Origin of the sequence: Pseudomonas asgharzadehiana (genome assembly GCF_019139815.1) — a bacterium.
GTDB lineage: Bacteria > Pseudomonadota > Gammaproteobacteria > Pseudomonadales > Pseudomonadaceae > Aquipseudomonas > Aquipseudomonas asgharzadehiana.
In genome coordinates this window covers 1,149,558-1,203,555 of sequence record NZ_CP077079.1, presented here as the reverse complement: position 1 = coordinate 1,203,555, position 53,998 = coordinate 1,149,558, and the positions used below count along the sequence as shown (strand labels likewise).

Genomic DNA, 53,998 nt, shown 5'->3' with positions numbered 1-53,998 from the left:
AGTTTTTGACCCTGCAAACACAAACAACTCAAAGCGCTGTGACTCGAAGTTAAAGTGATTTATTAAGAGTAAGATTTTTTTGGTATTACGAAGATGCATCTGCCAATGATTTGGCAGGGAGGGATTCTTGCGTTACTACCGGTTTTCTGCCCGAGAGTCGAGCAGAAGGAAAAAGGTGGAGAGTCGATCTGTAAGCCGGGTTCTGTCTTGAACAGTCATTCGTCTACGATGGCCATCACTGGACACCTTTAGCAACCTACCCGGTCCCAGCGCGGGCCACGCCTTGGGACCCTATTTGGTCTTGCTCCAAGTGGGGTTTACCTAGCCACGAACTGTTGCCAGTCGTGCGGTGCGCTCTTACCGCACCTTTTCACCCTTACCGGCACCGAAGCGCTTAGGCGGTTATTTTCTGTGGCACTTTCCGTAGGCTCACGCCTCCCAGGCATTACCTGGCACTTCGCCCTATGGAGCCCGGACTTTCCTCCCCCCCCTAATTTTCATAGAGGGCAGCGACTGTCCAATCGACTCTCCGCCGCGCAGGTTAACGGCACGACGGCCTCAGGACAAGTATTAAAGTGCAGCATGGCCATCACGTTCAGACGTAATACCGCTTTAACCTCGGAACTATTCGGCTTTCTGTTTATCCAGCGCCACTTGATACAACACATTCTTGCGCAGACCGGTAATTTCCGCCGCCAGGGCCGCCGCACGCTTGAGGGGCATTTCCTTGAGCAGCAGATCCAGAATACGCATGGCCTCGCTGCCGACGGCGTCTTCAGCCTCCGGCGCCGTCCAGCCGGCCACCAACACTACGCACTCACCGCGTTGCTGATTGCTGTCGCCCTCGACGAACGCGCGCAACTCCTCCAGTGGCAGGCCCTTGAGGGTTTCAAAGGTTTTGGTCAGTTCACGCGCCAGCAACGCCAGGCGATCGCCGCCAAAAACCAATTCCATGTCCTGCAGACATTCCAGGATACGGTGCGGGGCTTCGTAAAAAATCAACGTGCGTGGCTCTTCCTTTACCGCCTGAAGACGTGCGCGCCGCCCCACTGCCTTGGCCGGCAGGAAACCTTCGAAAATAAACCGGTCGGACGGCAGGCCCGCCGCCGACAATGCCGCGATAAGCGCGCACGCACCCGGAACAGGCACTACATTGATACCCGCGGCCCGCGCCTGGCGAACCAAGTGATAACCGGGGTCTGAGATCAGCGGCGTGCCCGCATCGGAAATCAGCGCCACATCGTCACCGGCCAACAGGCGCACGATAAAACGACTGCCTTCTTCGCGCTCGTTATGCTCGTGGCATGCGGCCAATGGCGTACTGATACCAAAATGCTGCATCAACCGCTGGGAGTGGCGCGTGTCTTCCGCCGCGATCAATTTAACCTCGCGCAGCACTTTCAGCGCCCGCGCACTGATGTCGTCCAGGTTGCCAATGGGCGTCGCCACGACAAAAAGCGAGCCTGCAGTGGAATTCAAAGGACCTGGAGCAGTCAAAACGCACACCTCGATGGTTGGCAAAAGCGGCATTGTAGCGCGTAGACGCCTTTAAAAAATGCCATCACGGCCGATGCCTTTTCAGCCGTTGATCACTGACAGCAACATTTGCACGACCTAAATCGACGGTTTCACGCCAGTAACATCGCGCCTGGGCCAGTGCTTGGGTACACTTCCACGCTAATTTGATCGGTATCAGGAACACTTACATGATCGCTTGCCTGCGGCTGCTCTCCGCCCTCTGCCTCGCTGCCTTACTGGCCGCTTGCGCCAGCTCGCCCTCGTCCAGCCTTGGCGACCTTCCACGGACCCCGGACGCCAGTATCGAGCAACTGCTCGAACAGGCCACTACCGCCAAGACGCCAGAAAAGGCTGCATTGCTGCGCCTGAGTGCGGCGGACCTAGCCTACAAACAGAACAACCCTGGCCGCTCGTCGCAGATTCTTGCGCAGGTGCCTCTGGATACCCTCAAGCCGGCCGCGCAGGTATTTGCCAGCACCCTGGCTGCCGAACTGGCCATGGCGCGCAACCAGCCCAAGGCGGCGCTGACCGCCTTGAACCATCCGAGCCTGCAAAACCTCAAGGATTTGCCGCCGGAACAGCAGATTCGCACCGCCAGCGTGCATGCCCGTGCCTATGAAGCCGACGGCCAGACCCTCGCCGCGGCGCGTGAGCGTGTCGCCATGGCGCCATTGCTGACCGGCGATGCCGCCAAGAGCAACCACGAAACCATCTGGACCTTGATTGCCGCCCTGCCTGCCGAACAGTTGCAGGCCAGCGGCAACCCGGTGCTGGACGGCTGGATCACCCTGGCCCAATCGATCAAGGGCGCCGGCACGCTGGAGCAACAGCAGGCCGCTATCGACACCTGGCGTGCACAGAACCCGGGGCACCCGGCGGCCGTGCAACTGCCCACTCCGCTGACCAAGCTCAAGGAACTGGCCAGCCAACCACTTAACAAGATCGCCCTGCTGCTGCCACAGGATGGCCCGCTGGCCTCTGTCGGCAAAGCGCTGCGCGAAGGCTTCATGGCGGCTCACTACCAGGCTGAACAAGCCGGGCAGAAACCTCCGGTCATCGAGTTCTATGACAGCTCACGCCTGAACTCCATCGACGAGTTCTACGCCAAGGCCCAGGCCGCCGGCGTGCAGTTGGTGGTCGGCCCGCTGGAAAAACCATTGGTCAAGCAACTCAGCGCGCGCGCTCAGTTGCCGATCACCACCCTGGCGCTTAACTACAGCGAGACCGATCGGGGCCCGGCGCAACTGTTCCAGTTCGGCCTGGCCGCCGAGGATGAAGCCCGCGAAGTCTCGCGCCGTGCCCGTGCCGACGGCTTGCACCGCGCCGCTGCCATGGTGCCGCGTGGCGAATGGGGTGAGCGCGTCTACAGGGCGTTCCGCCAGGACTGGGAAGCCAATGGCGGCACCGTGGTCGGCGTAGAGTACGTGGATCAGCCGGTTGCCCTGGCCCAACAGATTGCCGACCTGTTCCAACTGCGTAAAAGCGAAGGTCGCGCCAAGAGCCTGCAAAACACCGTCGGCACTGACGTAGCGGCGCAGCCGTCGCGTCGCCAGGACATCGAGTTCATCTTCCTGGCCGTCACCCCGCAACTGGCCCAGCAGATCAAGCCGACCCTGAACTTCCAATATGCAGGTGACGTACCGGTGTACGCGACGTCCCACGTATTCAGCGCCAGCGGTGACAAAAACCAGTACCTGGACATGACCAACGTGATGTTCTGCGAAACCCCTTGGCTGCTTAACACCACCGACCCGCTGCGCAACCAGGTTGCCGCACAATGGCCACAAGCCAATGGCAGCCTCGGCCGCCTGTACGCGATGGGTGTCGATGCCTACCGCCTGGCACCACGCCTGGGCCAGCTCAAAGCATTGCCGGACACCCGTGTGGATGGCCTCTCGGGCAACCTGGGCATCAGCGCCAACCAACGCGTTGACCGCCAGATGCCATGGGCGAAGTTCGTCGGTGGCGATATCCAACGTCTGCCGGATACCCCGCGCTGATGCCCGAGCGGTCCAGCGCACAAAGCGGCAAGGATGCCGAACTGCAAGCGCTGAACCACCTGCAACGACAGGGTCTGCGCCTTCTGGCGCAGAACTGGTTGTGTAAACGCGGCGAGCTTGATCTGGTCATGCTTGACGGCGATACAGTAGTATTCGTCGAAGTCCGCTACAGAAAACACGCACAATGGGGTGGCGCGCTCGCCAGTATCGACGGGCGCAAGCGTCAAAAGCTGATACTCGCCGCGCAGTTTTTTCTGCAAAAAGAGCATCGCTGGGCCGATTCCCCCTGCCGTTTCGACGTGGTTGCCATAGAAAGCACACCGTCAGGCAACGCTGATCTGAACTGGCTCAAAGATGCCTTCGACAGCTGATTCGCCGGACATCTTCACCACACACTTTTGCTCTTTGCTTTGCGGGCTGCACATTCCTGTGCCAAACAGCCGCGCTACTTAAGGTCACACAGATGGACATGCAATCCCGAATTCGCCAGCTTTTCCAGGCCAGTATCGACACCAAGCAACAGGCGATGGACGTACTTGCACCGCACATCGAGCAAGCCAGTCAGGTCATGGTCAATGCCTTGCTAAACGAAGGCAAAATGCTCTCGTGCGGCAACGGCGGTTCGGCCGGCGACGCCCAGCATTTCTCGTCCGAGCTGCTCAACCGCTTCGAGCGTGAGCGCCCGAGCCTGCCGGCCATCGCCTTGACCACCGACTCGTCGACGATCACCTCGATCGCCAACGACTACAGCTACAACGAAATCTTCTCCAAGCAGATCCGCGCCCTGGGCCAACCAGGCGATGTGCTGCTGGCGATTTCCACCAGTGGCAACTCGGCGAATATTATTCAAGCGATCCAGGCCGCACATGATCGCGAAATGATTGTCGTAGCATTGACCGGACGCGATGGCGGCGGCATGGCTTCGCTGCTGCTGCCCGAAGATGTCGAGATTCGCGTCCCGGCCAATGTCACCGCACGTATTCAGGAAGTCCACCTGCTGGCGATCCACTGCCTGTGCGATCTGATCGACAGCCAACTGTTTGGGAGTGAAGAATGACCGTTAACCGCCTCGGCCTCTTGGCCATTACGCTGTGCCTCGGTATCAGCGGCTGCAGCACGGCAATCACTGCGACACGTGACACCCCTATTCAGGATGACAAGGGCACCCGTACCTTCGGCAGCAAGATTGACGACTCGTTGATCGAAACCAAGGTTGAAGTCAACATCGCCAAAGCCGCAACGGACCTGGGCAACGGTGCATCGCGCATCGTCGTAACCAGCTTCAACGGCGTGGTACTGCTGGCTGGTCAAACCCCGCGCGCCGACCTCAAGGCCCAGGCCGAACAAGCCGCCGCTTCGGTGCAGCGGGTCAAGAAGGTCCATAACGAACTGCAAGTGATGGACCCGATCACCCTGTTGGCCATCAGCAACGATGCGCTGCTGACCACCAAGATCAAGGCGCAGATGCTGACAGACAACGCCATCCCCGGCTCGCGCATCAAAGTCGTCACCGACAACGGCATCGTCTACCTGATGGGCCTGCTGACCCAGGCCGAAGCCACCCGCGCCGCCAACCTGGTGCAAGGCGTGTCCGGCGTACAGAAAATCGTCAAAGTGTTCGAATACATCGATTGATGTAACCGACAGCCACAAAAAAGGGCGCCGTGCATTGACTGCACGGCGCCCTTTTTTGTGGCCAGCGTTTATTGATACTGCTGGTACGGGTTGCCCTGGAACTGATTGTTTTGCTGAGGTGCCTGCTGCTGGCCCGACGGCTGGCCGTATTGCTGGCCAGGGATAGGGCCAAGGTTGACCTCTACGCGACGGTTCTGCGCGCGGCCATTGACGTCGGCGTTGCTGGCAATCGGGTTGTCCGGGCCGGCACCGCGAGCACTCAGGTTGGCGCCGTTCACACCTTGGGACGTCAGGTAGTTGGCCACGCTCTGCGCACGACGCTGGGACAGGTCCATGTTCAACTGACGGCTACCGGTGCTGTCGGTGTAGCCGACGATCTGGATCGTATTCTGGTTGAACTGCTTGAGGGAGTTGGCCAGGTTGTTCAGCGGCTGGTAGAAGCTGCTGGAGATCGCGTCCGAGTTGGTGGCGAAGGTGATGTTGCCCGGCATGATCAACTTGATCTGGTCGCCCTGGCGCTGCACTTCAACCCCGGTGTTGGCCATGCTTTCGCGCAGCTTTTTCTCTTGCTGGTCAGCGTAGTATCCATAACCGGCCGCACCTGCACCAGCAACAACGGCACCGATCAGCGCGCCCTTGCCACGGTTGTTATGGTCGATGGCCGCACCAGCCAACGCACCCGCCAGGGCACCGAGCCCACCGTACTTGGCGGTTTTGCTCATACCGCCGGATTCGTTATTCGCCTGTCCCTGGCTGCTGCCATCATAAGGATTAGGTGAAGCGCAGCCGGACAACATGGCTACGGCGGTGGCGACAACAAGCAGACGACGCGGAGTGAACATTAAGGTGAGCTCCTACTTTTGCATTCTGTGGTGCAGAGGACAATTGGCAATGGACCTGTGCGCAGTTTTGAACACGACAAACGGCAAAGATTCCGTTGGCGCGCGCCGAGCCGTAACAAAAGATTCGGCCTGCTGCTGCTGTGAAACCGTAGCAGACGCAGGCTGAACACAACCTGCGGTTTTGCTACAACAGGTTGCTCGCTTGCCCATCACGCTCGCACAAACGGGTTCTCGCGCATTTCATCACCCAGCCGCGTATCGGGCCCATGCCCCGCTACCACCGTGGCGCCCTCATCCAGCGTGTAGAGGCGCTGCTTGATCGAGCGCACGAGGGTCGCCTGGTCCCCGCCCCACAAATCCGTACGCCCTACGCCACGTCGAAACAACGTATCTCCGGCAATCAGTAACTTGGCATCGGCAAACCAGAAGCTCATCGATCCTGGCGTGTGGCCCGGAGTGTGCAACGCTACGCCGCAGCCGCAGGCCAACTCTTCATCGTGGTCCAGCCAGCGATCCGGAGACGGTACTGGCGTGTAAGGCACGCGAAACATCTGACACTGCATTTCCAGGTTGTCCCACAGGAACTGATCGTCCTTGTGCAGGTGCAAGGTGGCGCCGGTCTTCTCTTTCAACTGGCCCGAGGCCAGGAAGTGATCCAGGTGGGCATGGGTATGGATGATGCTCACCACCTTCAAACCCAGCGCATCCAGGCGCGCCAGGATCAATTCCGGATTGCCGCCCGGGTCGACCACGATGGCTTTTTTGGTGAGGGAGTCGCCAATGATGGTGCAGTTGCACTGCAAAGGGCCGACGGGGAAGGTTTCGCGGATGAGGGATGGTGTTGCGGTTTCCATGAACGGACCTCTAGTGCACATCAAATGCGGTGTTCGGGCGGCTATCGCCAGAATAATTGCACTATTAAACCAGAGTAGGTGGGCGCTTCGCGGCCCCCGGTGAGCAAGCGGTCAGGCGTTAACCAATCAACCTCAACTCCTGCGCCCGCGCGACAGCCTGGGTGCGTCGCTCCACGCCAAGTTTGCTGTTGATATGGCTGGCGTGGGTCTTGACCGTGTGCAGGGAGATAAACAACCGGTTGCTGATCTCCTGGTTGGAGCAACCTTGGGCGATGAGTTGCAGGACTGCCAGTTCACGCACGCTCAGGGTTTCGTGATTGGATACTGTTTCGGCTATTACGGCCGCCGGCAACAGTGCCGACAGGCTCTGGCTCAGTAGGCCGTGCGGGTCTTTGCCCAACTGCTCGCGCATCCAGTCCGGGTAGCTGTCCAGCAAGCGCTGGAAGGGTTGCAATGCCCCGCCTGCGCCCGTTTCAAGCGCCCGGGCCAACACCGGCCGTGCCTTGAGTTCCTGGCCGCCATCGAGCAGCAACTGCGCCTGTTGGGTAAGCGCCATCAGGGCAATCATCAGGCGCCCGCTGTCATGGGCCCGCTGTGCCAGTGCAGCGAGCCGTTGCAATGCCGCGTCGGGTTGATGGCGGACGGCATCGAGCGCGGCTTGTTGCAGGCCGATATGTTGCGGCAGGTGCGGATGAAACTCCGGCGCGGCGGCGGCCTGCTCACCGTTATAGGTCTGCCCCAGTCGGGTCAGCCAGGCGTCGGCCAGGTCGGTGCGGCCCTGGGCCAGCCACAGTTCGCATTTGATCAGGGTGATCATCGCCAGGTAGTAGATCGGCGGCACATCCCAAATGTGCATCAAGCGCTCCGCCTCGGCCAGTTCGGCGAAGGCCTTGGCAAAGTCACCACGGCGCCCTTCGAAGCTGGCGATCACGCAATGGCCGATCAGCACGCTGATGTCGCGACAGGCACGCGCTTCGGCCAGGCCTGCGCGAAGATGGCTGATGCCGGCGTCGGGCTGGTTGCGTAACAACAGCAAGTACCCTTCGTACAACGACAGGCGCGCGCGCACCGCGTACAAGCGTTGCGGCGCCAGGCCCTGCAAACGTTGCAGGCCCTGGCGCACCTCATCGAGGGCACGCAGGATCTCGCCGCGCGCCTGCAGGACACGCGCACGGTCATAGTGGGCCAGGGCCTCGAACAGCGGGTTGCCGACCCGCTGCGCCAGCTCCAAGGATTCACGGTTCAAGCCGCGGGCGCGCCACAGATCGCCATCGGCGATGGCCAGGTTGGACAGCGTCGACAGGCACACCAGGCGCTGGCCGTACCGCCGCTGCGGCAAGCTTTCCAGGGCCTCGCTGCAATAGCGCTGGGTCAACTCACGATCACCTCGGCCCCGCGCGATAATTCCGCTCAGCGCCAGCCACTGGGCCAGCATCGACTTTTGTGCGGTGGCCGACGGCGCCGGCAGGAAGCGGCTGAGGTAGCCGGACAGCTCTTCCGCCGCATCCAACTGGCAGGCCAGCCCCAATGCCCAGCTGTACAGCACGATCAGACGCGGCGTGCTGATCAGCAGGCTGTCGGGCAGGTCCATTTTCCAGCGCAGCAGCATGCCCACATTCTGTTCGGCCAGCAGCTGTTCCTCGGACAGGTTCTGCACCAGGTTCGCCGCCACATCGAGGTGGCCGGCGCGCAACGCCTGCTCCACCGCCTCGTCGATCAGGCCTTGGCCATTGAACCAACGACACGCGCGCAGGTGCAGGCTGGCGGCGGGTAATAGGTTGTTGCTTGCGCGTCGGGTGCGCAGCAGGTCGGAGAATAAGTGGTGATAACGGTACCAGTGCCCCTGCTCGTCCAGAGGCACCAAAAACACTTGATGGGCTTGTAGATAACGCAGGATTTCCGCGCTGTCGTGGGCTTCGCGCACGGCATCGCACAGCTCGCTGCAAAAGCGCTCCTGGGGCGCGGTGTCGAACAGGAACGCCTGCACTTCGGCGGGCAGGCAGTCGATCACTTCTTCGAGCAGGTAGTCGCGGATCAGCCCTTCCCCACCGTGCAGGCTTTGCGGCAACGCGCCTTCGTTGCCGGCTTCGGACGCGGCCAGCAACCAGAAACGCAGGCCGGCCACCCAACCCTCGCTGCGGCGGATCAGGTTGTCGAGGGCCTCGCCCTTCAGGGAACTGCTGTGGCGGTCCAGCACCGCCAGGGATTCGGCATGGGTCAGACGCAGGTCTTGTTCGTGCAGCTCCAGCAAGTGCCGTGACAGACGCAAGCGTGCCAAGTGCCAGTCAGGGCGCTGGCGACTGGTCACCAGTACCAGCAGGCCGTCAGGCAAATGGTTGAGGAAAAATTGCAGGCAGCGATCCAGCACCGGGCCCTGGGCCAGATGGTAGTCATCCAGCACCAGCAACAGCGGCGCGCGAGTAGACAGGTGAACGGCCAACTCATCAAGCAAGCCGTCAAGCCACTCTTCAAAGGCAAACGGTTGGTGCCGCTGGCGCATTTTCAACAGGCCCAGGGAATGGCTGCCCAGTTGCGGGAAGTACTGCTGCAAGCCTTCAAGCAGGCGCTCAAGAAACCGGCCCGGGTCGTTGTCTCGCGGGCTCAGGCCCAGCCACAGGCTTTGCCAGTGCGCCGGCAGGCTCTGGCAGAACTCTACGGCCAACGAACTCTTGCCGAACCCGGCCGGTGCGCTGACCAGCAACAGTCGCCCTTGCAGACCGGCGCTCAGCCGCTCGCACAGCCGCGGTCGCGGCACGTAGCCGTCGGGCAGCGGAGGCCTGTAGAAGCGACCTTCCAGGGTTGGGATCACCGCACTGGGAGGCCCTTGGATTCGGGACAGATCAGTCATCGCCGGGCTCTTGTAGAAGGCTGTTGTCGGCATTGCAGATGTCCGCAGACTAGCGGTAAAAGCCGCTGCTTTGTAGATCTTTGCAACATTTGCCTGAAAAAGAACTGAGACAAAAAATATCGCAACAAACAAAAAGTGGGAGGGGGCGTGCTCCCGATAAAGGTGGATCAGTCAATGCCTATGCTGACTGTCACACCGCTATCGGGAGCAAGCCCCCTCCCACATTGGGTTACAGCTGCTGCTTAGCGAACACCATCCTGGCGCAGGGCCGCTGGGGTAAAGTCGCTGGTGGTGGCGGTGAAGCCGAAGTCATACGCCTGCTTCTCTTCGTTCTTCATGCCCAGGGCCAGGTAGCGGCCGGACTGCAGGTCGTAGAGGGTTTCCAGGGCGTACCACGGCACTTGCTTGTCGTAGTAGTTCTCGCCATGGGCTTCGGCGACGCGCCACAGTTGGCCACGACCATCGTAGTGATCGATCACCGCGGCTTGCCAGGTGTCTTCGTCGATGTAGAAGTCACGCTTGGCATAGATGTGACGCTGGCCTTCCTTCAAGGTGGCGACCACATGCCAGACGCGGCGCAGTTCGTAGCGCGTGAGGTCCTGGTTGATGTGGCCGGCCTTGATGATGTCGGCGTACTTGAGCTTGGGATCGTCGATCTTGTAGCTGTTGGAGGCGATGTAGATTTCCTTCTTGCCTTCCAGTTTCCAGTCGTAGCGATCCGGCGCACCGTTGTACATGTCGAGGTTGTCGGAGGTGCGCAGGCCGTCGGCGGCGGTACCCGGGCCGTCATAGGACACTTGCGGTGCCCGGCGCACACGGCGCTGGCCGGCGTTGTAGACCCACGCCGAACGCGGCTCCTTCACTTGGTCCAGGGTTTCATGCACCAGCAGCACACCACCGGCCAGACGTGCCGGCGCCGTCACTTGCTGCTTGAAGTAGAACAGGATGTTGCCCGGGTTTTTCGGGTCGAAATCCTTCATCTTGTCGCGGAACACGAACTGATCGCGGAAGTACACCAGGCTGTAGGAACCGTTGGTTTGCGGCGTAGCCTGGGTGACCAGGCGCGTCACGCTGCCGCCGCGATAACGGGTGATGTGGTTCCAGATGACTTCCACACCGCTTTTTGGGATCGGGAACGGCACGGCGGTTTCAAAGTTTTCCAGGCCGTTGCCGCCGGACACCAGGTTGGTGGTGGTGGCGTTCTTCTTGATGGAGGCGAACACCTCCGCCGGCACCGTGGCACCGCGATGGGTCGGGTAGACCGGCATCTTGAAGGTTTCCGGGTAGCGCTTGAACATCGCGTACTGCCCCGGCGCCAGCTTGTCCTTGTACTGCTCGACGTTCTGCGCGGTGATGGTGAATTGCGGTTGCTCACTGGCGTACGGGTTGGCAAGGAACCCCCTGGCATCCACAGCCCCGGCGTTGGTCGGCATCGGCGACCATTTCGGGATGGTGCCGGCCGCGTTCCCAGCCATTTCGGCGCCCATTGGGGTCAGGGTCGTGCCCAGCTTGGCGGCTTCATCCGCCGATACTGCCGCCATGACGTTACTCGCCAGGATCGACAGCCCAAGCACACCCACGTGCAACAGACTTTTGGTTATTTTCATGTTCTTGTTCTTCCTGAAATGCAGTGTGCTTAGAAGTTCACGCCAACGCTGAGGGCGACGAAGTCTCGATCATCAACAGTGCTGTAATCACCGCCAAAAAAGTTGGTGTAGTTCAGGCTGGCGGTGTAGGTGTTCTGGTATTCGGCGTCCAGACCGAGGCTGACGGCTTTTCGACCTTCTTCGAAGTTAGCACCAGGGCCTGGCGAGTAACCTTTGACGTCGTGGGACCACGCCACGCTTGGCTTGAGATTCACACCTGCGAAGACATCCGGGTATTCCCAGATCGCACGACCGCGATAACCCCAGGAGGTAGCAGTGGTGAAGCCGTCATTGTTGCAATTCTCGGAAAGATTGCTGGCATCGGCGCCGGGCCCTGCACCACCGATGGTTCCCGTGTTAAGAATTGCCGAGCAGGTATTACGTCCTAAAGTGGCTGGCAATGCACCCGGACCAAACACCGGGTCACGACCGTAACGTGCATCAGACTTGCTCTCCAGCCCACCCACATGAGTGATACCCACCTCACCTACCAGGGTCAAACGGCTCGCGCCCATCACCTGATCAAAGAAATGCGTCAGTGTGGTCTGGAATTGAGTGATTTCCTTGCGACGGTAGCCATTCAAGTCTTGACCCTTCGCACCGCGAAGCGGGGAAGCATTTTGATAAAGACCGCCCAAATCTCTCACACCCGCGTAGAGAATGTCGGTTGTATTGAGTTGCACCGGTGCATTAGGGCGGTAGCTGATTTCACCGCTCCAGGCCGTCCCTGTAGGCAAAGTGGTGGAGAAGCTCAACCCATAGAGACGGATATCTTCAGGGTACTCAATGAAATACTTGGAGTTACCCGCAATGAACACTGGCGCCAGGGAGCCAAAAGCGGGAGCCACTGTGTAGGCCGATGCAGGAGCGGCGGTTGCGCTGAAGATCGGTGCGCGACTGTGATAATTCATGAAGTAGGCACCGAACTCGGTGTCCAGCGGTTCAAAGTTGTAGTGCATGGCCACACCAAACTGGCCACTATCACGCGCGTCACGATCACCGCCACGCCGCACCAACGTACCCTCTTCGTTGATGTTCAGACCCCGCGCGTCGAACTGTGCCAACGCGCCACGGCCTGGAGCAGTGGCTGCAATGGTCGAACGCTTGGCGAGCAGGCGCAAATTGTCGCTGCAACCATCCGAAACTACGTCCGGCTGCGAAAAGAATGTCCCACAGTTATCTGTAACAGTCTGATCCCACTCCAACTGATAAAACGCCTCGGCCGACAAGTTATCGGTCAAGGTCTGCGACACATAGAACATGTTGACCGGAATCAGGCCTTCCTTGATCTCGGCCCCCGGACGACGGAACGCGGACACATCGATAGGGTTGACAGAGTTGATGCCGCCGCCGATGAAGGTACTTTCCCCCCAACTGACAACCTGCTTGCCAAAGCGCACCGACCCAGGCTGATCGGCAATTGCATAGTTGTGATAAACGAATGCATCAAGAATTTGGCCGCCGGATGACTTGGCCCCCTCTTTGCGGTTGCTGTCGCTGATGTCTTTGAACTGACGACTCTCGTCTTTCAACTCAAAGTCATACCAATACTTGCCACGCACAAACACACCGGTATCGCCGTACTTCAGTTCCAGATCATGAATGCCCTTGAAGATCTTCGAGAACGTCTCACCACGTTTGAAATTCAGGTGACCGTCGTCGGAGGTTTGGGACAAGCCCGAGCCACCATTGTTGACGCCAATCAGATCTTTGTTGGGTTTAGCCGTGCCCCAACTCGCCCCCACAGAAAGCGACGAGTCAAAGCTCCCTTCGATTTCACCGATATTGAAACTGACGCCGAATGCAGGCCCGGCGAGCGTAGAGGCGAGGCTGACGGCCAGGGGCAATCTTGCCCGGCGCCAGAACTGGTTTACTGAGGTCATCGACGCTACTCCATGTGCATTATTGTTATGGCAGTGAGTTCTTTCTGTGATGCTTGTATCGGCCGGAATACAACGATTCCAATGCCGCCCGGCAACTGAACCTCCATGGCCCGAAGCGACGCATCCTTGAAAAACCCATGGTGGGACTATAGCCAGCAGGGGGTACCGCTTGATCCCTCTAAAGTGTGATTTGCATCACCGACCCGTCTGCCACAGTCCTTTCGCCATGCCGGCGAAGGCCGACGCGGAGAGGATGGCTGAAAATCCGTAAATCACAAGTGAAGGCGCAAGATAGAGCATTGCCGTGCCCGAACGGGCACGGCGAAGGGCGTCAGAGGGTGGACAGGAAGGTGCTGTTGTTGGCCTGCCATTCAATGATGTCAATGCGGATACGTTTTTTGTCGAGCTTGCCGACGCTGGTCTTGGGAATTTCCGTAACAACGGCGATCTGGCTCGGAATCGCCCACTTGCTCAAATGGCCCAATTCCACAAAAGGCTTGAGGTGCTCCTTGAGCTCGCGGGCCCCTATCATATGGCCATCACGCACCACCAACAGCGCAAACGGGCGCTCGCCCCACTGCGGATCGGCGATGCCCACCACCGCTACTTCGCGTACCGCCGGGTGACGGCTGACCAGGTCCTCAAGAGCCAGCGAGGAAATCCACTCGCCACCGGTCTTGATGACATCCTTGATGCGGTCGCGGATATCGATCACCCCGAACGCATCCAGCGTGGCCACGTCTCCGGTGTGCATCCAACCACCGGCCCACAGCTCGGCGCCCTTTTGCGGCTCGTTGTAATAGCCTTCGGTCAGCCACGGCGCGCGCAGCACCAACTCGCCCTGGGACTCACCGTCGGCGGGCAGGAAGTTACCGTCGCCATCCATGATCGCCGCTTCCACCAGCGGCCCCGGCACCCCCGCCTTGATACGGTAAGTGATGCGCTCGTCTTCGCCGCCGGCCAGCAGTTCTTCGTTGAGATGGGCACAGGACACCAGCGGCCCGGTCTCGGACATGCCGTACGCGGCGGTCAGCTGGATACCACGGGCCTTGGACGCTTCATACAGCGTACGGTTGAGCGCGCTGCCGCCGATGACGATTTTCCAGCCCCCGAAATCCACGCCTTGGGCAGCCTTGGCATTGAGCACCATTTGCAGGATGGTCGGCACGCAGTGAGAGAAGGTGACCTTTTCTTTGCGCCACAGCTCCACCAGGTATTCCGGGTCGTAGCGGCCAGGGTAAACCTGCTTGAGGCCGAGCATGGTCGCCACATACGGCAAGCCCCAGGCATGTACGTGAAACATCGGCGTGATCGGCATGTACACGTCGTTGGTGCCCAGCAGGCGCACGCTGTCGACGCTGCCCATAATGGTCGCCACACCGATGGTATGCAGCACCAATTGACGATGGGTGAAGTACACCCCTTTGGGGTTGCCGGTGGTGCCGGTGGTGTAGAAGGTGGTGGCGACGGAATGCTCGTCGAAGTCCTGGAAGTCGTAGTGAGGGCTGGCGGCGGCCAGCAGCGTTTCGTACTCGCCTACCAGGCTGGGCAACTCGGCGGTTTTGGACTCCCCGTCGGTGAGCAGCAGGGTCTTGTCGACCGTAGTCAGTTGCCCGGCAATCGCCTGGTAAAGCCCCACGAACTCACTGTTGACCAGTACGAAACGGTCCTCGGCATGGTTCATGGTGTAGAGAATCTGTTCCGGCGACAGACGCACGTTAATGGTGTGGATCACCGCGCCGATCATCGGGATGGCGAACATGCATTCCAGGTAGCGATGGCTGTCCCAGTCCATCACCGCCACGGTATCACCGGCCTTGACCCCGGCCTCGGTCAGCACATTGGCCAGGCGCGCAACCCGCTCCATCAGCGTCGGGTAGGTGTAACGCAGTTTGTCGCGATAGACGATTTCCCGGGTTTTTTCGTAGCGGGCGCCGGACATCAGCAAACGCTTGATCAACAGCGGGTACTGGTAGGCACTTTCGGCGGGGGGGATAACACGGGTCTGCAACATACGAATCCCTTTTATGACTGCACGGTCTTGGCTGAACGATCTGCACTGTAGAGCGCTTATGTTTCAGCCAAATCAGCCAAAGGAATGATTTGCAGAGCCCGGCAAATACTAGCTTTGCGCCACCATCCTGGACTCACAAAGATCAATGTGGGAGGGGGCTTGCCCCCGATGGCGGCGTTTCAGGCAAATGTTTATCAACTGATCCACCGCTATCGGGGGCAAGCCCCCTTCCACATTTTGACCGTGCCTACTTGAGCGAGCAGCGGTTATTTCATGCTGGTAAAGGCCAGCTTCACGCCGATGGCGATCAACACCGCGCCCATGGTGCGATCGAACCAGTGGCCCATTCGCGCAAAGCCCGCACGCACGCGCTGCTGGCTGAACAACATGGCTACCATGCAAAACCACAACGCCGTCGCCACCGCCAGGTACACACCGTAACCCGCCTGCACCGCGAGCGGCGTGTGCGGGTTGATGACCACGGTGAACAGCGACAGAAAGAACAACGTCGCCTTGGGGTTCAGGCCGTTGGTCACAAAGCCCGCGGTAAACGCGCCGCGTGGGGTGCGTTCGCCCGCTTCACGATGTAACTCGCCCTCGGCGGCGGGCTTGGCCGGTTGCGCGCGCAGGGCCTTGAAACCGATGTACAGCAAGTACGCCGCCGCAGCCCATTTCAATGCATTGAACAGCACGATGGACTGGGACACGATCAAGCCGATGCCGAGCAACGAATACCCCACGTGCAGAAAAATCGCCGAGCCCACGCCCAGCGCCGTCCAGGTGCCGGCGCGACGGCCATGGGTCACGCTTTCACGCACCACCACGGCGAAATCCGGGCCGGGGCTGGCCACCGCCAGGAGGTGAATCAGGGCCACGGTCAAAAACTCGGCGAGGTACATACGCACTCCATTAAGTAACGGATTATTTCATCTGATAGGCTCGGCAGATTACGCCTTCGAACCCTGCTGCAAAAGGTACAGTTGATGACGAACAATCGCCGCGCCGTCTTCCTTGATCACCCGTCCCTGGACCTGGGGGACCTCGACCTCAGTGGTTTACGCGACTGCTTCAGTGACCTGCAGTTGTACCCGGACACCACGCCGCAGAACGTGATTGCGCGCCTGCAAGGCGTCCAGGCGGCCATCAGTAACAAGATTGCGCTCAACGCCGAGACCCTGGCGGCCTGCCCGGAGCTCAAGCTGATCCTGGTATCGGCCACCGGCACCAACAACATTGACCTGCAAGCCGCCCGTGCCCATGGCATCACCGTGAGTAACTGCCAGGGTTACGGCACACCCTCGGTGGCGCAACACACAATCATGCTGTTGCTCAACCTGGCGACCCGCTTGCAGGACTATCAACGGGACGTGGCCGCCGGCAAGTGGCAGGAAGCCAAGCAGTTCTGCCTGCTGGGCCATCCTATCGTCGAACTGGAAGGCAAGACCCTTGGTCTGCTGGGCCACGGTGAGCTGGGCAGTGCCGTGGCGCGCCTGGCCGAAGCTTTTGGCATGCGCGTGCTGCTCGGCGCCATCCCAGGGCGCCCCGCCCGCGCAGATCGCGTGCCGTTGGATGAGTTGCTCCCCCAAGTCGACGCCCTCACGTTGCACTGCCCGCTCAACGAGCACACCCGCGGCTTTATCGGCGCCCGTGAACTGGCACTGCTCAAGCCGGGCGCGTTGGTGGTCAATACGGCGCGCGGTGGTTTGATCAACGAACAGGCCCTGGCTGAGGCCTTGCGCAGCGGTCATCTGGGTGGCGCGGCCACCGACGTACTGAGCGTGGAGCCGCCGGTCGACGGCAACCCGTTGCTGGCCGCTGACATTCCACGGCTGATCGTCACCCCCCACAACGCCTGGGGCAGTCGCGAAGCACGACAGCGCATCGTCGGCCAACTGACGGAAAACGCCTTGGGCTTTTTCAGCGGCGCCCCGCTGCGCGTCGTCAGTTGATAAACTGCGCCCCTTTTCAAGGAGCAGACCATGGATCCGCGCAGTGAAGTACTGCTTCGTCAGGCCGAACTTTTTCAAGGCAACCTGTTGCTGGTGGGCTTGCCCGCCGACGACCTGCTGGGCCGCCTGCCCAACGCCCACGGCTGGAGCTGGCACGCCGGTGACCAGGCGGCGCTCGACGCACGGTTCCCCGAGCGCAGCCAGTTTGGCGTGAATGTGCCAGAGCGTGAGTTCGATGCAGCGGTGATCTTCCTGCCCAAATCCAAGGACCTCACCGATTACCTGCTGAACGCCGTGGCCGCGCGCCTACCCGGCGCCGAGCTGTTTTTGGTCGGAGAGAAAAAAAGCGGTATTGAAAGCGCCGCCAAACAGATGATCCCCTTGGGCAAGCCGCGCAAGCTCGACAACGCGCGGCATTGCCAGCTGTGGCAAATCACCGTGGCCAACGCACCACAAGCGGTGGCGCTGGAGAGTCTGGCGCAAGTCTTTGAAGTGCCGCTGGCCGAAGGTCCACTCAATGTCGTGAGCTTGCCGGGTGTGTTCAGCCATGGCCGCCTGGACCGTGGCACCGAGCTGTTGCTGGAGCACTTGGACAAACTGCCGAGTGGCCACCTGCTGGACTTCGGTTGCGGCGCCGGCGTGCTGGGGGCTGCGGTGAAACGCCGTTACCCGCACAACAGCGTGACGATGCTGGACGTAGACGCCTTCGCGGCTGCCAGCAGCCGCCTGACCCTGGCGGCCAACGGCCTGGAAGCCGAGGTGCTGACCGGCGATGGCATCGACGCCGCGCCGATGGGGTTGAATGCGATTCTGAGCAACCCACCGTTCCATGTCGGGGTACACACCGATTATTTCGCCACCGAGAACCTGCTGCGAAAAGCAGCCAAACACCTGGCAAAAGGCGGTGAACTTCGGCTGGTCGCCAACAGTTTCCTCAAGTACCAGCCGCTGATCGAAGAGCACTTGGGCGTGTGTGCGATCAAGGCCGAGGGCAATGGTTTTCGCATCTACCGCGCCAAGCGCGGCTGACAGGCGTTTGAAAAAGAAGGCTTGCCGAATAGGTTTTGCCTAGGCAGAATCCGCTCCGTCCTAGGGGAGTAGTCTCCCACGAGCCTCACGCTCGTCCGGCATACGTCAACATACTTGGTCAGCAGACCATGGCGTATGCGACCCAGGAGTCCGCACAGACGGACCGGGGTTTGACAAGACCTATGGCACGCACACCTTACCCGGGGCGGGAAGGCTGTACGTGTCATAGCCGTGTCGACCCGCCCCTGGAAACCTACCTGATGCTGGATTCACTCCTCGTTCCAACTGCAATCGTTGCCTTGGCCGAAATCGGCGACAAGACGCAACTGCTCGCACTCATTCTCGCCGCTCGCTTCCGCAAGCCCTGGCCGATCATCGCCGGCATCGTTGCCGCGACCCTGGCCAACCATGCGGCCGCCGGTGCCGTGGGCGCCTGGTTTGGCAGTTTCTTCTCGGATGCGGTGTTGCACTGGATCCTTGCGGCGAGCTTCTGCGCGACCGCCCTGTGGACCCTGGTGCCCGACAAGCTCGACGACGACGAAGCCAGCACCACACGCAAGTTCGGGCCGTTCCTGACCACACTGATTGCATTTTTCCTGGCAGAAATAGGTGACAAGACGCAGATCGCCACGGTGATGCTGGCGGCGCAATACCCTGAGCTGTGGCTGGTCATCATCGGTACCACCCTGGGCATGTTGATTGCCAACGTACCGGTGGTTCTGGCGGGGAATTTCGCGGCGGAAAAATTGCCGTTGACGTTGATTCGTCGATTGGCGGCAACGGCGTTCTTCGTGCTGGCGATTGTGGCGGTGTACAAAGCCATGCAAAGCAGTGGCTGGATCTAAGGCGCTAAGCCTGCAAACCCAAACCAATGTGGGAGGGTGTAGAACCCTCCCACATTTAGGTCTTCATCAAGCCTTAGGACTTCTTGGCCTGTTGGTAGAGCGGCATCACCTTCGGAATCGCCGCCTGCAGCGACGCAATCCGGCTGTCGGACGCGGGGTGCGTACTCATGAACTCCGGCGGCGCACCTTCCGATGCCTTGGCCATTTTGTTCCACAGCGTGATGGCCGCGTTCGGGTTGTAGCCGGCGCGGGCCGATAGCTCCAGACCGATCAGGTCGGCTTCGTTTTCATTGCTGCGGCTGTTGGGCAAGGTCATGCCATAGTTGGCCACCGTGTCGGCCAGTGCCAGGCTGTCCTGGCCCAGGCCGAACAACGCACCGGCGCCCTGCTTGGCCATCTCGATACCGTAGGCCTTGGACATGGCTTCGCGACCGTGTTCACGCAAGGCGTGGGCGATTTCATGGCCCATCACCGCAGCCAGCTCGTCATCGGTGAGTTTGAGATTGTCGATCAGCGCGCTGTAAACCAGAATCTTGCCGCCAGGGCCGCAGTTGGCGTTCATCTCATCGCTCTTGATCAGGTTGACTTCCCAGTTCCACTGGGCGGCATCCGCACGGAAGGTCGGCGCCTGGGCGATCAAGCGTTTGGCGATGGCCTGCACGCGCTTGGCGTTGGCGCTGGTCTTGTCCAAAACCCCTTTGCCACTGGCTTCACCCAGGGTCTGCTGATAGGACTGGGCATACATCTGGTCAACTTCCTGACTCGACAGCATGCTGAACATGTATTGCTTGCGCTCAACTCCAACGGCGCCGCCGCTGGTGGTATTGACCGACTGACACCCAGCCAGCAGCATCGCCGCAGCCAGTACGCTTACCGCCACTGTTTTTTTCATCAACACTCTCTCCCTGAAAAAACGCCCTTGAAACATGGCGCGTATCGTAGGCGCTCATTTGTATCCACGCCAGATACACCAGACGTGTAGCTGCAAATTTTCAGATACATCCCACAGTCGCCAGGCTTAAGCCGGCGTCAGGCACTCCGGCCCATTGAGCTTGGGATCGTTGACCATATTGGCCAGGACGCGCTCGCGCAATGCGACCGGTTCACTGGCCAACAGGCCTTGCAGCACATGCAGCGGCGTCTCGGGGTCGAGCCAGGCCGCCTGCCCCGCCACATCCAGAATCAGTGGTCGACGCTGGCTCTGCGCGGCCTGGGTGACCACTGCCGTGCTCAGCCACACCTGCTCCTGCACCGGATAGGCTTCCCAGATCGCGGCAAAAAACAATGTGGAACCCTCCCCCGGTGTCAGCCAGTACGGGCGCTTGCGCTGGGTGCCACGCCACTCGTAGAAACCATTGGCCGGTAGCAGGCAGCGCCGCTGACGGAACGCCTCGCGAAACATCGGTTGTTCGGCCAGGGTTTCGGCGCGGGCATGAGCCGGGGTGCGGGAAAGGTCGGTGAGCCAGGGTGGCGTCAGGCCCCAGCGGGCGCGGGCCAGGGTGCGCTGGCCGTCGGCGGCGCGCTGGATCAGCACGGAATCATTCGGGGAGATGTTCCACTGGGCTTGCTGGTCGGCCGGAAAGCCCGGCAAGGCAGCAAAGGAAGGGTTCCAGCGAAACAGGGCATAACGTCCACACATGGGGCAACACGACTCTTGGGTAAACCGACCGACAGCCTAACAGACCAGCACGTCGGGGAAGCTGTCGGGTTCATCGCCGGGCACGGGCTGCGCACCGATATAGGCAGTGATCAGCTCGCGGGCATCGGCGGCGCGGTCATTATCGACTTCCAGGCCCAGCAAGCCGAAGATCGGCAATTCGCCGGTGCCGCCGAGCAAATGACGCCCCACCAGGTGCGCCTCGATGCCCTCGCTGGCGAGCATCTTTTGCAACAGCTCGCCCTCCATCAGGTTTTCCGGTTCGTAGATTCGCTGCATGGGCGCACCTGCTATTCGTTTTCACTGCGGGTTTCGAGCATCCACTCGTCACCATGCACCTGCAGGTCGAAAATAATCGGGCGGCAGCACACCTGACAGTCTTCGATGTAAACCTGATCTCCGCCCGACAAGTCCACCGTCGTCTCGACCTCTTCACCGCAATAAGGACAATCGTACGTCGCAGTTTCCAGCATCGCAGTCTCCCAAGTGACTTGTGCGTATAATCGCCGGTCTATTTACAGGGCTATTTTCGGCCTGGCCCATTACCTGGTCCGCACCCTGGTTTTTCCTTTACTTACCCTAGCCGTTTCTAACAAGAGAGCATGATGGGCGAATTCGATACCATCCGACCTTATAACGACAGCGAAGTCCCGGCAGTGCTGGACCGGCTGTTCAGTGACAAGGCCTTTCTGGACATCCTGACCCACTTCCGCTTCCCGCGCTTCGCCGGCCCCCTGGGCTGGTTGCTCAAGCCGATGATCGCTCGCAAGCTGCGCCGTGAATTCGCCGGGGTCACCACCGTGGCCACGCTGCAGGACAAAGTCGAGTATTACGTCGACCACACCATCGACCGGGCGACCGACGGCGTGACCTACACTGGCGTCGAGCAGCTCAAGTCCGGCAGCGCCTACCTGTTTTTGGCCAACCACCGCGATATCGTGATGGACCCGGCCTTCGTCAACTACGCCGTGTATCACGCTGGCCTGCCGACGCCACGCATCGCCATTGGTGACAACCTGCTGCAAAAGCCCTTCGTCAGCGACCTGATGCGCCTGAACAAGAGCTTTATCGTGCACCGTTCAATCACTGGGCGAAAGGAGAAGATGGCGGCGTTCAACCTATTGTCGGCCTACATCAATCATTCGATCCGCAACGACTGCCAGTCGATCTGGATAGCCCAGGCAGAAGGCCGGGCCAAGGATGGGGATGATCGCACCGAATCGGCGATCCTCAAGATGTTTCACGTCAGCCGCAAGGACGAGCCGTTTGCCGAAGTGATCCAGTCGCTGAACCTGACGCCGGTGTCCATCAGCTACGAATACGACCCGTGTGATTCGGCCAAGGCGCGCGAGTTGTACATCCGCGCAACCACGGGCACTTATGTAAAAGCGCAGGGCGAGGATGACGTCAGCATTGCCCTGGGCATCACCGGCTATAAAGGCCGCGTCCATATCAACTTCGCACCTCCGATTACCGAGCGTTTCGAAGACACCAAAGTACTGGCCGTGGAGATGGACCGGCAGATTCTGGGCGGTTATCGGTTGTTCCCGGTGCACTATCTGGCCTACGCCCAGTGGAGCGACGCCGACCCGCAATTGCAGGTACCAAAGGCCGCCGAGCTGTTCCCCGCGGATGAACTGGCCAAGGCGCAGGCGGAATGGGACCGACGCTTGAACGAGTGCCCCGCTGAGCACCGGCCCTACCTGGTGGTGCAGTACGCGACACCTGTGCGCAACCAGTACCGCGTTAAAGCCGGCATTCCCCTGTAAACGCCGAGCTTGAAAATGTGGGAGGGGGCTTGCTCCCTCCCACATTTGGTTTGCGCTGCGTTTATAGGTGGGTGCTGAGCCAGGAGATGCTCAGCGCCAGCCCCATACACACAAAACCGACTCGATAAGCCACACGGTGCGCCCGCTCGGTGCGCACATCCAGAAACAGCATGGGTTGGTCGATCGTGCGCTTCTCACTTTGCGCGGTCAGGTCAGCCATCGCGCGTTGCTCGCGCAGTCGGGTAATGAACAGGAGCGCTGCGCCGGGGCAGGCCACCGCTAAAGCGAGAGCATTGATCAATAGTGCGGGCAGGGCCATCGCAAACCTCAGCGAAACAGTGACTGGGTATCAGCCCAGCTACAAACCTGGACGATAGTGGCCTCCAGCGCCGAAAACGCTCCATCCCCCATGAACGGTTAATGTATCCAGTAATTTACAGCGTCACCTGAACGTCACCTTAACAAGCCACTCTGTTGCCCTTCGAACGTTCGGGAGCTTGTCATGTTGCACGCACACAACCAGGATCGGCTGTATCTGATGGCCCAAAGCGACGAGCAGGAGGCGCTGGTCGGCAGCCTGGCGTTCAACGTGCAGGACCGCCACTGGCTGGTGTATTGCGCCCTTGGCGGACATCAACATGCCGACCTGCCGGAAGCCGACCTGTTGACGGGGGTAAGCATGCTGGACTTCCGTATCGACACAGCCGCATGAAACTCAAGACATAAAAAAACCGGGCTCAACCAAGCCCGGTTTTTTTTGCGAAACGGTTATTGCGCGCTGAGCAACTGGCCGATGCTCGGGTCTTTGAACAGGCGGGTCAACGCGTCACTGAGGACGTCGCTGACCAGCTTGGTGTTGGTTTCCTGGTTGGGCGACATGCCGAAGCGCTGGTTGAGCGACGCACCATAGCGACCACTGTAGCGACGGGTGCCGGCGGTGACGTCGGACTTGAACGTAGCGCCGATGGCGGCTTCAGTCACGTACAGGCCTTCTTTGGGCGACTGATACTTCAGCTCCGCCAGGGTGATGGTCAACTGGGGAGCGCCCGGGGCGTTGGGGCTTGGGGTGAAGCCCAACAGGCGCACGGCCGCTTCAGCCTGGGCCTGCAGCTTGGGCAGCACGTCCTGGCCGGTGACCGAAATCAGCGCGGTCTCCGGGTACAGGCCGCCGCGCGAACCGAGCGTAGGCGACGGGCGACCATCCACTACACGCACCGACACCGGCTGGCCGTGGCCTACCGGCGCCAGCTGGGTGGTGAGCTTAGGTTGCGGGCTGAGTTGTTGCGGGCTGTTGGCGCAGCCAACCAAAGTCAAACTGGTCACAGTGATCAAACCGAACAACAGGCGTTGCAACATACTCATTTCTCCAGGACTAGGTGCAAACAGGCGGGCAGTATAACGGTGTGCGCAGGGCACCCACCAGTCATCCTGAACAGCACCTGAAACCACGGCGAAATTACAATTTCGCATAAATCCGTCATTTCAATGTCATGGCAGACTGGCAACCTTCAAGCATGTAACGCAACCGGTACAAAACCATGCGCCTTCTCAAATCGCTGTTCATGTCACACACCCGTCATCGCCAGTTCGCCTTGCTCGACGCCAAGGGCCATTGCCTGGCATTCAAGCAGTGCAGCCTGCCGCCTGTCGGCGAAGGCTGGGTGGAAGTGACCGAGACCCGGCTATGCTGGATGCACCGCCCGCTGCCGGCCAGCGCCCGGGTTCGCCCAGCGGTGATACACGCACAACCGCGCCAAGCGTTGGCCTCCTGACCACAACTCGAATAAAAGTCATAAAACACGTCCATTTCCCTGACGTTCTTCGCTACAATCTCCCCCCGATTATAAGGACGTCTCCTGATCGGGCCTCGCAGCAACGTTAATGCCTCGGTATTAACCTCAAGAATCGCCCACAGAGAGCCGCCCACACAGATCGAGTGAAGCTGGCGCGCTTGCTGTTTCCTTTGCAAACCACCCGCCTTTACCGAATCTGCCAGAGCTGCCATTGCGCTCGGCCACTTGAGTTGTTTGCCCGTTTTGCCGCATGTCGGCAAAAGTACCGCGGGCCAGGTGCCAGGCTGAGGCAGCCCTTTTTTGAGGTTCACGTCTTCAAAAGAGCGTGAAAAAACGGGTTTTCACAACTTCACAAGAGTGTGGCGAGCAAATGAATAGTTTGGCGTTTGTACAAGCACCATCAGCGTCTGGAACAGCCCAACCACACAGGATTGAGTACTCCTCGACAACGGGAGCTTGAGCCTGTCCGCTACGGATTGATTGCACCCATCGCACGCTTTGACCATAAGTCGAATTGCCACAGGCGCCCATGAATGCGTTCATAGGCGGATTAGGCAGGCAGGAAGCGTGCGCTGAAGTTGCAAAGAATTGCGAAACGGACATGGCGATCCTGGCCATGGGTAACCTGGGGCATCACGTGAACCGCCCCGTCACTCCTGGCAGCCATGCCGTCAATTTGGTGCTGCAGATTTTGGAGACGCGTTAAATGGCGCATAACGAAGCAGTCGACGTAGTTCTGGTAGGGGCCGGCATCATGAGTGCCACCCTGGCCGTTCTGCTCAAAGAGCTCGACCCCGGCCTCAAGCTGGAAGTCGTTGAGCTGATGGACTCGGGTGCAGCGGAGAGTTCCAACCCGTGGAACAACGCCGGTACCGGCCACGCCGGGCTGTGCGAGCTGAACTACACCCCGCAGGCCGCCGATGGTTCCATCGACATCAAGAAAGCCATCCACATCAACACCCAGTTTGAGGTGTCGAAGCAGTTCTGGGCGTACCTGACCAAAAAGGGCACCTTTGGCTCGTCCAAGTCCTTTATCAGCCCCGTGCCGCACCTGAGCTTCGTGCAGGGCGAAAAAGGCGTGTCGTTCCTCAAGAAGCGCTTTGAAACCCTCAGCCAGCACCACGCGTTTTCGGATATGCACTACACCGAAGACCGTAGCGAGATGGCCGAGTGGATGCCGCTGATGATGCCGGGGCGTCCGCTCGACGAAAAAATCGCCGCTACCCGTGTGATGAACGGCACCGACGTCAACTTCGGCGCCCTGACCAACCAGTTGCTCGGCCACCTGACCAGCTCGCCGGACGCTCAGGTCAAGTACAGCAAGCGCGTCACCGGCCTCAAGCGCAACGGTGCCGGCTGGACCGTGAGCATCAAGGACGTCAACAGCGGCAATAGCCGTGAAGTGGACGCCAAATTCGTGTTCCTTGGCGCCGGCGGCGCGGCGCTGCCCCTGCTGCAAGCCTCGGGCATCGAAGAGAGCAAAGGCTTCGGCGGCTTCCCGGTCAGCGGCCAGTGGCTGCGTTGCGACAACCCCGAAGTGGTCAAGCACCACCAGGCCAAGGTCTACAGCCAGGCCGCCGTGGGCTCGCCGCCGATGTCCGTGCCGCACCTGGATACCCGCGTGGTGGACGGCAAGAAGTCGTTGCTGTTCGGGCCATACGCCGGTTTCACCACCAAGTTCCTCAAGCACGGTTCGTTCCTCGACCTGCCGATGTCGATTCGCGCCGGCAATATCGGCCCGATGCTGGCCGTGGCCCGCGACAACATGGACCTGACCAAGTACCTGGTCAGCGAAGTTCGCCAATCCATGGAGCAACGCCTGGAATCCCTGCGCCGCTTCTACCCGCAGGCGAAAGCCGAAGACTGGCGCCTGGAAGTGGCCGGCCAACGGGTACAGATCATCAAGAAAGACCCGAAGAAAGGCGGCGTGCTTCAATTCGGCACCGAGCTGGTTGCCGCCAAGGACGGTTCGCTGGCCGCTCTGTTGGGCGCATCCCCAGGCGCTTCGGTGACCGTGTCGATCATGCTGGAACTGATCGAGCGTTGCTTCCCGGCCAAAGCCGCCGGCGAGTGGGCGACCAAGCTGCAGGAGATTTTCCCGGCTCGGGAAAAGGTACTGGAGACGGATGCCGAGCTGTATCGCAAGATCAACACGCAAAACAACATCAGCCTGGAACTGGTTGAGCAAAGCAACGAGGCCGAAAGCTACGCTTAAGGCATTGCCAAGCCATAAAAAAACGCCCCTCGGGGCGTTTTTTTTCGCTCGGCGAATCAGTCGCGGGCGTTATCGATCAGCTCGATGTATTCGGCGGCGTTGCGCTGGTCCTTGATCAGATCAACAAATGTCTGGCCATGCTCATCCTTGCCATCCAGATCCAGGCCGGCCGCCTTGAAAAAACCCAGGAACCGCTCGAAGTCGTCGATACGCAGGCCACGGTAGGCCTTGATCAGCTTGTGCAGGGACGGTGAAGTCGCGTCGACCGGCTCGAAGTCCAGGAATAACTTGATCTGGTCGTCGCCAATCTCGTCACCAATCACCTGTTTCTTATCTTTACGCATTACCGACTCCAGCCTGCAGACATTACACGGGGTTTGAAGTCTACCTGCGGCGTGCAAGCTTCGAAAGCGCTGGAGACCCCTCCCACATTTGGATATTCAGCGTTTTTGCTATTGGGTACGGACCGCCCCGGTGTGCAAATCCGCCCAGATATGCCCATTGGCATAACTGAGGAACTGCACATATACCGTGTCATTGCGCAGCAGGTCGATGATCACGCGGTATTGGGCAACGGGATAAGACAGCGTCAGGGTCTTGGACTTATCGTCGAACACCGGCTTTTTCAGGCTTTTGCTTTCGGCATCGAAGTTGAGCACTACCTGGGCAATGGTCGCGCCTTTATTCAGGGACTTGCCTTTGAGGCGGATCATCAGCGGCGAGGTCACCGGGATCGGTTGCTGGTTGGACTGGCGCTGATTGCCCACCACCACCGCGTACTCGGTGACTTGCAGCAACTGTTGCTGGTCAGGCGTTTCGGTGCGAAGGGTGAGGTCATCGGGCGGCAAGAATTGGCCGTGCATCGGGGCCGGGGCAGCGGCCAGAGGCAAACTGAGGGTCAGCGCCAGGGCGGCGCAGGTGCGAATCAACAGGCTCATGGGCCGCTCCGTGCGAGATAGCCCAGCACTGTAGCTCAATCGAACTGGGCAAGCATCCAGCGTTGATAGGCGAGCACATCAGCGTCGCCTTCACGCGGCGCCCAATCGGCCAGCTCCCCCACGCCTATCGGACGATAAGGCCCGGCCTTGCATTCGAACATGACCGTGTCGGGTTCCAGCACCACCAGGCCGTGGAAAACACCGGGCGGCAGATCAACGCCGGAGCACTCGCCGCCCGCCTGCATTACACGCTTGGCGATGACCTCCCCGGCGTCATTGAACACCAGCAACCCCAGGCGCCCCTGAAGCACCAGCAAGGTTTCCGCCTTGTCGGCGCTCAAGTGTCGATGGGGTGGCACGTACGTGTCCGGTTGCAGGCCCACGGCCAGGCGATGACACGGCTCTTGCATTTGGTGGAAGTTATGGTGATGCCGCCCGCGAGGGCTGGCGCCCGCTTTCTCGGCCAGTTCGGCAAATAGCGTCTGATCAAGAAAACGGGTCATGGCTTACATCCCTTTGACGGCGTAGATCCCATTGGCATTGCGCCAGTAGCCTTTGTAGTCCATGCCGTAACCAAAGATGTAGCGGTCGATGCACGGCAGGCCGACGTAATCGGCTTTCAGGTCCGGACGGGCTTTGCGATCGTGGTCTTTGTCGATCAGCACGGCGGTGTGCACTTTACGTGCGCCGGCGTGTTTGCAGAAGTCGATGATCGCTCCCAGGGTGTGACCTTCGTCGAGGATGTCGTCGATGATGAGTACGTCGCGGTCGATGAACGAGACTTCCGGCTTGGCTTTCCAGAACAGGTCGCCGCCGGTGGTTTCGTTGCGGTAGCGGGTGGCGTGCAGGTAGGACGCTTCCAATGGAAATTGCAGGTGAGTGAGCAATTTGCCGGCGAAGATCAAGCCGCCGTTCATCACGCAGAAAACCACCGGATTGGTGTCGGCCATTTCGCGGCTGATGTGTGCGCCGACCTTGGCGATCGCCTCTTCGACTTGCGCTTCAGTGTACAGGCAGTCAGCCTCGCGCATGATTTGACGGATATGCTCGAGATCAGCGGACATGGCGCTCTCCAAGGGGTGCTGTGGCAAGAAAAGCGGGCGAAGGTACGCTTCTCGTGCGCTCCGAGCAAGCCTTAATGGACTAACGTGCTAGATGTCTATAGGACAACACCCTCGGATAGATTAATCTAGGCCGGTTTTTTTGCCCGCCGCCGGAGCCTTTCCCATGCCCACTCGCGAGATCCGCCACCCGCTGATCCGACACAAGCTCGGCCTTATGCGCCGCGCCGACATTAGCACGAAGAATTTCCGTGAGCTTGCTCAGGAAGTCGGAGCGTTGCTCACTTACGAAGCCACCAAGGATTTGCCCCTGGAGAACTACGAGATCCCCGGTTGGGCCGGTCCCGTCCAGGTGGAAAAAATCGCCGGTAAAAAAATCACCGTGGTGCCGATCCTGCGCGCCGGTATCGGCATGCTCGAAGGCGTCCTCAGCCTGATTCCCGGCGCCAAGGTCAGCGCCGTGGGCGTAGCCCGCAATGAGCAAACCTTGCAGGCCCACACCTACCTGGAAAAACTTGTCCCGGAAATCGACGAGCGCCTGGCCATGATCATCGACCCGATGCTCGCCACCGGCAGTTCCATGGTCGCCACCATCGACCTGCTGAAAAAAGCCGGCTGCAAGGACATTCGTGCGATGGTGCTGGTCGCCGCCCCCGAAGGCATCGCCGCCGTCGAGAAAGCGCACCCCGACGTGCAGATCTACACCGCCTCGATCGATGAACGCCTGAACGAACACGGCTACATCATCCCGGGCCTGGGCGATGCCGGCGACAAGATCTTCGGCACCAAGCAGAAGGACGCGTGAGCATGCAGGATGAATTCAACGACCCGCTTTGGCGCCAGATCCTGTCTGGCGCACAAATGCTTTTTGTAGCATTTGGCGCGCTGGTGTTGATGCCGCTGATCACCGGTCTTGATCCAAACGTCGCACTGTTCACCGCCGGCCTGGGCACGTTGTTGTTCCAGGTGGTGACAGGCCGGCAGGTGCCGGTGTTCCTGGCCTCGAGCTTTGCCTTTATCACCCCGATCATCCTTGCCAAGGGCCAGTTCGGCCTCGCGGCAACCATGGGCGGCGTGATGGCGGCCGGTTTCGTTTATACGTTCCTGGGCCTGGCGGTGAAGGTCAAGGGCACCGGTTTTATCGACCGGCTGCTGCCGCCGGTGGTGATCGGGCCGGTGATCATTTCCATCGGCCTGGCCATGGCGCCGATTGCCGCGAACATGGCGATGGGCAAGTCCGGCGACGGTGCCGAGCTGATCCATTACCAGACGGCAATGATGATCTCGATGCCGGCGCTGCTCACCACGTTGATCGTGGCGGTGTTCGGCAAAGGTATTTTCCGCCTGGTGCCGATCATCTCCGGCGTGCTGGTGGGCTTTGCCATGGCGTTCTACTTTGGCGTAGTCGACACGGCAAAAATCGCCGCTGCACCCTGGTTCGCCCTACCCCACTTCACCGCACCGGAATTCAACTGGCAGGCCATCCTGTTTATCGTCCCGGTGGCCCTGGCCCCGGCGATCGAACACATCGGTGGTGTGATTGCGGTGGGTAGCGTGACCGGTCGCGACTATCTGAAGAAGCCTGGCCTGCATCGCACATTGCTCGGTGACGGCATCGCCACCACGGCCGCCGGCCTGTTTGGCGGCCCGCCGAACACGACTTACGCCGAAGTGACCGGCGCGGTGATGCTGACCAAGAACTACAACCCGAAAATCATGACCTGGGCTGCAGTGTTTGCCATCAGCCTGGCGTTTATCGGCAAGTTCGGCGCACTGCTGCAGAGTATTCCGGTACCGGTGATGGGCGGGATTCTGTGCTTGTTGTTCGGCTCGATTGCGGCCGTTGGCATGAACACACTGATTCGCCACAAGATCGACCTTGGAGAGGCGCGCAATCTGGTGATTGTGTCGGTAACCCTGGTGTTCGGGATTGGCGGCGTGCTGGTCGGTACCGGCACCGGCCCGGATGATTTCGGCCTCAAGGGCATCGCCCTGTGTGCGGTGGTAGCGATTGGTTTGAACCTGCTGCTGCCGGGCAATGATGGCTGGAAGAACAAGAAGCCGGATGAGCCGTTGCTGTAATTAGCAACACAAAACCAATGTGGGAGGGAGCAAGCCCCCTCCCACATTTGATTTCAGCGCCTGTTAGAGCTCGCCGAGACCATCGATCAGCGCCTGGTTCTGCTCCGGCGTACCGATGCTGATCCGCAGGAATTGAGCAATTCGCTCCTGCTTGAAGTGACGCACAATCACCCCTTGCTCACGCAGCTTGGCGGCCAATCCGGCTGCATCGTGCCGTGGGTGGCGAGCGAAGATGAAGTTGGCGGCCGAAGGCAGCACCTCAAAGCCTTTAGCCTCCAGCTGTGCGACCAGCGTGTTGCGGCTGTCGATCACCAACCGGCAGGTCCTGTCGAAGTACTCACGGTCGTCGAACGCCGCCGCCGCGCCGACAATCGCCAGGCGATCCAGCGGGTAGGAGTTGAAGCTGTTCTTGACCCGCTCCAGCGCCTCGATCAGGTCCGGGTGGCCCACGGCCAGGCCCACGCGCAAACCGGCCAGTGAGCGCGACTTGGACAGGGTCTGGGTCACCAGCAGGTTGGGGTAACGGTCCACCAGGCTGATGGCGGTTTCGCCGCCGAAGTCGATATACGCCTCATCGACCACCACCACCGAGTCGGGGCTGGCCTTGACGATCCGCTCCACCGCATCCAGTGCCAGCACGCAGCCGGTCGGCGCGTTCGGGTTGGGGAAGATAATCCCGCCGTTGGGCCTGGCGTAGTCCGCGACACGGATCTGGAACTGCTCGTCCAACCGCACCGGCTCGGACTTGATGCCATAGAGGCCGCAGTACACCGGATAGAAGCTGTAGCTGATATCCGGGAACAGCAGCGGCAGGTCGTGCTGGAACAGACCGTGGAAGATGTGCGCCAACACTTCATCGGAACCGTTACCGAGGAACACCTTGCCGGCGTCGATCCCGTAGTACTTGGCCACGGCCTGCTTGAGCAGGTCGCTGTTGGGGTCCGGATACAGGCGTAGGTTGTCGTTCAACTCGCCCTGCATCGCAGCCAGCGCCTTGGGCGACGGGCCGTAGGGGTTTTCGTTGGTGTTGAGCTTGACCAGTTTGGTCAGCTTCGGCTGTTCACCAGGTACGTAAGGCACCAGGTCCTTGACGAACGGGCTCCAGAATTTGCTCATCTCAATTACCTTTCTTGTCGTCAAGGATGCGGTATTCAGCGCTGCGGGCGTGAGCGCTCAGGGATTCACCACGGGCCAGCACCGAAGCGGTCTTGCCCAGTTCGGAGGCACCCTGTGGGGAGCAGAAGATAATCGACGAGCGCTTCTGGAAGTCATACACCCCCAGCGGCGACGAGAATCGCGCGGTGCCGGAGGTCGGCAACACGTGGTTCGGGCCCGCGCAATAGTCGCCCAGGGCTTCGCTGGTGTGGCGGCCCATGAAGATCGCACCGGCGTGGCGAATCGATGGCAGCCACGCTTGCGGGTCGGCCACCGACAGTTCCAGGTGCTCCGGCGCGATGCGGTTGGCCACTTCGATGGCCTGCTCCATGTCACGCACCAGGATCAGGGCACCACGGCCATTGATTGACTTCTCGATGATCTCGGCGCGGTCCATGGTCGGCAGTAGCTTATTAATGCTGGCGGCGACCTTGTCGAGGAACTCGGCGTCCGGGCTGACGAGGATCGCCTGGGCGTCTTCGTCGTGCTCGGCCTGGGAGAACAGGTCCATGGCGATCCAGTCCGGATCGGTCTGGCCGTCGCACACCACGAGGATTTCCGAGGGGCCGGCGATCATATCGATGCCGACCTGGCCAAACACGTGGCGTTTGGCGGTGGCGACATAGATGTTGCCCGGGCCGACCACCTTGTCGACCTTCGGCACGCTTTCGGTGCCATAGGCCAACGCCGCGACAGCTTGAGCGCCACCGATGGTGAACACCCGGTCCACGCCGGCGATGCAAGCGGCTGCCAGCACCAGCTCGTTGATTTCACCGCGCGGGGTCGGTACCACCATGACCACTTCAGTCACGCCCGCCACTTTGGCGGGAATCGCGTTCATCAACACCGATGACGGGTACGACGCCTTGCCACCCGGCACGTAGAGGCCCGCCCGGTCCAGCGGCGTGACCTTCTGGCCCAGCACGGTGCCGTCGGCCTCGGTGTAGCTCCAGGAATCCTGTTTCTGCTTTTCGTGGTAGCTGCGCACGCGTGCTGCCGCGACTTCCAGGGCTTCGCGCTGTGGTGCGGTGATGCGCGTCAGGGCCAGTTCCAGGCGTTCGCGAGGCAGGATCAAGTCTGCCATGGACTTGACGTCCAGGCCGTCGAACTGGCGGGTGAAATCCACCAGCGCTGCGTCACCGCGCTCGCGCACAGCCTTGATGATGTCGAGTACTCGCTGATTGACCGAGTCGTCGGACACGCTTTCCCAGCTCAGCAAATGATCCAGATGATGGGCGAAATCCGGGTCGGCAGCGTTGAGTCGGGCAATTGCAGTGGACGTGGTCATAGCGAGGGCCTCAATAGAATTGGCAAAAACTCAGGCGCCCTAAACTAGCAGTCGTTTCCGCTTGGGCACCTGAGAATTCTGGCTATGAGGCGGATAGACGGGCGCAGCTTTTCAGCTACGCGGGTAGGTCAACCGCGGTGTCGAGACTCCACGGCGGTGCGCAGGGTGTCGATCAACGCCTGGATACGGGCGTGTTGCATCTTCATCGATGCTTTGTTGACGATCAGGCGGGAACTGATGTCGGCGATAAAGTCCTGAGGTTCGAGACCGTTGGCACGCAGGGTGTTGCCGGTGTCGACCACGTCGATGATCTTGTCGGCCAGGCCGATCAATGGCGCCAACTCCATCGAGCCATAGAGTTTGATGATATCGACCTGACGGCCTTGTTCGGCGTAGTAGCGCTTGGCGACGTTGACGAACTTGGTGGCCACGCGCAGGCGGCCCTTGGGCTCGACATCACCGACACGGCCGGCGGTCATCAGCTTGCACAGGGCAATACGCAGGTCCAGCGGCTCGTACAGGCCCTGGCCACCGTACTCCATCAGCACGTCTTTACCGGCGACGCCCAGGTCGGCCGCGCCATGCTCAACGTAGGTCGGCACGTCGGTAGCCCGCACGATCAGCAGACGGACGTCATCCTGGGTCGTGGGGATGATCAGCTTGCGGCTCTTGTCCGGATTCTCGGTCGGCACGATGCCCGCTTCAGCCAGAAGCGGCAAGGTGTCGTCAAGGATGCGGCCCTTGGACAGTGCGATGGTCAACATGGGAAACGTCAGTCCTTCATCAGGCTATTGCTGTCCGGACGCAAACGGCGCCAGACACAGATCGAGGCCATTACAGCCTCGATTTGAAACCAATTCAGCGAGCGGCCAGCGGGTACCGGCTGTGGTGAACGGGCTTGCCCGCTCACCACAGCAAGCCCGGGGCTAGCCCGGTACGCGGCGGATCTTGGCGCCGAGCATCTGCAGTTTTTCTTCGATGCACTCGTAACCACGGTCAATGTGGTAGATGCGGTCGATCAGGGTATCGCCTTCAGCGATCAATGCCGAAATGACCAGGCTGGCCGAAGCGCGCAGGTCAGTCGCCATCACCGGCGCGCCCTTGAGCTTCTCGGTGCCGGTGACGATGGCAGTGTTGCCCTCGACCTGGATCTTCGCGCCCATGCGGTGCAGTTCATAAACGTGCATGAAACGGTTTTCGAAAATGGTCTCGATTACCGCGCCGGTGCCTTCGGCAATGGCGTTCAGGGAGATGAACTGCGCTTGCATGTCGGTCGGGAAGGCCGGGTACGGAGCGGTACGCACGTTGACGGCCTTCGGACGCTTGCCGTGCATGTTCAGCTCGATCCAGTCTTCACCGGTGGTGATTTCGGCACCGGCTTCACGCAGTTTTTCCAGGACCGCTTCCAGGATAGTCGGATCGGTGTCCTTGACCTTGACGCGACCACCGGTAACGGCGGCGGCAACCAGGTAGGTACCGGTTTCGATGCGGTCGGGCATGACCTTGTAGGTGGCGCTGTGCAGGCGCTCTACGCCGTCGATGGTAATGGTGTCGGTGCCAGCACCGGAAACCTTCGCACCCATGGCGTTCAGGAAGTTGGCCAGGTCGACCACTTCCGGCTCGCGCGCGGCGTTTTGCAGCACGCTGCGGCCTTTGGCCAGGGCCGCGGCCATCATGATGTTCTCGGTACCGGTCACGCTGACGGTATCAAAGAAGAAGTTCGCGCCACGCAGGCCGCCTTCCGGTGCCTTGGCCTTGATGTAGCCGCCTTCGACGTCAATGACTGCGCCCATGGCTTCCAGGCCACGGATGTGCAGGTCCACCGGACGCGAACCGATGGCGCACCCACCGGGCAACGCCACTTCGGCTTCGCCGAAACGAGCAACCATCGGGCCCAGCACAAGGATCGACGCACGCATGGTTTTCACCAGTTCGTACGGGGCGATCAGGGTTTTGATGGTGCGCGGGTCGATTTCGACCGCCAGCTTCTCGTCAATCACCGGCTCGATGCCCATGCGACCGAACAGCTCGATCATGGTGGTGATGTCGTGCAGGTGTGGCAGGTTGGCCACGGTTACCGGGCCATCGCACAGCAGGGTCGCTGCCAGGATCGGCAAGGCGGAGTTTTTCGCACCGGAAATGCGGATCTCGCCATCAAGGCGGGCACCGCCGGTAATAATCAATTTATCCATAAGAATCTCGACGCCTTGGGGGCTCAGGTGCGCTCGGCCCAGGCCGCGCGGCTGAAAAATTTCATAGTGACCGCATGGATGCTGCCATCGGTGATCCATGGGTTCAAATGGGCATAGATCTGCTGCTGACGCTTGACCGGGCTCAATGCCGCCAGTTCATCGCTAATCACATTCAGCTGGAAATTGCAGCCTTCGCCTTCAACTTCAACAGTCGTTTCCGGCAGCTTTCCTTCAAGGAAGCTCTTCACTTCGTTGGCCTGCATGCTCAACCTCTATCGGCGCCCAGTGCGCACGGGTCGCACATCATACAAAAAAGCCCCGCGCCTGCGAACCCCGCATAGCAGGACTCTGACGGGGGGCTTCTTAATAATGTGTATTAAGGATGCGCCAGCAGCTCGGTTAACCCGGAAACTTCGGCGATTTCGCGCATGTCTTCCGGCAAAGCGCGGACGCTGACCGGCTTTTTGGCCGCGCCTGCGTCACGCATGAAGCACAACAGCAACGACAAACCAACACTGCTGGACTTGGTCACCGCCGAGCAATCCAACACCAGCGCCGGAGCATTGCTGGCCATGATCAGGGCCTGGCCCTGTTTGCGCAGGTCCGGCCCGGTGCGGTAATCCAGCACGCCGCTGAGGAACAACTCCCCGGCGTCGCCAAGACGAACAGCCGACTCGGTCATTGCGCGGACTTCCCTGCTTCCTTGTCGGAAGTTTCCTTGGCCTTGGCGACTTCACCGGCCCAACCGTTGATGGTCTTGTCCAGATCATTGCCATTACGCTGCATGGCGTCGGCGAACTGGTCACGGAACAGCTTGCCGATGTTGATGCCGTTGATGATCACGTTACGCAGCTTCCACTCGCCGTTGACCTTCTCCAGCGTGTACTGCACAGGGTAAACGGCGCCATTGTTGCCCTTGACGCTCATGTTGACGCTGGTGCGATCACCCGACTCATCGCCGGCTGGGGCGACGGTAATGCCCTGGTTGTTGTATTCAAGCAGCGCGTTGCCGTAGAACTGGAACAGGCCTTTCTTGAAGTTTTCCTGGAAGGTCTGCATCTGCGCCGGGGTAGCCTTGCGCGAATACTTGACCGTCATGATGCTGCGGGAAATACCTTCGGCATCGACAACCGGGCCGACGATGGTATTGAGCGCGTTATAGAACTGACTGGGATCTTGCTTGTACTTTTCCTTGTTGGCCGACAGGTCGGCCAACATCTTGTTAGTAGTGTCCTGCACCAGTTCGTGCGCAGAACCCGCCGCGTTAGCCATCAATGGCAGCGCTGCAAGCAGTACCAGGAGGCCACGTCGCAAGGTAGAGATCATGTACACATTCCTCATTTGGCGTCTTTATTGACCGTATTGAGCAGGAATTTACCGATCAGGTCTTCCAGTACCAACGACGACTGTGTGTCGTGGATGGTCGAGCCATCCTTGAGCAGGGCTGTCTCCCCGCCCACGCTGACACCGATGTACTTCTCGCCCAGCAGACCCGCAGTGAGGATAGATGCAGTGGAGTCAGTCGGCAGATTATCGACCTTCTTGTCCAGTTGCATCGTCACTCGACCGGTGAAGCTGTCGCGGTCCAGATCGATTGCCGTGACCTTGCCGATGGTGACACCGGCCATCGTCACTTTAGCTCTGACAGTCAAACCGGCGATATTGTCGAAATATGCGTAAAGTTTATAAGTATCGGCGGTGGGGCTGGCCGAAAGGCCGCTGACTCGCAGGGCCAGCAACAGTAAAGCCAGGATGCCAGCCAGCAAGAAAAGGCCGACACCGATTTCCACAGTGCGGTTTTGCATCAGAAATCTCCAAACATCAAGGCGGTCAAAATGAAGTCAAGACCCAGTACCGCCAGCGAGGCGTACACAACGGTCTTGGTGGTGGCGCGACTGATCCCTTCTGAGGTGGGCTCACAGTCATAGCCTTGGAAAACGGCGATCCAGGTCACGACAAAAGCGAAGACAATGCTCTTTATGATGCCATTGAGCACGTCACCGCTGAAGGTCACGCTGTTCTGCATGTTGCCCCAGTACGAGCCGTCATAGACGCCCAGCCAGTCGACCGCCACCCAGGAACCGCCCCAGATCCCCACCACACTGAAGATCATCGCCAGCAGTGGAAGGGAAATGAAGCCGGCCCACAGGCGCGGGGCAACAATGTACTTGAGCGGGTCCACGCCGATCATTTCGAGGCTGGACAATTGCTCGGTGGACTTCATGTTGCCGATCTCGGCGGTCAACGCCGAACCGGCACGGCCCGCAAACAGCAACGCAGTGACCACCGGCCCCAGCTCACGTAGCAGCGTAAGGGCAACCATCTGCCCAACGGCCTGCTCCGAACCGTAGCCGGAAAGGATATTGAAGCCCTGCAACGCCAGCACCATGCCGATGAAAATCCCGGAAACCACGATGATCACCAGGGACATCACGCCTACCGAATGCAGCTGCTTGATCAACAGGCCGAAGCCGCCGCCAATGCCACCGCGCCCGAGCAAGGCGTGGAACAGGAAAATAGTCGAACGGCCCAGCACTTCGACAATGTCGATGCCGGAGCGACCGAAAAGGCGAACCTTCTCGATTAGAGATGTCTTGCGCATCAGCGCTTCCCCAGAAGATCTGAGCGGTAATCCGCCGCCGGAAAGTGAAAAGGCACAGGGCCATCGGGATCGCCGGTCATGAATTGGCGAATGCGCGGGTTATCGGCGTTCATCAGTTCTTCAGGCGTGCCCTGCCCCAATACCTGGCCATCGCCTACCACATAGAGGTAATCGGCAATGCTCGCGGTTTCTGCAAGATCGTGGGACACCACGATGCTGGTGATGCCCAGTGCGTCGTTGAGCAGGCGGATCAAGCGCACCAGAACGCCCATGGCGATCGGGTCCTGGCCGACGAAGGGCTCGTCGTACATGAGGATCTGGGGGTCGAGGGCAATCGCGCGCGCCAGGGCCACACGCCGCTTCATACCGCCGGAGAGCTCGTCGGGCATCAGGTCGATAGCTCCGCGAAGGCCCACGGCCTGCAGTTTCAGCAGGACAATGTCACGAATCATTTCATCAGACAGCTGGGTATGCACTCGCAGCGGAAAGGCCACGTTCTCGAACACATCCAGGTCGGTGAACAGCGCACCGCTCTGGAACAGCACACCCATGTGCTTGCGCGCATCGAACAGATCGCTGCGCGACAGCGTCGGCAGGTTCTGGCCGTTGACCCACACTTCGCCGGCGCTGGGGCGCAATTGCATGCCCATCAGGCGCAACAGGGTGGTCTTGCCGCAACCGGACGGCCCCATGATGCCCGTGACCTTGCCACGGGGAATGCGAATATCGACATTATTGAAGATGCTGCGCGTCCCGCGCTTGAAGGTCAGTCCCTTCAGCTCGACCGCGTAAGCGTTATCGGCACTCATCTAAACTCCTTGGGATGCAGCCTTTCACTCAGACACCACGCATGCGATAAACCTATTCAACGGTTACGCAACAGATAGCCACGTGGGCTGGGCGGACCGAACTGGCGGCGAACTATATCACTGCTGGTACAACGCGCCCAAGGCCGGAACGGTGCTTGTTCAGATCCGGGACAGTGAAAAAACGTTGCCAGGCATGAATCTCGGGCTAGCGCGGAATAAAGCCTGACGAACTTGTGTGAGGGAATTGATCATTACCGCTATAATCGCCGACTTTTCGTCAGGCTATACGATTTCAGACATGAGCCAATCCAGCGACCTTATTCAATCCGCGCAACGCACCATCCGCCTCGAGCTTGAAGCCGTAGAAGGCTTACTGGCGCATATCGACGCAGATTTCGTACGCGCCTGCGAGATGATTCTGGCCAGCAAGGGCCGCGTTGTCGTGGTCGGCATGGGCAAGTCCGGCCATGTCGGCAACAAAATCGCCGCCACCCTGGCCAGCACCGGGACCACCGCGTTCTTCGTGCATCCGGCCGAAGCGAGCCACGGCGACATGGGCATGATCACCAAGGATGACGTCATCCTGGCGCTGTCCAACTCCGGCACCACCAACGAAATCGTGACCTTGCTGCCACTGATCAAGCGCCTCGGGATCCAGATGATCAGCCTCACCGGCAACCCGGACTCGACGCTGGCCAAGGCCGCCGAGGTGAACCTCAATGTTCACGTGGCCCACGAGGCCTGCCCGCTGAACCTGGCACCGACCTCCTCCACCACCGCCGCGCTGGTCATGGGCGATGCGCTCGCCGTGGCGTTGCTGGAAGCCCGCGGGTTCACCGCCGAGGACTTCGCGTTTTCACATCCTGGCGGAGCCCTGGGCCGCCGCCTGCTGCTGAAAGTCGAAAATGTCATGCATTCGGGCGATGAATTGCCCCACGTCCAGCGCGGCACCCTGTTGAAGGACGCGCTGATGGAAATGACCCGCAAGGGCCTGGGCATGACCGTGATCCTGGAAACCGACGGTCGCCTGGCCGGCGTGTTTACCGACGGTGATTTGCGCCGCACCCTGGACCGTACCATCGATATTCACACCGCCACCATCGACGCGGTCATGACCCCTCACGGCAAGACCGCACGCCCTGAAATGCTGGCAGCCGAAGCATTGAAGATCATGGAAGACCACAAGATCGGCGCGCTGGTAGTGGTCGATAGCCACGACCATCCGGTTGGCGCCCTGAATATGCACGACTTGCTGCGTGCGGGAGTGATGTAAATGACCAGCGACCTGCTGCAACGCGGCAAACACATCAAACTGGCGATTTTCGACGTAGACGGCGTGCTGACTGACGGGCGCCTGTATTTCCTCGAAGATGGCAGCGAATTCAAGACGTTCAACACCCTCGACGGCCAGGGCATCAAGATGCTGATGGCGGCGGGCGTGCAAACGGCGATTATCAGCGGTCGAAAAACCCCCGTTGTGGAACGCCGCGCACAAAACCTGGGAATTGCTCACCTGTATCAGGGTCGCGAGGATAAACTGGTGGTTCTGGACGAGCTTCTTGGCCAACTCAACCTAAGCTATGAGCAGGTCGCCTACCTGGGTGATGATCTGCCGGACTTGCCGGTCATTCGCCGAGTGGGCCTGGGCATGGCGGTCGCCAATGCGGCGGCATTCGTTCGCGAACACGCCCATGGCATCACCACCGCCCGTGGCGGAGAAGGCGCTGCCCGCGAGTTCTGCGAGCTGATCCTGCGTGCCCAGGGCAGCCTTGAAGCGGCCCACGCCGCCTACCTATAGAGCGTTTTATGTTGAGCAAAAAGATTCGCAACTTCCTGCTATTCGGGGTCATCGCCGCGCTATTCCTGGCGGTGGGCTACTGGAATATCAGCCCGGAGCGCTTCCTCGACCAACCTGCCGCGCAGGTCGACGAAGGCGCTATCGACTATTACGCCACCAACGCCTACAGCGTGCAGTTCCTGCCGGACGGCAAGGTGCAGTACGAAATGACCTCGGACAAGGTCGAGCATTTGAAGACGACCGAAGTCACCCTGCTGACCAATCCGGACCTGAACCTGTATCGCGGCACTGAGTTTCCGTGGCACGTCACCAGCAAGCGTGGCGAGGTGAACCCGGACGGTACCGAGGTAGAACTGATTGATTCGGTGCGTGTTGCACGCACTGACGCCCAGAAACGCGACACGGTGATTACTACCAGTCGCATGACCGTATTCCCGCAGAAGCAATATGCGCAGACCGAGCAAGACGTTAGAATCGACGGCGCTGGCGGTGTATCGACTGGCAAGGGAATGAAAGCGTATTTGAAAGAAAGCAGGATACACCTGCTATCGAACGTAAGAGGACAGTATGAGGCTCGTTAAAACTCTCCCTATTTTGCTCAGTCTGGGCGCAGCACTGGGAAGCGTGAGCGCCTGGGCTCTGCCGAACGATAGCCAGCAGCCGATCCACATCTCGGCTGACGATGCGCAACTGGATGACAAGCAAGGTGTAGCGACCTACACCGGCGGCGTGATCATTACCCAGGGGTCGATGAAGATCACCGGCAATACCGTGACACTGACGCGCACCCCAAACGGTGATATTGACGTCGTGACCTCGGTGGGCAACCTGGCTTACTTCGAACAGAAGCAGTCGGCTACCGATACAGGCCCGATGAAGGGCTACGGCAAGACCATCCAGTACCATGCCCAGCAGAACCGCATTGTATTGATCGACCAGGCCAAGGTGCTGAGCCCCGATGGCAACTCCACGGAAGGTGAAAAAATCACCTATGACACCGTGAAGCAGATCGCCAACGCCGGTCGAGCCAATGGCAACAAGGTAACTGCGCCACGTCCGCGTATCGACATGGTTATCCAGCCGAAGAAGAAGGCCGAGTAATGGCAACCCTGAAAGCCCAGCATCTGGCCAAGGCCTATAAAAGCCGTCAGGTCGTGCGCGACGTCAGCCTGTCGATCGACAGCGGCCAGATCGTCGGCTTGCTCGGCCCCAACGGCGCCGGCAAGACCACATGCTTCTATATGATCGTCGGCCTGGTCCAGGCAGATCAGGGTCGCGTACTAATCGACGACCTGGATGTCAGCCATCAGCCGATGCACGGCCGTGCTCGCGCCGGTATCGGCTATCTCCCGCAAGAAGCCTCGATCTTCCGCAAACTGTCGGTTGCCGACAACATCATGGCTATCCTTGAGACCCGCAAGGAACTCGACCGTGACGGCCGCCGCCAAGAGCTGGAAAGCCTGCTGCAGGAGTTCCACATCAACCACATTCGCGACAACCTTGGCATGAGCCTGTCCGGTGGCGAGCGTCGTCGCGTGGAAATCGCCCGCGCCCTGGCGACCGCGCCAAAGTTCATCCTGCTGGACGAACCGTTTGCCGGCGTCGACCCGATTTCGGTCGGCGACATCAAGCAGATCATCCATCACCTCAAGGCCAAGGGTATCGGCGTATTGATCACCGACCACAACGTGCGTGAAACCCTCGATATCTGCGAAACCGCGTATATCGTCAACGATGGCCAGTTGATCGCCGAAGGCGATTCCGCGACCATCCTGGCCAACGAACTGGTCAAGGAAGTGTACCTGGGTCACGAGTTCCGCCTGTAAAACCACCTGTATGAACAGGGGGTGGCAGGTCGTTTGTCCGAAGCGCGCGTACCAAAGAAAAACCTACGGTTTTTTTATTGTTACCGCGCTCTAGGCAAAGCCCTCGATATCAGGCATATAATTTGCTTATGTTTGGCGCTCACGCGCCCTGTCGTGGATGGCGCATTGCGCCGGCGAATAAGGTGTTAAGCCCCTGCCATGAAACCATCGCTAGTCCTGAGAATGGGCCAGCAGCTGACGATGACACCGCAGCTGCAACAGGCCATCCGCCTGCTCCAATTGTCGACCCTGGACCTGCAACAGGAAATCCAGGAGGCCCTGGAGTCCAATCCGATGCTCGAACGCCAGGAAGAAGGCGACGACTTCGATAATGCAGACCCGCTGGCCGACAACATCGAGCAAAAAACCAATTCCGACGTGCAGGAACCCTCCTACCAGGAAACCGCCCCAACGGTGGATAACCTTGAGGAAGGCGACTGGAACGAACGCATTCCCAACGAACTCCCGGTGGATACCGCCTGGGAAGACGTCTACCAGACCAGCGCGAGCAGCCTGCCCAGCAACGATGATGACGAGTGGGACTTCACCACCCGCACCTCCGCCGGCGAAAGCCTGCAGAGCCATCTGTTGTGGCAACTGAACCTCGCACCGATGTCCGACACCGATCGCCTGATCGCCGTCACGCTGATCGATTGCATCAACAACCAGGGTTATCTGGACGAGACGCTCGAGGAGATTCTGGAGGCCTTCGACCCTGAACTGGACATTGAGCTGGACGAAATCGAAGCCGTCCTGCACCGCATCCAGCAGTTCGAGCCTGCGGGCATTGGCGCCCGCTCCCTGAGCGAATGCCTGTTGCTGCAACTGCGCCAGCTGCCCGCCAAGACACCTTGGCTGGCTGAAGCCCAGCGCCTGGTCACCGATTACATCGACCTGCTGGGCAGCCGCGACTACAGCCAGTTGATGCGCCGCATGAAGCTCAAGGAAGATGACCTGCGCCAGGTTATCGAACTGGTGCAAAGCCTCAACCCGCGCCCGGGCTCGCAGATCGAGTCCAGCGAAGCCGAATATGTGGTCCCTGACGTGATTGTGCGCAAGGACAACGAACGCTGGCTGGTGGAATTGAACCAGGAGTCGGTGCCACGCCTGCGGGTCAACCCGCAATATGCCGGTTTTGTGCGCCGCGCCGACACCAGCGCCGACAACACCTTCATGCGCAACCAGTTGCAGGAAGCCCGCTGGTTCATCAAGAGCCTGCAGAGCCGTAACGAAACCCTGATGAAAGTTGCCACCCAGATCGTCGAGCATCAGCGCGGCTTCCTGGAATACGGCGACGAGGCGATGAAGCCTCTGGTGCTGCATGACATCGCCGAGGCGGTAGGCATGCACGAATCAACGATTTCACGGGTGACGACGCAAAAATTCATGCATACCCCACGGGGTATATATGAGCTCAAATACTTTTTCTCCAGCCATGTCAGCACCTCCGAAGGCGGCGAATGCTCGTCCACGGCGATCCGCGCGATCATCAAAAAACTGGTTGCCGCGGAAAATCAGAAAAAGCCGTTGAGTGACAGCAAGATCGCTGGTTTACTGGAGGCACAAGGCATTCAGGTCGCCCGTCGAACCGTCGCCAAGTACCGCGAGTCCCTTGGGATCGCGCCTTCCAGCGAGCGTAAGCGTTTGATGTGACGGGCGGGCCACAGCGTTCCAGTGGCAGGCGTCTTTGCCTGCCGCTTTATGCACTGGCAACGAAGGAGAAGCTGTATGCAAGTCAACATCAGTGGACACCAGCTGGAAGTCACCAAGCCCCTGCGTGAGTACACCGAGAGCAAGCTGAACAAGCTTGCGGGGCATTTTGACAAGATCACCAACGTGCAGGTCATCATGGAGGTCGATAAGCTCAAGCAGAAAATCGAGGCCACCCTGCACGTACCGAATGCCAAGCTCGTCGCCAATGCTGAGCATGAGGACATGTACGCGGCGATTGACTCGCTCTACGACAAGCTGGACCGCCAACTCATAAAGCATAAGGAAAAGAATCTGCACCTGATGCAAGGTACAGGTCGTTAACTCTCCCCCCATGATCCGACTTGAAACCATCCTGACCCCCGGCCGTTCCCTCGTGAACGTGCCGGGCGGCAGCAAGAAAAAAGCCCTTGAACAAATTGCCAACCTGATCGCCCGCGAAGTGCCGGATCTGGAGATGCAAGTTGTCTTCGAGGCACTGGTTGCCCGTGAAAAACTCGGTTCCACCGGTTTTGGCAACGGCATCGCCATTCCTCACTGCCGCCTCAAAGGCTGTGACACCCCCGTGAGCGCCCTGCTGCATCTGGAAGCTCCGATCGATTTTGACGCCATCGACGGCGCCCCGGTTGACCTGCTATTTGTGCTGCTGGTCCCGGAAGCCGCCACCGATGCGCACCTGGAACTGCTCCGGCAGATCGCCAGCATGCTCGACCGCAAGGAGGTACGCGACAAACTGCGCAGTGCCAGCAGCAACGCGGCGCTGTATCAAGTTGTCCTGGATGAACAAAACGGGCAGTAATCATGCGTTTGATCATCGTCAGCGGCCGCTCAGGCTCGGGTAAAAGCACCGCCCTCAATGTTCTTGAGGACAGCGGCTTCTATTGCATCGACAACCTGCCCGCCGGCCTGCTGCCGGAACTGGCCGAACGGGCGCTTATCCACACCGAGTTGGCGCAACCCCTGGTGGCGGTTTCGATTGATGCCCGCAACTTGCCCAGCCATCTCTCGCGCTTCCCGGAACTGCTTGAGGAAGTGCGCGCCAAACATATTCATTGTGATGTGCTGTACCTGGACGCTGACGAAGAGACACTGCTCAAGCGCTTCTCCGAAACCCGTCGACGCCACCCCCTCAGCAGCCCCCACCGCTCCCTGGCCGAAGCCATCGAGGATGAAACCAAGCTGCTGGGGCCGATCATTGACCTGGCCGACCTCAAGATCAACACCACCAGCCTCAACCTGTATCAATTGCGTGACGCCATCAAGTTGCGCCTGCTCAACCAGCCCGAACCCGGTACGGCGTTTCTGGTCGAGTCATTTGGTTTCAAGCGGGGGATGCCGGTGGATGCCGACCTGGTGTTCGATGTGCGCTGTCTGCCCAACCCCTACTGGAAACCTGAACTGCGCGAGCAGTCCGGGTTGGACCAACCTGTGGCTGAGTATCTGGCCGCACAGCCTGATGTGGAGGAGATGTTCCAGGACATTTCCAGCTATTTGCTCAAATGGTTGCCACGCTTTGCCGCGAGTAACCGGGCCTATGTCACGATTGCCATTGGCTGCACAGGCGGCCACCACCGCTCCGTCTACCTGACCGAGCGCCTGGGCCAGGTGCTGCAACAAACCCTCAAGAACGTCCAGGTCCGCCACCGCGACCTTAGCTGAAAGGAACACCCCCGCGATGCCCGCTCTGGAAATTGAAATCATCAACAAGCTGGGTTTGCACGCCCGAGCCTCGGCCAAGTTCGTCGGCGTTGCCGGGCAGTTTCCCTGCCAGATCCGCGCCGGGCGCACCCCGGAAACCATGGTCGATGGCAAAAGCATCATGGCCATGATGATGCTGGCTGCCGGCAAGGGCACAAAGATTCATTTGAAGACCGAAGGCGAGCAAGAGCAGGAAGCGCTGGACGCCCTGGTGGCGCTGATCAACAACTACTTTGACGAGGGCGAATAAACCCGCTTTTGACTCAGGCACGAGGCCGCAATGGCCTCAGCCCAACGCAGTATCCATCACCATCATCAAGCAGAACCCGATGCACAAGCCAAGGCTGGCCAGCTTTTCGTGGCCATTGCGGCGCGATTCGGGGATGACTTCGTGAGTCACCACCAGCAACATCGCCCCAGCCGCCAATGCCAGCCCCAAAGGCAACAACACTTGTGCGAGGCTCACCAACCAGGCGCACAGCACGGCGAATACCGGCTCTACCAAACCTGAGGCCGCGCCGATCAGGAATGCCTTGACCCGCGACATCCCCGCCCCCGCCAATACCAAGGCAATCACCAGGCCTTCGGGCACATCCTGCAAAGCAATGCCCATGGCCAGGCTGTCGGCATCCGGCATGCCGCCACCGGCGGAAACGCCGACCGCCATGCCTTCCGGAATGTTGTGAGCGATAATGGCGAACACAAACAGCCAGATGCGTGGAGGAATCACCGGTTTGTCGGGGCTACCCACCAGCATCTCCGGGCTGGCTCCAGAGACCTTGCGGTCGACCAGATACAACCCGAACGCCCCCAGCATGATGCCCAAGCTGATCAAGCCGCCAGCGCCCCAGGGCGAGAGCCCCAGGCTTTGCGCCGCAGTAATACCCGGCACGACCAGCGAAAAGGCGGTTGCCGCCAGCATCACTCCAGCACCAAAGCCCAGCAAGGTATCGCTCAAGGCTACCGGCATCCGCCGAATCACCAGCACCGGAACCGCGCCCAACGCCGTGCCAAGCGCGCATATCGCCCCGCCCTGCAACGCGCGCAGGATGCGCGGCGCCAGGTCCAGCCAGGCCAGCCCATGGGCCACCAGCAATGCAGCCCCCGCCAATAGCAGCAGCGAACCAAACGCATAACGAAACATCCGCACGCTGCTGATCGCCAGTGTTTCAGTACCCATAGTCGGCCTTAGATCTTGTTATGAAGACGAATGTCAGGCCAGAGCGGCCTGATAGCGTGCGGCGACTTCTGGCCAGTTGATAACGCTGTAGAAGGCATTGATGTATTCAGGACGACGGTTCTGGTACAGCAAGTAGTAGGCGTGCTCCCAGACATCCAGGCCAAGGATGGGCGTGTTGCCGCTCATCAACGGGCTGTCCTGGTTGCCGCTGCTTTCCACCACCAGGGTCTTTTGCGGCGTAACGCTCAGCCAGGCCCAGCCACTACCGAAACGCGTCAATGCGGCTTTGGTGAACGCCTCCTTGAAGCTATCGAAGCCGCCCAACTGGTCGTCAATCGCCTTGCCCAGTGCGCCCTCGGGCTTGCCCCCCCCTTTAGGTGACATCACCGCCCAGAACAACGAATGGTTGGCATGACCACCACCCTGGTTGATCACCGCCGCACGCAGTTTTTCCGGCAGTTGCTGAACGCTGGCCACCAGTTTCTCCACCGGCCAACCGGCGAACTCAGTGCCCTCTACCGCCGCGTTCAAGTTGTTGATGTAGGTCTGGTGATGCTTGGTGTAGTGAATCTCCATGGTTTGCGCATCGATATGCGGTTCCAGGGCGTCGTAGGCATAAGGCAAGGCAGGCAGGGTGTAAGTCATATCAATGTGCTCCGTATTGAGGCGTATTCGGCTGCGCCGCAGTACCGCCCAGCAGGCGATGGGTACGCGGGTACTCGCCGTGATCGCTGATGAAATTCAACAGTTCGACGTAGGTCTTGCTGCTCTGGCGCAGCGCTGCTTCGCGTAATTGCGGGCTCAAGCGCAAGTCCTGCATGGCCTGCAGCAGGCGCTGGTGGATGGCACACAGGTATTCGGCGCTTTCTTCCGGCTGGTTGAGGCGCAGGTGCAGGTCCGCCAGGTTGTGATGGGAAATGACACAGGCTGCCACTGCTTCGTCAGCATCCGCCCAGCGTTCGAACAACACGTGGGCCAGGGCCAGGGCCTGCAAATAGGCTTCGCGAGCGTCCACCAGTTCGCCCCGCATAAAGCAGCGATTGGCGCGTTCGATCGTGCGTTTCCAGTGCTCCATGGTGAGCCTCCAAAGCAGGGTCTGTGGTTATACGCCGCCGGCCGTGAGCTTTTCCGGATCCAACAGGATTTCCAGCTGGCTGCGAGGCAAGTCGGTGTGCTCAAGGGCGACATCAATCACTGGACGGCCCTGCTGATAGGCTTGTTTGGCGATTTCAGCGGCCTTTTGGTAACCAATGATCGGGTTGAGTGCGGTGACCAGAATCGGGTTGCGCGACAGCGCTTCCTTGAGCTTGGCTTCGTTGACTTTGAAACTGGCGATGGCTTTGTCTGCCAGCAGGCGGCTGGAATTGGCCAGCAACTCGAGGCTGCTGAGCAGGTTTTGGGCAATGATCGGCAGCATTACATTCAGCTCGAAGTTGCCGGATTGGCCCGCGACGGTGATCACCGTGTCATTGCCGATTACCTGGGCGGCGACCATCGCAGTCGCCTCCGGGATCACCGGATTGACCTTGCCCGGCATGATCGAAGAGCCGGGCTGCAAGCCTTCCAGCTCGATTTCACCCAGACCGGCAAGCGGGCCGGAGTTCATCCAGCGCAGGTCATTGGCGATTTTCATCAACGACACGGCGGTAGCTTTCAACTGTCCGGAGACGGCGACAGCGGTGTCCTGGGAGCCGATCAACGCGAACAGGTTCTTGCCGGGGGTGAATTTAACCCCCGTCAGCCCGCTTAGTTGCTGGCTGAAGCGTGCGGCGAATTCAGGATGCGCGTTAATCCCGGTGCCCACCGCCGTGCCGCCCTGTGCCAGGGCTTGCAGGCTTGGCAACAAGTCCTGCAAATGACCGATATTGGCCTTGAGTTGCTGCGCCCAGCCATTGAGCACCTGGCTCATGCGCACCGGCATGGCATCCATGAGGTGCGTGCGCCCGGTTTTGATGAACGGGTGAACCTCTTCGGCTTTGCGCTCGATCACCTGCACCAGGTGCAGCAGGGCCGGCAATGTTTGCTCATGCAGCACCAGCGCGGCACTGACATGGAGGGTGGTCGGAATGATGTCGTTGCTGCTTTGCCCACAGTTCACGTGGTCGTTAGGGTTGACCGCCTCACCGAGCAAACGGCTGGCCAGGGTAGCGATCACTTCGTTGGCGTTCATGTTGGAGCTTGTGCCGGAACCGGTCTGGAAGATATCCACCGGGAAATGCGGCATGAAATCACCTTCAAGCAAACCCTGGGCGGCATCGACGATGGCCTTGCCCTGCCCTTCACTGATCTGCTTGAGGTCGACGTTGACCTTGGCGGCTGCGGCCTTGGCCAGAATCAGCGCACGAATGAATTGCGCCGGCATGGGTTGGTGGCTGATCGGAAAGTTATTCACCGCGCGCTGGGTTTGGGCGCCATACAGGGCCTCGGCAGGTACTTGCAGTTCGCCCATGCTGTCGCGTTCGATACGGGTGTTACTCATCGTTAGATCCTTGCACCAAGTCGGAGTGAGAAATCGAAGGCAGCAATTGGCACGTCGCCAATTGCCAGGCAAAGGTCTGCCAGCGCTTGAGGCGGCAGGCACAGTGGGAGAGTTTTTCCAGGTCACGCAGCGGTCGCCAGGCCTGGTCCAGGCACATGGAGCGCCAATGCCAGGGCAACGCGATATCGCTGGCGGTGTCGATCAACAGACGGAAAGAGGTTTCAGCGATCGTCCACGGATGAGTCGCGGTGCAGCACGCCAGGTATCGCCCCTCATTGAGGTAATGTTCGATCAGGCGAGGCTCATTGGGATCGAGGCCGCAGCGAATCTGACGACTCATCCAGCGCCAGCTTTCCAGGTACGGATCCTCATGCAGGACAGAACTCATGATCCACACTCATTCGGTAATGATATTTATTATTAAATGATATTGAGAATCAAAGCAACGCCAACATGGTCTTCCACTTTTCCTGCGCCCATAAAAAAAGCGCGCTATCCGGGGATAGCGCGCTTCTTATTTGTGGAACGAGTCGGTCAGCTGCCCGCGACGGTCATCCGCTCGATTAGTACCGAACCCGTGCGAATATTGCTACGCAATTCCAAGTCATTACCTACCGCGACGATTTGTTTGAACATGTCGCGCATATTGCCGGCGATGGTCACTTCCTGGACGGCGAATTGAATCTCACCGTTTTCCACCCAAAAGCCCGCCGCGCCACGGGAATAATCACCGGTAACCATGTTCAAGCCGTGCCCCATCAATTCGGTCACCAGCAGGCCACGCCCCATACGCCGCAGCAGCGCCGCCTGGTCTTCGTCGCCATGAGTTACGAACAGGTTATGCACGCCGCCCGAGTTGGCAGTACTTGGCAGGCCAAGTTTACGGCCGGCGTAGGTGCCCAGCACGTAGGACACCAACTCACCCTTCTCGACGAACGGTTTGGCATAGGTCGCCAAGCCATCACCATCGAACGCCGCGCTGCCCATGGCGCGCATCAAGTGCGGTCGCTCATCGATGGTCAGCCAGTGCGGAAACAGTTCCTGGCCAATTGCCCCCTCAAGAAACGACGACTTGCGATACAGGTTGCCGCCGGAAATCGCCCCCAGGAAACTGCCGAATAACCCACCGGCCAGTTCCGCCGAAAACAGCACGGGCACCTCACAGGTCGGCACCGGGCGTGCGCCCAAACGACTCGCGGCACGTTGTGCGGCGCGCTGGCCAATACTCACAGGGTCTGCCAGCAATTCACCCTGGCGGTTTACGTCATACCAGTAATCACGCTGCATCTGGCCATTGGCCTCGGCGATCATGACGCAGCTCAAGCTATGGCGGGTGGACGCATAACCGCCGATAAAACCATGGCTGTTACCGTATACGCGGCAACCCTGATGGGTGCTCAATGTGGTGCCATCAGCGTTCTTGATGCGGGCATCAGCATCGAACGCGGCGGCTTCGCAGGTCAGTGCCTGTTCAATGGCCTGCTCTGGCGTGATGTCCCAGGCGTGGAACAGATCAAAGTCTTTCAAGTCCTTGGCCATCAACGCCTTGTCGGCCAGGCCTGAGCTTTCGTCCTCGGAGGTGTGCTTGGCGATGGCCAACGCGGCGGCCACGGTCTCACGAATCGCGTCCAGGCCACTGGCCGAGGTACTGGCTGAGCCTTTGCGCTGCCCCACGTACAAGGTGATGCCAAACCCCTGGTCACGGTTGAACTCAACGGTTTCCACTTCCCGCTGGCGTACCGACGTTGACAACCCCTGCTCCAGCGACACCGCGACTTCACACGCACTGGCCCCCTGGCGCTTGGCCTCGGCAAGGATCTGCTCGACTTGTTCCTGCAGGGCCGGTAACGCTTGTGGGCCGACGCTTTGGGCTGCACTCATGGTTTTCTCCACTCAAATTCTGCTTTCGGTTAAGGCCATCGAGCGACCGGGCCGGACAAGCGGCCCCCGACTGGTTATCATGGCGGCGTTTCTTTGCGGACTGCCACCATGGTTGATTCTTACGACGACTCCCTCGATGGGGAGAAAAGCAAAACCCAGGTCAAACGTGAGCTGCATGCTCTGGTTGACCTTGGCGAGCGCCTTACAACGCTCAAAAAAGACTTGATTGCAAAACTGCCGCTGACCGACGAAATGCGCCGGGCACTTGCGGACGCGCCCAAGCACACCGCGAATATCGCGCGTAAACGGCACATCATGTTTATCGGCAAGCTGATGCGTGATCAGGACACTGACGCCATTCTGGCCTTGCTCGATCAAACCGATGCCTCCACTCGCCAGTACAATGAACGCTTCCACAACCTGGAGCGTTGGCGTGACCGCCTGATTTCGGGCGATGACGCGGTGCTGGAAAAATTCGTGCTGGACTACCCGGACGCGGACCGCCAGCAATTGCGCTCCCTCATCCGTCAGGCCCAGCACGAGCAGGCGCATAACAAGGCGCCGGCCACCAGCCGTAAAATCTTCAAGTACATCCGTGAGCTGGACGAGACTCAACGCGGCCTGCGTTGATGCCTTTCCCCGGGTGGCGGCCCTCGCCACCCGAAGCTCCACCGCTTACGATCCCGTGCCACCCACGGTGATTGCATCGATCTTCAGCGTTGGCTGGCCGACACCCACCGGCACCGACTGCCCATCTTTCCCACAGGTGCCCACGCCGCTGTCCAGCGACAGGTCGTTACCGACCATCGACACCTTGCTCATGGCCTCCGGCCCGTTGCCAATCAACGTTGCCCCTTTGACCGGCGCGGTAATCTTGCCGTCTTCGATCAGGTACGCCTCGCTGGTGGAAAACACGAACTTGCCGCTGGTGATGTCCACTTGGCCGCCGCCGAGGTTGGCGCAATAGATGCCACGCTTCACCGACGCGATGATTTCCGCCGGGTCGCTTTCGCCGCCGAGCATGTAGGTATTGGTCATACGCGGCATCGGCAGATGGGCGTAGGACTCACGGCGACCGTTACCGGTACGCGCCACGCCCATCAGGCGGGCATTGAGCTTGTCTTGCATGTAGCCCTTGAGCACACCGTTTTCGATCAACGTGGTGCATTCGGTGGGTGTGCCTTCGTCGTCCACGCTCAGCGAGCCCCGACGACCGGCCAGGGTGCCGTCATCGACGATGGTGCACAACTTGGATGCAACCATTTCGCCCATGCGCCCGCTATAGGCGGAGCTGCCCTTGCGGTTGAAGTCGCCTTCCAGGCCATGCCCCACCGCTTCGTGCAACAACACGCCGGACCAACCCGAACCCAACACCACCGGCAACGTACCCGCCGGTGCCGGAATGGCTTCCAAGTTCACCAGCGCCTGACGCAGCGCTTCACGGGCATAGCCCATCGCGCGGTCTTCGGCGAGGAAATAACGGTAGTCGGTTCGCCCGCCACCACCATGACCACCGCGCTCACGGCGGCCGTTCTGTTCGACGATCACGCTGACGTTGAAGCGCACCAACGGTCGAACATCCGCCGCCAGGCCACCATCGGTCGAGGCCACCAGGATGCGTTCCCATACGCCCGCCATGCTCACGGTAACCTGCTGGATACGCGGGTCCAGGGCGCGGGTGGCCGCGTCGACACGCTTTAGCAGCTCGACCTTTTCCGCACGGCTGATCACTTCCAGTGGGTTATCCGGCGCGTACAACTGGGCCACGTCCTGGGTGCTGAACGCCTGCACCGTACCGTTTTGGCCGGCGCGGGAAATCGAGCGCGCCGCACGAGCGGCCAGGCCCAAGGCCTCCAGGGTGATCGCGTTGCTGTAGGCAAAACCGGTTTTTTCCCCGGATTGCGCCCGCACACCGACGCCCTGGTCGAGATTAAAACTGCCTTCCTTGACGATGCCATCTTCCAGCGCCCAGGACTCGGAGATCTGCCCTTGGAAATACAGGTCTGCCGCGTCGATACCCGGCCCGGCGAGATCACCCAGCACGGTTTGCAAACTTTCGATGGTCACGCCACCGGGTGCCAGGAGGTGTTCACTGACTGAGGACAACAACTCGCTCATAGGTTTGGCCTTAAATTCATCGTTGCGAGGCAGGCCGCTGCGCGCCCTGCGAGAAAAAGCGCCGATGGTTGACCACCGGCATGCGCGCCCGTATCGACGCTTGTTCACTGCTATCGCGCGCGGCCAACAACACCGCTTCGCCTTGATCCTGTTGAGACAACACACGCCCCCACGGATCGACAATCGCCGCATGGCCATAGGTTTCCCGTGGCCCCGGATGCACACCGCCCTGGGCTGCCGCCAGCAAATAGCACTGGGTTTCGATGGCGCGGGCGCGGATAAGCACATCCCAATGCGCCGCTCCGGTCACGGCGGTAAAGGCCGAGGGCGCGGAAATCAGTTCAGCCCCCGCCGCACGCAACTCGCTGTACAACTCGGGGAAGCGCAGGTCGTAACACACCGTCATGCCCAGGCGACCGACCGGCGTATCCGCCACCACCACATGGCTTCCGAAAGCATAGTCATCGGATTCGCGATAGCGACCCCGAGCGTCCGCCACATCCACATCAAACAAATGCAGCTTGTCGTAACGGGCAACGATTTCGCCGCGATCATCGATCAGCAGCGAACAGGCATTGGGCTTGGCGTGCGGTTGATCCCTGGGCGGCAACGGCAATGTGCCAGCCACTATCCATAAGGTGAGGT

Annotated in this window: 60 protein-coding genes, 1 other RNA gene and 1 riboswitch (1 of these 62 running past the window's edge); of the genes, 24 read left to right on the top strand and 37 right to left on the bottom strand. The window is 60.1% G+C overall.

Going from position 1 to position 53,998, the window contains the following annotated elements:
• Positions 1 to 175: 175 nt before the first annotated feature.
• Positions 176 to 529: RNase P RNA component class A (gene rnpB, locus KSS96_RS05455), an RNA gene on the bottom strand.
• A gap of 95 nt (positions 530 to 624) precedes the next feature.
• Entirely contained in the window at positions 625 to 1,530 is a 906-nt protein-coding gene (gene rsmI / locus KSS96_RS05450; protein ID WP_017526172.1) for a 16S rRNA (cytidine(1402)-2'-O)-methyltransferase, read from the bottom strand.
• A 176-nt stretch (positions 1,531 to 1,706) separates the two neighbouring features.
• Here rsmI and KSS96_RS05445 point away from each other — a divergent pair, with 176 nt between their 5' ends.
• The 4 genes from KSS96_RS05445 to KSS96_RS05430 all read left to right on the top strand — a co-directional run bounded on the left by KSS96_RS05445 (position 1,707) and on the right by KSS96_RS05430 (position 5,153).
• Positions 1,707 to 3,518, top strand: coding sequence for a penicillin-binding protein activator (locus tag KSS96_RS05445; protein WP_017526171.1), 1,812 nt, complete (start codon positions 1,707 to 1,709; stop codon positions 3,516 to 3,518).
• The gene (locus tag KSS96_RS05440; RefSeq protein ID WP_017526170.1) at positions 3,518 to 3,889 is read left to right on the top strand and encodes a YraN family protein; all 372 of its coding nucleotides are present in this window, start codon (positions 3,518 to 3,520) and stop codon (positions 3,887 to 3,889) included. The genes KSS96_RS05445 and KSS96_RS05440 overlap by 1 nt, the downstream gene beginning before the upstream one ends.
• 92 nt (positions 3,890 to 3,981) lie before the next feature.
• A complete protein-coding gene (locus KSS96_RS05435) occupies positions 3,982 to 4,575 on the top strand; it encodes a phosphoheptose isomerase (protein WP_007904374.1) in 594 nt (197 codons plus the stop codon).
• Entirely contained in the window at positions 4,572 to 5,153 is a 582-nt protein-coding gene (locus tag KSS96_RS05430) for a BON domain-containing protein (RefSeq protein WP_017526169.1), read from the top strand. The genes KSS96_RS05435 and KSS96_RS05430 overlap by 4 nt, the downstream gene beginning before the upstream one ends.
• A 68-nt stretch (positions 5,154 to 5,221) precedes the next feature.
• Here the strand turns inward: KSS96_RS05430 and KSS96_RS05425 are convergent, their stop codons facing one another.
• The 7 genes from KSS96_RS05425 to KSS96_RS05395 form a co-directional block, all read right to left on the bottom strand.
• Positions 5,222 to 5,995: a YiaD family glycine zipper/OmpA-like lipoprotein gene (locus KSS96_RS05425; protein WP_017526168.1), complete on the bottom strand. Its 774-nt coding sequence runs from the start codon at positions 5,993 to 5,995 to the stop codon at positions 5,222 to 5,224.
• 209 nt (positions 5,996 to 6,204) lie between these two features.
• Positions 6,205 to 6,849: an MBL fold metallo-hydrolase gene (locus KSS96_RS05420; RefSeq protein ID WP_017526167.1), complete on the bottom strand. Its 645-nt coding sequence runs from the start codon at positions 6,847 to 6,849 to the stop codon at positions 6,205 to 6,207.
• Positions 6,850 to 6,967: 118 nt separating this feature from the next.
• Positions 6,968 to 9,697 (bottom strand): winged helix-turn-helix domain-containing protein, encoded by a 2,730-nt coding sequence (locus KSS96_RS05415; protein ID WP_065877274.1) that lies wholly within the window; start codon positions 9,695 to 9,697, stop codon positions 6,968 to 6,970.
• Between the two features lie 242 nt (positions 9,698 to 9,939).
• Positions 9,940 to 11,304 (bottom strand): DUF1329 domain-containing protein, encoded by a 1,365-nt coding sequence (locus tag KSS96_RS05410; RefSeq protein ID WP_065877275.1) that lies wholly within the window; start codon positions 11,302 to 11,304, stop codon positions 9,940 to 9,942.
• Positions 11,305 to 11,333: 29 nt separating this feature from the next.
• Complete coding sequence (locus KSS96_RS05405) at positions 11,334 to 13,226, bottom strand: DUF1302 domain-containing protein (RefSeq protein ID WP_217855788.1); 1,893 nt, start codon at positions 13,224 to 13,226, stop codon at positions 11,334 to 11,336.
• A 331-nt stretch (positions 13,227 to 13,557) separates the two neighbouring features.
• Positions 13,558 to 15,240, bottom strand: a complete 1,683-nt coding sequence (locus tag KSS96_RS05400; protein ID WP_217855786.1) for a fatty acid--CoA ligase — start codon at positions 15,238 to 15,240, stop codon at positions 13,558 to 13,560.
• A gap of 266 nt (positions 15,241 to 15,506) precedes the next feature.
• A complete protein-coding gene (locus tag KSS96_RS05395) occupies positions 15,507 to 16,139 on the bottom strand; it encodes a LysE family translocator (protein ID WP_017526162.1) in 633 nt (210 codons plus the stop codon).
• An 84-nt stretch (positions 16,140 to 16,223) separates the two neighbouring features.
• Here KSS96_RS05395 and KSS96_RS05390 point away from each other — a divergent pair, with 84 nt between their 5' ends.
• The 3 genes from KSS96_RS05390 to KSS96_RS05380 all read left to right on the top strand — a co-directional run bounded on the left by KSS96_RS05390 (position 16,224) and on the right by KSS96_RS05380 (position 19,063).
• The gene (locus KSS96_RS05390; RefSeq protein WP_217855784.1) at positions 16,224 to 17,189 is read left to right on the top strand and encodes a 2-hydroxyacid dehydrogenase; all 966 of its coding nucleotides are present in this window, start codon (positions 16,224 to 16,226) and stop codon (positions 17,187 to 17,189) included.
• A 30-nt stretch (positions 17,190 to 17,219) separates the two neighbouring features.
• On the top strand, positions 17,220 to 18,218 hold the full coding sequence (locus tag KSS96_RS05385; RefSeq protein WP_116078446.1) for a methyltransferase: 999 nt from the start codon (positions 17,220 to 17,222) through the stop codon (positions 18,216 to 18,218).
• Positions 18,219 to 18,268: 50 nt separating this feature from the next.
• Positions 18,269 to 18,390, top strand: a riboswitch (yybP-ykoY riboswitch).
• An 88-nt stretch (positions 18,391 to 18,478) separates the two neighbouring features.
• Positions 18,479 to 19,063 (top strand): TMEM165/GDT1 family protein, encoded by a 585-nt coding sequence (locus KSS96_RS05380; protein ID WP_005784895.1) that lies wholly within the window; start codon positions 18,479 to 18,481, stop codon positions 19,061 to 19,063.
• A 73-nt stretch (positions 19,064 to 19,136) separates the two neighbouring features.
• On the opposite strand, the gene KSS96_RS05375 is transcribed toward KSS96_RS05380, so the two are convergent.
• From KSS96_RS05375 to KSS96_RS05360, 4 genes are all read right to left on the bottom strand, one after another.
• Positions 19,137 to 19,955, bottom strand: coding sequence for a M48 family metallopeptidase (locus KSS96_RS05375; RefSeq protein WP_017526159.1), 819 nt, complete (start codon positions 19,953 to 19,955; stop codon positions 19,137 to 19,139).
• A gap of 126 nt (positions 19,956 to 20,081) precedes the next feature.
• Positions 20,082 to 20,702, bottom strand: coding sequence for an SOS response-associated peptidase (locus KSS96_RS05370; protein ID WP_017526158.1), 621 nt, complete (start codon positions 20,700 to 20,702; stop codon positions 20,082 to 20,084).
• A 36-nt stretch (positions 20,703 to 20,738) separates the two neighbouring features.
• Positions 20,739 to 20,999: a putative signal transducing protein gene (locus tag KSS96_RS05365; protein ID WP_017526157.1), complete on the bottom strand. Its 261-nt coding sequence runs from the start codon at positions 20,997 to 20,999 to the stop codon at positions 20,739 to 20,741.
• Between the two features lie 11 nt (positions 21,000 to 21,010).
• Positions 21,011 to 21,193 (bottom strand): CPXCG motif-containing cysteine-rich protein, encoded by a 183-nt coding sequence (locus KSS96_RS05360; RefSeq protein WP_217855782.1) that lies wholly within the window; start codon positions 21,191 to 21,193, stop codon positions 21,011 to 21,013.
• Between the two features lie 132 nt (positions 21,194 to 21,325).
• Between KSS96_RS05360 and KSS96_RS05355 the strand changes: the two genes are divergently transcribed.
• Positions 21,326 to 22,489, top strand: coding sequence for a 1-acyl-sn-glycerol-3-phosphate acyltransferase (locus KSS96_RS05355; protein ID WP_026067128.1), 1,164 nt, complete (start codon positions 21,326 to 21,328; stop codon positions 22,487 to 22,489).
• Between the two features lie 61 nt (positions 22,490 to 22,550).
• Here the strand turns inward: KSS96_RS05355 and KSS96_RS05350 are convergent, their stop codons facing one another.
• Entirely contained in the window at positions 22,551 to 22,808 is a 258-nt protein-coding gene (locus KSS96_RS05350) for a hypothetical protein (protein WP_017526154.1), read from the bottom strand.
• Positions 22,809 to 22,991: 183 nt separating this feature from the next.
• Between KSS96_RS05350 and KSS96_RS05345 the strand changes: the two genes are divergently transcribed.
• The gene (locus KSS96_RS05345; RefSeq protein ID WP_017526153.1) at positions 22,992 to 23,201 is read left to right on the top strand and encodes a hypothetical protein; all 210 of its coding nucleotides are present in this window, start codon (positions 22,992 to 22,994) and stop codon (positions 23,199 to 23,201) included.
• 56 nt (positions 23,202 to 23,257) lie between these two features.
• Here KSS96_RS05345 and KSS96_RS05340 read toward each other — a convergent pair whose 3' ends face one another.
• Positions 23,258 to 23,845, bottom strand: a complete 588-nt coding sequence (locus tag KSS96_RS05340; protein ID WP_017526152.1) for a YajG family lipoprotein — start codon at positions 23,843 to 23,845, stop codon at positions 23,258 to 23,260.
• Between the two features lie 182 nt (positions 23,846 to 24,027).
• Here KSS96_RS05340 and KSS96_RS05335 point away from each other — a divergent pair, with 182 nt between their 5' ends.
• Together KSS96_RS05335 and mqo are read left to right on the top strand one after the other, a co-directional pair.
• Entirely contained in the window at positions 24,028 to 24,261 is a 234-nt protein-coding gene (locus KSS96_RS05335; RefSeq protein WP_017526151.1) for a hypothetical protein, read from the top strand.
• Between the two features lie 727 nt (positions 24,262 to 24,988).
• Positions 24,989 to 26,497, top strand: coding sequence for a malate dehydrogenase (quinone) (gene mqo, locus KSS96_RS05330; protein WP_017526150.1), 1,509 nt, complete (start codon positions 24,989 to 24,991; stop codon positions 26,495 to 26,497).
• 56 nt (positions 26,498 to 26,553) lie between these two features.
• Here mqo and KSS96_RS05325 read toward each other — a convergent pair whose 3' ends face one another.
• From KSS96_RS05325 to KSS96_RS05310, 4 genes are all read right to left on the bottom strand, one after another.
• A complete protein-coding gene (locus KSS96_RS05325) occupies positions 26,554 to 26,841 on the bottom strand; it encodes a PA4642 family protein (RefSeq protein WP_017526149.1) in 288 nt (95 codons plus the stop codon).
• 108 nt (positions 26,842 to 26,949) lie between these two features.
• Positions 26,950 to 27,435, bottom strand: a complete 486-nt coding sequence (locus KSS96_RS05320; RefSeq protein WP_017526148.1) for a hypothetical protein — start codon at positions 27,433 to 27,435, stop codon at positions 26,950 to 26,952.
• Between the two features lie 35 nt (positions 27,436 to 27,470).
• The gene (locus KSS96_RS05315) at positions 27,471 to 27,938 is read right to left on the bottom strand and encodes a WbuC family cupin fold metalloprotein (RefSeq protein WP_017526147.1); all 468 of its coding nucleotides are present in this window, start codon (positions 27,936 to 27,938) and stop codon (positions 27,471 to 27,473) included.
• 3 nt (positions 27,939 to 27,941) lie between these two features.
• On the bottom strand, positions 27,942 to 28,499 hold the full coding sequence (locus KSS96_RS05310; RefSeq protein WP_017526146.1) for a hypoxanthine-guanine phosphoribosyltransferase: 558 nt from the start codon (positions 28,497 to 28,499) through the stop codon (positions 27,942 to 27,944).
• Positions 28,500 to 28,662: 163 nt separating this feature from the next.
• On the opposite strand from KSS96_RS05310, the gene upp reads away from it, so the two are divergent.
• Positions 28,663 to 29,301 (top strand): uracil phosphoribosyltransferase, encoded by a 639-nt coding sequence (gene upp, locus KSS96_RS05305; protein ID WP_017526145.1) that lies wholly within the window; start codon positions 28,663 to 28,665, stop codon positions 29,299 to 29,301.
• A gap of 2 nt (positions 29,302 to 29,303) precedes the next feature.
• Complete coding sequence (locus KSS96_RS05300; RefSeq protein WP_017526144.1) at positions 29,304 to 30,578, top strand: uracil-xanthine permease family protein; 1,275 nt, start codon at positions 29,304 to 29,306, stop codon at positions 30,576 to 30,578.
• 63 nt (positions 30,579 to 30,641) lie between these two features.
• Here the strand turns inward: KSS96_RS05300 and hisC are convergent, their stop codons facing one another.
• The 10 genes from hisC to KSS96_RS05250 all read right to left on the bottom strand — a co-directional run bounded on the left by hisC (position 30,642) and on the right by KSS96_RS05250 (position 38,624).
• Entirely contained in the window at positions 30,642 to 31,694 is a 1,053-nt protein-coding gene (hisC, locus tag KSS96_RS05295; protein WP_065877280.1) for a histidinol-phosphate transaminase, read from the bottom strand.
• Between the two features lies 1 nt (position 31,695).
• Positions 31,696 to 33,021 (bottom strand): histidinol dehydrogenase, encoded by a 1,326-nt coding sequence (gene hisD / locus KSS96_RS05290; RefSeq protein ID WP_017526142.1) that lies wholly within the window; start codon positions 33,019 to 33,021, stop codon positions 31,696 to 31,698.
• A 128-nt stretch (positions 33,022 to 33,149) separates the two neighbouring features.
• Positions 33,150 to 33,785 (bottom strand): ATP phosphoribosyltransferase, encoded by a 636-nt coding sequence (gene hisG / locus KSS96_RS05285; RefSeq protein WP_003171824.1) that lies wholly within the window; start codon positions 33,783 to 33,785, stop codon positions 33,150 to 33,152.
• A 162-nt stretch (positions 33,786 to 33,947) separates the two neighbouring features.
• On the bottom strand, positions 33,948 to 35,213 hold the full coding sequence (murA, locus tag KSS96_RS05280) for a UDP-N-acetylglucosamine 1-carboxyvinyltransferase (RefSeq protein ID WP_017526140.1): 1,266 nt from the start codon (positions 35,211 to 35,213) through the stop codon (positions 33,948 to 33,950).
• A gap of 23 nt (positions 35,214 to 35,236) precedes the next feature.
• Positions 35,237 to 35,476: a BolA family protein gene (locus KSS96_RS05275; RefSeq protein ID WP_003171818.1), complete on the bottom strand. Its 240-nt coding sequence runs from the start codon at positions 35,474 to 35,476 to the stop codon at positions 35,237 to 35,239.
• Positions 35,477 to 35,589: 113 nt separating this feature from the next.
• Entirely contained in the window at positions 35,590 to 35,895 is a 306-nt protein-coding gene (locus tag KSS96_RS05270; protein ID WP_017526139.1) for an STAS domain-containing protein, read from the bottom strand.
• On the bottom strand, positions 35,892 to 36,539 hold the full coding sequence (locus KSS96_RS05265; RefSeq protein WP_017526138.1) for an MlaC/ttg2D family ABC transporter substrate-binding protein: 648 nt from the start codon (positions 36,537 to 36,539) through the stop codon (positions 35,892 to 35,894). Before KSS96_RS05265 ends, KSS96_RS05270 begins: the two co-directional genes overlap by 4 nt.
• Before the next feature lie 11 nt (positions 36,540 to 36,550).
• A complete protein-coding gene (mlaD, locus tag KSS96_RS05260) occupies positions 36,551 to 37,018 on the bottom strand; it encodes an outer membrane lipid asymmetry maintenance protein MlaD (protein ID WP_003171814.1) in 468 nt (155 codons plus the stop codon).
• Positions 37,018 to 37,815, bottom strand: a complete 798-nt coding sequence (mlaE, locus tag KSS96_RS05255) for a lipid asymmetry maintenance ABC transporter permease subunit MlaE (RefSeq protein ID WP_017526137.1) — start codon at positions 37,813 to 37,815, stop codon at positions 37,018 to 37,020. Before mlaE ends, mlaD begins: the two co-directional genes overlap by 1 nt.
• The gene (locus tag KSS96_RS05250) at positions 37,815 to 38,624 is read right to left on the bottom strand and encodes an ATP-binding cassette domain-containing protein (RefSeq protein WP_003171811.1); all 810 of its coding nucleotides are present in this window, start codon (positions 38,622 to 38,624) and stop codon (positions 37,815 to 37,817) included. The genes mlaE and KSS96_RS05250 overlap by 1 nt, the downstream gene beginning before the upstream one ends.
• A gap of 298 nt (positions 38,625 to 38,922) precedes the next feature.
• Here KSS96_RS05250 and KSS96_RS05245 point away from each other — a divergent pair, with 298 nt between their 5' ends.
• The 10 genes from KSS96_RS05245 to KSS96_RS05200 all read left to right on the top strand — a co-directional run bounded on the left by KSS96_RS05245 (position 38,923) and on the right by KSS96_RS05200 (position 45,945).
• Complete coding sequence (locus KSS96_RS05245) at positions 38,923 to 39,897, top strand: KpsF/GutQ family sugar-phosphate isomerase (RefSeq protein ID WP_017526136.1); 975 nt, start codon at positions 38,923 to 38,925, stop codon at positions 39,895 to 39,897.
• A complete protein-coding gene (locus KSS96_RS05240) occupies positions 39,898 to 40,422 on the top strand; it encodes a KdsC family phosphatase (RefSeq protein WP_003171809.1) in 525 nt (174 codons plus the stop codon).
• A gap of 8 nt (positions 40,423 to 40,430) precedes the next feature.
• Positions 40,431 to 41,003, top strand: a complete 573-nt coding sequence (gene lptC / locus KSS96_RS05235) for an LPS export ABC transporter periplasmic protein LptC (protein WP_017526135.1) — start codon at positions 40,431 to 40,433, stop codon at positions 41,001 to 41,003.
• Positions 40,990 to 41,523, top strand: a complete 534-nt coding sequence (lptA, locus tag KSS96_RS05230; RefSeq protein ID WP_017526134.1) for a lipopolysaccharide transport periplasmic protein LptA — start codon at positions 40,990 to 40,992, stop codon at positions 41,521 to 41,523. Before lptC ends, lptA begins: the two co-directional genes overlap by 14 nt.
• Positions 41,523 to 42,248 carry an LPS export ABC transporter ATP-binding protein gene (gene lptB / locus KSS96_RS05225; RefSeq protein WP_004372092.1) on the top strand — a complete coding sequence of 242 codons (726 nt, stop codon included), beginning with the start codon at positions 41,523 to 41,525 and terminating at the stop codon, positions 42,246 to 42,248. Before lptA ends, lptB begins: the two co-directional genes overlap by 1 nt.
• Before the next feature lie 198 nt (positions 42,249 to 42,446).
• On the top strand, positions 42,447 to 43,940 hold the full coding sequence (locus KSS96_RS05220) for an RNA polymerase factor sigma-54 (protein ID WP_065877281.1): 1,494 nt from the start codon (positions 42,447 to 42,449) through the stop codon (positions 43,938 to 43,940).
• A gap of 75 nt (positions 43,941 to 44,015) precedes the next feature.
• Complete coding sequence (gene hpf, locus KSS96_RS05215) at positions 44,016 to 44,321, top strand: ribosome hibernation-promoting factor, HPF/YfiA family (protein WP_003171804.1); 306 nt, start codon at positions 44,016 to 44,018, stop codon at positions 44,319 to 44,321.
• Positions 44,322 to 44,331: 10 nt separating this feature from the next.
• Positions 44,332 to 44,796, top strand: coding sequence for a PTS IIA-like nitrogen regulatory protein PtsN (ptsN, locus tag KSS96_RS05210; RefSeq protein ID WP_017526132.1), 465 nt, complete (start codon positions 44,332 to 44,334; stop codon positions 44,794 to 44,796).
• 2 nt (positions 44,797 to 44,798) lie between these two features.
• Complete coding sequence (rapZ, locus tag KSS96_RS05205) at positions 44,799 to 45,656, top strand: RNase adapter RapZ (RefSeq protein ID WP_017526131.1); 858 nt, start codon at positions 44,799 to 44,801, stop codon at positions 45,654 to 45,656.
• A gap of 16 nt (positions 45,657 to 45,672) precedes the next feature.
• Positions 45,673 to 45,945: an HPr family phosphocarrier protein gene (locus KSS96_RS05200; protein WP_068936328.1), complete on the top strand. Its 273-nt coding sequence runs from the start codon at positions 45,673 to 45,675 to the stop codon at positions 45,943 to 45,945.
• 36 nt (positions 45,946 to 45,981) lie between these two features.
• On the opposite strand, the gene KSS96_RS05195 is transcribed toward KSS96_RS05200, so the two are convergent.
• The 6 genes from KSS96_RS05195 to pmbA all read right to left on the bottom strand — a co-directional run bounded on the left by KSS96_RS05195 (position 45,982) and on the right by pmbA (position 51,235).
• The gene (locus KSS96_RS05195) at positions 45,982 to 46,875 is read right to left on the bottom strand and encodes a ZIP family metal transporter (RefSeq protein WP_017526129.1); all 894 of its coding nucleotides are present in this window, start codon (positions 46,873 to 46,875) and stop codon (positions 45,982 to 45,984) included.
• A 33-nt stretch (positions 46,876 to 46,908) separates the two neighbouring features.
• Positions 46,909 to 47,520 (bottom strand): superoxide dismutase, encoded by a 612-nt coding sequence (locus KSS96_RS05190; protein ID WP_017526128.1) that lies wholly within the window; start codon positions 47,518 to 47,520, stop codon positions 46,909 to 46,911.
• A gap of 1 nt (position 47,521) precedes the next feature.
• Positions 47,522 to 47,950: a DUF2753 family protein gene (locus KSS96_RS05185; protein WP_017526127.1), complete on the bottom strand. Its 429-nt coding sequence runs from the start codon at positions 47,948 to 47,950 to the stop codon at positions 47,522 to 47,524.
• Between the two features lie 27 nt (positions 47,951 to 47,977).
• Positions 47,978 to 49,354: a class II fumarate hydratase gene (locus KSS96_RS05180; RefSeq protein ID WP_017526126.1), complete on the bottom strand. Its 1,377-nt coding sequence runs from the start codon at positions 49,352 to 49,354 to the stop codon at positions 47,978 to 47,980.
• A complete protein-coding gene (locus tag KSS96_RS05175; protein ID WP_017526125.1) occupies positions 49,347 to 49,742 on the bottom strand; it encodes a hypothetical protein in 396 nt (131 codons plus the stop codon). Before KSS96_RS05175 ends, KSS96_RS05180 begins: the two co-directional genes overlap by 8 nt.
• Before the next feature lie 146 nt (positions 49,743 to 49,888).
• Positions 49,889 to 51,235 (bottom strand): metalloprotease PmbA, encoded by a 1,347-nt coding sequence (gene pmbA, locus KSS96_RS05170; RefSeq protein ID WP_065877284.1) that lies wholly within the window; start codon positions 51,233 to 51,235, stop codon positions 49,889 to 49,891.
• Between the two features lie 108 nt (positions 51,236 to 51,343).
• Here pmbA and yjgA point away from each other — a divergent pair, with 108 nt between their 5' ends.
• Positions 51,344 to 51,865, top strand: a complete 522-nt coding sequence (gene yjgA, locus KSS96_RS05165) for a ribosome biogenesis factor YjgA (RefSeq protein ID WP_017138246.1) — start codon at positions 51,344 to 51,346, stop codon at positions 51,863 to 51,865.
• A gap of 45 nt (positions 51,866 to 51,910) precedes the next feature.
• On the opposite strand, the gene tldD is transcribed toward yjgA, so the two are convergent.
• Complete coding sequence (gene tldD, locus KSS96_RS05160) at positions 51,911 to 53,353, bottom strand: metalloprotease TldD (RefSeq protein WP_017529090.1); 1,443 nt, start codon at positions 53,351 to 53,353, stop codon at positions 51,911 to 51,913.
• Between the two features lie 16 nt (positions 53,354 to 53,369).
• Positions 53,370 to 53,998 carry the 3' portion of a carbon-nitrogen hydrolase family protein gene (locus KSS96_RS05155; protein WP_017529089.1) on the bottom strand. The gene runs 220 nt beyond the window's last position, so 629 of the gene's 849 nt are visible here — the last part of the coding sequence; the start codon falls outside the window, past its right edge — the gene reads right to left on this strand; it ends in the stop codon at positions 53,370 to 53,372.

What these genes read in the sequence shown, in the direction of transcription:
- rsmI (WP_017526172.1), bottom strand. Translation starts at nt 1,530, where the DNA reads ATGCCGCTTTTGCCAACCATCGAGGTGTGCGTTTTGACTGCTCCAGGT.
- KSS96_RS05445 (WP_017526171.1), top strand. Translation starts at nt 1,707, where the DNA reads ATGATCGCTTGCCTGCGGCTGCTCTCCGCCCTCTGCCTCGCTGCCTTA.
- KSS96_RS05440 (WP_017526170.1), top strand. Translation starts at nt 3,518, where the DNA reads ATGCCCGAGCGGTCCAGCGCACAAAGCGGCAAGGATGCCGAACTGCAA.
- KSS96_RS05435 (WP_007904374.1), top strand. Translation starts at nt 3,982, where the DNA reads ATGGACATGCAATCCCGAATTCGCCAGCTTTTCCAGGCCAGTATCGAC.
- KSS96_RS05430 (WP_017526169.1), top strand. Translation starts at nt 4,572, where the DNA reads ATGACCGTTAACCGCCTCGGCCTCTTGGCCATTACGCTGTGCCTCGGT.
- KSS96_RS05425 (WP_017526168.1), bottom strand. Translation starts at nt 5,995, where the DNA reads ATGTTCACTCCGCGTCGTCTGCTTGTTGTCGCCACCGCCGTAGCCATG.
- KSS96_RS05420 (WP_017526167.1), bottom strand. Translation starts at nt 6,849, where the DNA reads ATGGAAACCGCAACACCATCCCTCATCCGCGAAACCTTCCCCGTCGGC.
- KSS96_RS05415 (WP_065877274.1), bottom strand. Translation starts at nt 9,697, where the DNA reads ATGACTGATCTGTCCCGAATCCAAGGGCCTCCCAGTGCGGTGATCCCA.
- KSS96_RS05410 (WP_065877275.1), bottom strand. Translation starts at nt 11,304, where the DNA reads ATGAAAATAACCAAAAGTCTGTTGCACGTGGGTGTGCTTGGGCTGTCG.
- KSS96_RS05405 (WP_217855788.1), bottom strand. Translation starts at nt 13,226, where the DNA reads ATGACCTCAGTAAACCAGTTCTGGCGCCGGGCAAGATTGCCCCTGGCC.
- KSS96_RS05400 (WP_217855786.1), bottom strand. Translation starts at nt 15,240, where the DNA reads ATGTTGCAGACCCGTGTTATCCCCCCCGCCGAAAGTGCCTACCAGTAC.
- KSS96_RS05395 (WP_017526162.1), bottom strand. Translation starts at nt 16,139, where the DNA reads ATGTACCTCGCCGAGTTTTTGACCGTGGCCCTGATTCACCTCCTGGCG.
- KSS96_RS05390 (WP_217855784.1), top strand. Translation starts at nt 16,224, where the DNA reads ATGACGAACAATCGCCGCGCCGTCTTCCTTGATCACCCGTCCCTGGAC.
- KSS96_RS05385 (WP_116078446.1), top strand. Translation starts at nt 17,220, where the DNA reads ATGGATCCGCGCAGTGAAGTACTGCTTCGTCAGGCCGAACTTTTTCAA.
- KSS96_RS05380 (WP_005784895.1), top strand. Translation starts at nt 18,479, where the DNA reads ATGCTGGATTCACTCCTCGTTCCAACTGCAATCGTTGCCTTGGCCGAA.
- KSS96_RS05375 (WP_017526159.1), bottom strand. Translation starts at nt 19,955, where the DNA reads ATGAAAAAAACAGTGGCGGTAAGCGTACTGGCTGCGGCGATGCTGCTG.
- KSS96_RS05370 (WP_017526158.1), bottom strand. Translation starts at nt 20,702, where the DNA reads ATGTGTGGACGTTATGCCCTGTTTCGCTGGAACCCTTCCTTTGCTGCC.
- KSS96_RS05365 (WP_017526157.1), bottom strand. Translation starts at nt 20,999, where the DNA reads ATGCAGCGAATCTACGAACCGGAAAACCTGATGGAGGGCGAGCTGTTG.
- KSS96_RS05360 (WP_217855782.1), bottom strand. Translation starts at nt 21,193, where the DNA reads ATGCTGGAAACTGCGACGTACGATTGTCCTTATTGCGGTGAAGAGGTC.
- KSS96_RS05355 (WP_026067128.1), top strand. Translation starts at nt 21,326, where the DNA reads ATGGGCGAATTCGATACCATCCGACCTTATAACGACAGCGAAGTCCCG.
- KSS96_RS05350 (WP_017526154.1), bottom strand. Translation starts at nt 22,808, where the DNA reads ATGGCCCTGCCCGCACTATTGATCAATGCTCTCGCTTTAGCGGTGGCC.
- KSS96_RS05345 (WP_017526153.1), top strand. Translation starts at nt 22,992, where the DNA reads ATGTTGCACGCACACAACCAGGATCGGCTGTATCTGATGGCCCAAAGC.
- KSS96_RS05340 (WP_017526152.1), bottom strand. Translation starts at nt 23,845, where the DNA reads ATGTTGCAACGCCTGTTGTTCGGTTTGATCACTGTGACCAGTTTGACT.
- KSS96_RS05335 (WP_017526151.1), top strand. Translation starts at nt 24,028, where the DNA reads ATGCGCCTTCTCAAATCGCTGTTCATGTCACACACCCGTCATCGCCAG.
- mqo (WP_017526150.1), top strand. Translation starts at nt 24,989, where the DNA reads ATGGCGCATAACGAAGCAGTCGACGTAGTTCTGGTAGGGGCCGGCATC.
- KSS96_RS05325 (WP_017526149.1), bottom strand. Translation starts at nt 26,841, where the DNA reads ATGCGTAAAGATAAGAAACAGGTGATTGGTGACGAGATTGGCGACGAC.
- KSS96_RS05320 (WP_017526148.1), bottom strand. Translation starts at nt 27,435, where the DNA reads ATGAGCCTGTTGATTCGCACCTGCGCCGCCCTGGCGCTGACCCTCAGT.
- KSS96_RS05315 (WP_017526147.1), bottom strand. Translation starts at nt 27,938, where the DNA reads ATGACCCGTTTTCTTGATCAGACGCTATTTGCCGAACTGGCCGAGAAA.
- KSS96_RS05310 (WP_017526146.1), bottom strand. Translation starts at nt 28,499, where the DNA reads ATGTCCGCTGATCTCGAGCATATCCGTCAAATCATGCGCGAGGCTGAC.
- upp (WP_017526145.1), top strand. Translation starts at nt 28,663, where the DNA reads ATGCCCACTCGCGAGATCCGCCACCCGCTGATCCGACACAAGCTCGGC.
- KSS96_RS05300 (WP_017526144.1), top strand. Translation starts at nt 29,304, where the DNA reads ATGCAGGATGAATTCAACGACCCGCTTTGGCGCCAGATCCTGTCTGGC.
- hisC (WP_065877280.1), bottom strand. Translation starts at nt 31,694, where the DNA reads ATGAGCAAATTCTGGAGCCCGTTCGTCAAGGACCTGGTGCCTTACGTA.
- hisD (WP_017526142.1), bottom strand. Translation starts at nt 33,021, where the DNA reads ATGACCACGTCCACTGCAATTGCCCGACTCAACGCTGCCGACCCGGAT.
- hisG (WP_003171824.1), bottom strand. Translation starts at nt 33,785, where the DNA reads ATGTTGACCATCGCACTGTCCAAGGGCCGCATCCTTGACGACACCTTG.
- murA (WP_017526140.1), bottom strand. Translation starts at nt 35,213, where the DNA reads ATGGATAAATTGATTATTACCGGCGGTGCCCGCCTTGATGGCGAGATC.
- KSS96_RS05275 (WP_003171818.1), bottom strand. Translation starts at nt 35,476, where the DNA reads ATGCAGGCCAACGAAGTGAAGAGCTTCCTTGAAGGAAAGCTGCCGGAA.
- KSS96_RS05270 (WP_017526139.1), bottom strand. Translation starts at nt 35,895, where the DNA reads ATGACCGAGTCGGCTGTTCGTCTTGGCGACGCCGGGGAGTTGTTCCTC.
- KSS96_RS05265 (WP_017526138.1), bottom strand. Translation starts at nt 36,539, where the DNA reads ATGATCTCTACCTTGCGACGTGGCCTCCTGGTACTGCTTGCAGCGCTG.
- mlaD (WP_003171814.1), bottom strand. Translation starts at nt 37,018, where the DNA reads ATGCAAAACCGCACTGTGGAAATCGGTGTCGGCCTTTTCTTGCTGGCT.
- mlaE (WP_017526137.1), bottom strand. Translation starts at nt 37,815, where the DNA reads ATGCGCAAGACATCTCTAATCGAGAAGGTTCGCCTTTTCGGTCGCTCC.
- KSS96_RS05250 (WP_003171811.1), bottom strand. Translation starts at nt 38,624, where the DNA reads ATGAGTGCCGATAACGCTTACGCGGTCGAGCTGAAGGGACTGACCTTC.
- KSS96_RS05245 (WP_017526136.1), top strand. Translation starts at nt 38,923, where the DNA reads ATGAGCCAATCCAGCGACCTTATTCAATCCGCGCAACGCACCATCCGC.
- KSS96_RS05240 (WP_003171809.1), top strand. Translation starts at nt 39,898, where the DNA reads ATGACCAGCGACCTGCTGCAACGCGGCAAACACATCAAACTGGCGATT.
- lptC (WP_017526135.1), top strand. Translation starts at nt 40,431, where the DNA reads ATGTTGAGCAAAAAGATTCGCAACTTCCTGCTATTCGGGGTCATCGCC.
- lptA (WP_017526134.1), top strand. Translation starts at nt 40,990, where the DNA reads ATGAGGCTCGTTAAAACTCTCCCTATTTTGCTCAGTCTGGGCGCAGCA.
- lptB (WP_004372092.1), top strand. Translation starts at nt 41,523, where the DNA reads ATGGCAACCCTGAAAGCCCAGCATCTGGCCAAGGCCTATAAAAGCCGT.
- KSS96_RS05220 (WP_065877281.1), top strand. Translation starts at nt 42,447, where the DNA reads ATGAAACCATCGCTAGTCCTGAGAATGGGCCAGCAGCTGACGATGACA.
- hpf (WP_003171804.1), top strand. Translation starts at nt 44,016, where the DNA reads ATGCAAGTCAACATCAGTGGACACCAGCTGGAAGTCACCAAGCCCCTG.
- ptsN (WP_017526132.1), top strand. Translation starts at nt 44,332, where the DNA reads ATGATCCGACTTGAAACCATCCTGACCCCCGGCCGTTCCCTCGTGAAC.
- rapZ (WP_017526131.1), top strand. Translation starts at nt 44,799, where the DNA reads ATGCGTTTGATCATCGTCAGCGGCCGCTCAGGCTCGGGTAAAAGCACC.
- KSS96_RS05200 (WP_068936328.1), top strand. Translation starts at nt 45,673, where the DNA reads ATGCCCGCTCTGGAAATTGAAATCATCAACAAGCTGGGTTTGCACGCC.
- KSS96_RS05195 (WP_017526129.1), bottom strand. Translation starts at nt 46,875, where the DNA reads ATGGGTACTGAAACACTGGCGATCAGCAGCGTGCGGATGTTTCGTTAT.
- KSS96_RS05190 (WP_017526128.1), bottom strand. Translation starts at nt 47,520, where the DNA reads ATGACTTACACCCTGCCTGCCTTGCCTTATGCCTACGACGCCCTGGAA.
- KSS96_RS05185 (WP_017526127.1), bottom strand. Translation starts at nt 47,950, where the DNA reads ATGGAGCACTGGAAACGCACGATCGAACGCGCCAATCGCTGCTTTATG.
- KSS96_RS05180 (WP_017526126.1), bottom strand. Translation starts at nt 49,354, where the DNA reads ATGAGTAACACCCGTATCGAACGCGACAGCATGGGCGAACTGCAAGTA.
- KSS96_RS05175 (WP_017526125.1), bottom strand. Translation starts at nt 49,742, where the DNA reads ATGAGTTCTGTCCTGCATGAGGATCCGTACCTGGAAAGCTGGCGCTGG.
- pmbA (WP_065877284.1), bottom strand. Translation starts at nt 51,235, where the DNA reads ATGAGTGCAGCCCAAAGCGTCGGCCCACAAGCGTTACCGGCCCTGCAG.
- yjgA (WP_017138246.1), top strand. Translation starts at nt 51,344, where the DNA reads ATGGTTGATTCTTACGACGACTCCCTCGATGGGGAGAAAAGCAAAACC.
- tldD (WP_017529090.1), bottom strand. Translation starts at nt 53,353, where the DNA reads ATGAGCGAGTTGTTGTCCTCAGTCAGTGAACACCTCCTGGCACCCGGT.